56 protein-coding genes, 1 tRNA gene and 7 pseudogenes (2 of these 64 cut by a window edge) are annotated in these 55258 nt (G+C 70.8%); 29 read left to right on the top strand and 35 right to left on the bottom strand.

All coding sequences use genetic code 11. The annotated features are described in order from the left end of the window. The 5 genes and pseudogenes from AFM16_RS38000 to AFM16_RS37975 form a co-directional block, all read right to left on the bottom strand. A protein-coding gene (locus AFM16_RS38000) for a fasciclin domain-containing protein (protein ID WP_030793292.1) crosses the window boundary here: on the bottom strand, nt 1–639 show its 5' portion. Its footprint begins 24 nt before the window's first position; the window shows 639 of its 663 coding nt (coding positions 1–639); its start codon is at nt 637–639; its stop codon lies off the left edge, out of view. Nucleotides 640–742: 103 nt separating this feature from the next. Further along, nucleotides 743–2374, bottom strand: coding sequence for a sulfite oxidase (locus AFM16_RS37995; protein ID WP_030793295.1), 1632 nt, complete (start codon nt 2372–2374; stop codon nt 743–745). Between the two features lie 336 nt (nt 2375–2710). Further along, nucleotides 2711–2866: pseudogene (locus AFM16_RS40405) on the bottom strand (thioredoxin-disulfide reductase); the annotation flags it as partial. 5 nt (nt 2867–2871) lie between these two features. Beyond that, nucleotides 2872–3291: an arsenate reductase ArsC gene (locus tag AFM16_RS37980; RefSeq protein ID WP_030793297.1), complete on the bottom strand. Its 420-nt coding sequence runs from the start codon at nt 3289–3291 to the stop codon at nt 2872–2874. A 55-nt stretch (nt 3292–3346) separates the two neighbouring features. After that, a complete protein-coding gene (locus AFM16_RS37975; RefSeq protein ID WP_030793299.1) occupies nt 3347–3982 on the bottom strand; it encodes an arsenate reductase ArsC in 636 nt (211 codons plus the stop codon). Nucleotides 3983–4084: 102 nt separating this feature from the next. On the opposite strand from AFM16_RS37975, the gene AFM16_RS37970 reads away from it, so the two are divergent. Further along, on the top strand, nt 4085–4399 hold the full coding sequence (locus AFM16_RS37970; protein WP_030793302.1) for an ArsR/SmtB family transcription factor: 315 nt from the start codon (nt 4085–4087) through the stop codon (nt 4397–4399). A 107-nt stretch (nt 4400–4506) separates the two neighbouring features. After that, nucleotides 4507–5244, top strand: coding sequence for an aquaporin (locus AFM16_RS37965; RefSeq protein WP_078637255.1), 738 nt, complete (start codon nt 4507–4509; stop codon nt 5242–5244). 454 nt (nt 5245–5698) lie between these two features. Here AFM16_RS37965 and AFM16_RS37960 read toward each other — a convergent pair whose 3' ends face one another. Next, complete coding sequence (locus AFM16_RS37960; RefSeq protein ID WP_030793309.1) at nt 5699–6061, bottom strand: ArsR/SmtB family transcription factor; 363 nt, start codon at nt 6059–6061, stop codon at nt 5699–5701. 91 nt (nt 6062–6152) lie between these two features. Between AFM16_RS37960 and AFM16_RS37955 the strand changes: the two genes are divergently transcribed. Together AFM16_RS37955 and AFM16_RS37950 are read left to right on the top strand one after the other, a co-directional pair. Continuing rightward, on the top strand, nt 6153–6332 hold the full coding sequence (locus AFM16_RS37955; protein WP_030793312.1) for a hypothetical protein: 180 nt from the start codon (nt 6153–6155) through the stop codon (nt 6330–6332). Between the two features lie 35 nt (nt 6333–6367). After that, nucleotides 6368–7750: an NAD(P)-binding domain-containing protein gene (locus AFM16_RS37950; RefSeq protein ID WP_030793316.1), complete on the top strand. Its 1383-nt coding sequence runs from the start codon at nt 6368–6370 to the stop codon at nt 7748–7750. 197 nt (nt 7751–7947) lie between these two features. Here AFM16_RS37950 and AFM16_RS37945 read toward each other — a convergent pair whose 3' ends face one another. After that, nucleotides 7948–8235 (bottom strand): hypothetical protein, encoded by a 288-nt coding sequence (locus AFM16_RS37945; RefSeq protein WP_244369143.1) that lies wholly within the window; start codon nt 8233–8235, stop codon nt 7948–7950. Nucleotides 8236–8606: 371 nt separating this feature from the next. Next, nucleotides 8607–8948 carry a DUF5713 family protein gene (locus AFM16_RS37940; protein ID WP_078636756.1) on the bottom strand — a complete coding sequence of 114 codons (342 nt, stop codon included), beginning with the start codon at nt 8946–8948 and terminating at the stop codon, nt 8607–8609. Nucleotides 8949–10001: 1053 nt separating this feature from the next. On the opposite strand from AFM16_RS37940, the pseudogene AFM16_RS37925 reads away from it, so the two are divergent. Further along, nucleotides 10002–10231, top strand: a pseudogene (locus AFM16_RS37925) (carotenoid oxygenase family protein); the annotation flags it as partial. Nucleotides 10232–10254: 23 nt separating this feature from the next. Here the strand turns inward: AFM16_RS37925 and AFM16_RS37920 are convergent. Continuing rightward, a pseudogene (locus tag AFM16_RS37920) lies at nt 10255–10652 on the bottom strand (dihydrofolate reductase family protein); the annotation flags it as partial. A gap of 100 nt (nt 10653–10752) precedes the next feature. Then, nucleotides 10753–12528, bottom strand: coding sequence for a S8 family serine peptidase (locus AFM16_RS37915; protein ID WP_078636755.1), 1776 nt, complete (start codon nt 12526–12528; stop codon nt 10753–10755). A 359-nt stretch (nt 12529–12887) separates the two neighbouring features. Between AFM16_RS37915 and AFM16_RS37910 the strand changes: the two genes are divergently transcribed. The 4 genes from AFM16_RS37910 to AFM16_RS37895 all read left to right on the top strand — a co-directional run bounded on the left by AFM16_RS37910 (nt 12888) and on the right by AFM16_RS37895 (nt 18285). Next, the gene (locus AFM16_RS37910; RefSeq protein WP_078636754.1) at nt 12888–13508 is read left to right on the top strand and encodes a hypothetical protein; all 621 of its coding nucleotides are present in this window, start codon (nt 12888–12890) and stop codon (nt 13506–13508) included. Nucleotides 13509–13632: 124 nt separating this feature from the next. Further along, a complete protein-coding gene (locus tag AFM16_RS37905; protein WP_078636753.1) occupies nt 13633–17247 on the top strand; it encodes a CHAT domain-containing protein in 3615 nt (1204 codons plus the stop codon). Next, nucleotides 17244–17564 (top strand): hypothetical protein, encoded by a 321-nt coding sequence (locus AFM16_RS37900; protein ID WP_078636752.1) that lies wholly within the window; start codon nt 17244–17246, stop codon nt 17562–17564. The genes AFM16_RS37905 and AFM16_RS37900 overlap by 4 nt, the downstream gene beginning before the upstream one ends. 70 nt (nt 17565–17634) lie before the next feature. Then, entirely contained in the window at nt 17635–18285 is a 651-nt protein-coding gene (locus AFM16_RS37895; protein ID WP_143648547.1) for a hypothetical protein, read from the top strand. A 629-nt stretch (nt 18286–18914) separates the two neighbouring features. Here AFM16_RS37895 and AFM16_RS37885 read toward each other — a convergent pair. Both AFM16_RS37885 and AFM16_RS37880 read right to left on the bottom strand, forming a co-directional pair. Beyond that, nucleotides 18915–18991: transfer RNA gene (locus AFM16_RS37885), tRNA-Trp, on the bottom strand. A 97-nt stretch (nt 18992–19088) separates the two neighbouring features. Then, complete coding sequence (locus AFM16_RS37880; protein ID WP_245177928.1) at nt 19089–19568, bottom strand: hypothetical protein; 480 nt, start codon at nt 19566–19568, stop codon at nt 19089–19091. Nucleotides 19569–19763: 195 nt separating this feature from the next. Between AFM16_RS37880 and AFM16_RS37875 the strand changes: the two genes are divergently transcribed. After that, nucleotides 19764–20381 (top strand): hypothetical protein, encoded by a 618-nt coding sequence (locus AFM16_RS37875; RefSeq protein WP_078637253.1) that lies wholly within the window; start codon nt 19764–19766, stop codon nt 20379–20381. After that, nucleotides 20378–21073 carry a hypothetical protein gene (locus tag AFM16_RS37870; protein ID WP_078636750.1) on the top strand — a complete coding sequence of 232 codons (696 nt, stop codon included), beginning with the start codon at nt 20378–20380 and terminating at the stop codon, nt 21071–21073. The genes AFM16_RS37875 and AFM16_RS37870 overlap by 4 nt, the downstream gene beginning before the upstream one ends. A 188-nt stretch (nt 21074–21261) precedes the next feature. Here AFM16_RS37870 and AFM16_RS37865 read toward each other — a convergent pair whose 3' ends face one another. Beyond that, nucleotides 21262–21933, bottom strand: coding sequence for an NADPH-dependent F420 reductase (locus AFM16_RS37865; protein WP_078636749.1), 672 nt, complete (start codon nt 21931–21933; stop codon nt 21262–21264). A gap of 74 nt (nt 21934–22007) precedes the next feature. Between AFM16_RS37865 and AFM16_RS37860 the strand changes: the two genes are divergently transcribed. Continuing rightward, nucleotides 22008–22415 carry a winged helix-turn-helix transcriptional regulator gene (locus AFM16_RS37860; protein ID WP_078636748.1) on the top strand — a complete coding sequence of 136 codons (408 nt, stop codon included), beginning with the start codon at nt 22008–22010 and terminating at the stop codon, nt 22413–22415. A 79-nt stretch (nt 22416–22494) separates the two neighbouring features. Here AFM16_RS37860 and AFM16_RS37855 read toward each other — a convergent pair whose 3' ends face one another. After that, nucleotides 22495–23484 (bottom strand): helix-turn-helix transcriptional regulator, encoded by a 990-nt coding sequence (locus AFM16_RS37855; RefSeq protein ID WP_078636747.1) that lies wholly within the window; start codon nt 23482–23484, stop codon nt 22495–22497. A gap of 161 nt (nt 23485–23645) precedes the next feature. Between AFM16_RS37855 and AFM16_RS37850 the strand changes: the two genes are divergently transcribed. From AFM16_RS37850 to AFM16_RS37835, 3 genes are all read left to right on the top strand, one after another. After that, on the top strand, nt 23646–24332 hold the full coding sequence (locus tag AFM16_RS37850; protein ID WP_078636746.1) for an alpha/beta fold hydrolase: 687 nt from the start codon (nt 23646–23648) through the stop codon (nt 24330–24332). A gap of 633 nt (nt 24333–24965) precedes the next feature. Beyond that, a complete protein-coding gene (locus AFM16_RS39200; RefSeq protein WP_143648545.1) occupies nt 24966–25646 on the top strand; it encodes a hypothetical protein in 681 nt (226 codons plus the stop codon). A 396-nt stretch (nt 25647–26042) separates the two neighbouring features. Further along, nucleotides 26043–26654: a hypothetical protein gene (locus tag AFM16_RS37835; RefSeq protein WP_078636743.1), complete on the top strand. Its 612-nt coding sequence runs from the start codon at nt 26043–26045 to the stop codon at nt 26652–26654. 1197 nt (nt 26655–27851) lie between these two features. Here the strand turns inward: AFM16_RS37835 and AFM16_RS37825 are convergent. Beyond that, entirely contained in the window at nt 27852–29402 is a 1551-nt protein-coding gene (locus tag AFM16_RS37825) for an MFS transporter (RefSeq protein WP_078636741.1), read from the bottom strand. Nucleotides 29403–29684: 282 nt separating this feature from the next. Here AFM16_RS37825 and AFM16_RS37820 point away from each other — a divergent pair, with 282 nt between their 5' ends. Further along, nucleotides 29685–30266: a TetR/AcrR family transcriptional regulator gene (locus AFM16_RS37820; RefSeq protein WP_078636740.1), complete on the top strand. Its 582-nt coding sequence runs from the start codon at nt 29685–29687 to the stop codon at nt 30264–30266. A 676-nt stretch (nt 30267–30942) separates the two neighbouring features. Here AFM16_RS37820 and AFM16_RS37815 read toward each other — a convergent pair. After that, on the bottom strand, nt 30943–32952 hold the full coding sequence (locus AFM16_RS37815) for an NHL repeat-containing protein (protein WP_078636739.1): 2010 nt from the start codon (nt 32950–32952) through the stop codon (nt 30943–30945). A gap of 906 nt (nt 32953–33858) precedes the next feature. On the opposite strand from AFM16_RS37815, the gene AFM16_RS37805 reads away from it, so the two are divergent. From AFM16_RS37805 to AFM16_RS37795, 3 genes and pseudogenes are all read left to right on the top strand, one after another. Then, on the top strand, nt 33859–34431 hold the full coding sequence (locus AFM16_RS37805; RefSeq protein ID WP_078636737.1) for a dihydrofolate reductase family protein: 573 nt from the start codon (nt 33859–33861) through the stop codon (nt 34429–34431). Nucleotides 34432–34710: 279 nt separating this feature from the next. Then, nucleotides 34711–34818, top strand: a pseudogene (locus tag AFM16_RS40715) (IS5/IS1182 family transposase); the annotation flags it as partial. A 269-nt stretch (nt 34819–35087) separates the two neighbouring features. Further along, on the top strand, nt 35088–35489 hold the full coding sequence (locus AFM16_RS37795) for a hypothetical protein (protein ID WP_179123406.1): 402 nt from the start codon (nt 35088–35090) through the stop codon (nt 35487–35489). Here AFM16_RS37795 and AFM16_RS37790 read toward each other — a convergent pair. The 11 genes from AFM16_RS37790 to AFM16_RS40380 all read right to left on the bottom strand — a co-directional run bounded on the left by AFM16_RS37790 (nt 35472) and on the right by AFM16_RS40380 (nt 40795). Then, entirely contained in the window at nt 35472–36077 is a 606-nt protein-coding gene (locus AFM16_RS37790) for a site-specific integrase (RefSeq protein WP_078636735.1), read from the bottom strand. The two genes, AFM16_RS37795 and AFM16_RS37790, sit on opposite strands and share 18 nt — an antisense overlap. Nucleotides 36078–36080: 3 nt before the next feature. Beyond that, the gene (locus AFM16_RS39645; protein ID WP_167797336.1) at nt 36081–36836 is read right to left on the bottom strand and encodes a hypothetical protein; all 756 of its coding nucleotides are present in this window, start codon (nt 36834–36836) and stop codon (nt 36081–36083) included. 123 nt (nt 36837–36959) lie between these two features. Then, nucleotides 36960–37286: a helix-turn-helix domain-containing protein gene (locus AFM16_RS37775; RefSeq protein ID WP_078636733.1), complete on the bottom strand. Its 327-nt coding sequence runs from the start codon at nt 37284–37286 to the stop codon at nt 36960–36962. Between the two features lie 30 nt (nt 37287–37316). Beyond that, a complete protein-coding gene (locus AFM16_RS37770; protein ID WP_078636732.1) occupies nt 37317–37499 on the bottom strand; it encodes a tyrosine-type recombinase/integrase in 183 nt (60 codons plus the stop codon). Nucleotides 37500–37523: 24 nt separating this feature from the next. After that, nucleotides 37524–37664 (bottom strand): hypothetical protein, encoded by a 141-nt coding sequence (locus tag AFM16_RS38905; RefSeq protein ID WP_167797335.1) that lies wholly within the window; start codon nt 37662–37664, stop codon nt 37524–37526. Between the two features lie 226 nt (nt 37665–37890). Continuing rightward, nucleotides 37891–38025 (bottom strand): hypothetical protein, encoded by a 135-nt coding sequence (locus AFM16_RS40400; RefSeq protein WP_256861383.1) that lies wholly within the window; start codon nt 38023–38025, stop codon nt 37891–37893. A gap of 174 nt (nt 38026–38199) precedes the next feature. Continuing rightward, entirely contained in the window at nt 38200–38976 is a 777-nt protein-coding gene (locus AFM16_RS40395; protein WP_431523105.1) for a recombinase family protein, read from the bottom strand. Between the two features lie 202 nt (nt 38977–39178). Then, on the bottom strand, nt 39179–39469 hold the full coding sequence (locus tag AFM16_RS37760) for a DUF6087 family protein (protein ID WP_078636731.1): 291 nt from the start codon (nt 39467–39469) through the stop codon (nt 39179–39181). A gap of 13 nt (nt 39470–39482) precedes the next feature. Beyond that, nucleotides 39483–40049, bottom strand: coding sequence for an NsdA family TPR-like regulatory protein (locus tag AFM16_RS40390; RefSeq protein WP_245177926.1), 567 nt, complete (start codon nt 40047–40049; stop codon nt 39483–39485). 39 nt (nt 40050–40088) lie between these two features. Then, entirely contained in the window at nt 40089–40328 is a 240-nt protein-coding gene (locus tag AFM16_RS40385; protein ID WP_245177925.1) for a hypothetical protein, read from the bottom strand. Further along, nucleotides 40325–40795 (bottom strand): hypothetical protein, encoded by a 471-nt coding sequence (locus AFM16_RS40380; RefSeq protein ID WP_245177924.1) that lies wholly within the window; start codon nt 40793–40795, stop codon nt 40325–40327. The genes AFM16_RS40385 and AFM16_RS40380 overlap by 4 nt, the downstream gene beginning before the upstream one ends. A gap of 160 nt (nt 40796–40955) precedes the next feature. On the opposite strand from AFM16_RS40380, the gene AFM16_RS37750 reads away from it, so the two are divergent. The 4 genes from AFM16_RS37750 (at nt 40956) to AFM16_RS40375 (ending at nt 43604) form a co-directional block, all read left to right on the top strand. Next, complete coding sequence (locus tag AFM16_RS37750; protein WP_107419232.1) at nt 40956–41222, top strand: putative ATP-grasp-modified RiPP; 267 nt, start codon at nt 40956–40958, stop codon at nt 41220–41222. A 4-nt stretch (nt 41223–41226) separates the two neighbouring features. Further along, nucleotides 41227–42213: an ATP-grasp ribosomal peptide maturase gene (gene tgmB, locus AFM16_RS37745; protein WP_078636729.1), complete on the top strand. Its 987-nt coding sequence runs from the start codon at nt 41227–41229 to the stop codon at nt 42211–42213. After that, nucleotides 42210–43409, top strand: a complete 1200-nt coding sequence (gene tgmC, locus AFM16_RS37740; RefSeq protein WP_078636728.1) for an ATP-grasp peptide maturase system methyltransferase — start codon at nt 42210–42212, stop codon at nt 43407–43409. Before tgmB ends, tgmC begins: the two co-directional genes overlap by 4 nt. A gap of 69 nt (nt 43410–43478) precedes the next feature. Next, nucleotides 43479–43604: a hypothetical protein gene (locus tag AFM16_RS40375; protein ID WP_256861382.1), complete on the top strand. Its 126-nt coding sequence runs from the start codon at nt 43479–43481 to the stop codon at nt 43602–43604. A gap of 645 nt (nt 43605–44249) precedes the next feature. On the opposite strand, the gene AFM16_RS40370 is transcribed toward AFM16_RS40375, so the two are convergent. Together AFM16_RS40370 and AFM16_RS37730 are read right to left on the bottom strand one after the other, a co-directional pair. Beyond that, on the bottom strand, nt 44250–44516 hold the full coding sequence (locus AFM16_RS40370) for a DUF1917 domain-containing protein (protein WP_245177923.1): 267 nt from the start codon (nt 44514–44516) through the stop codon (nt 44250–44252). Then, a complete protein-coding gene (locus AFM16_RS37730) occupies nt 44513–45454 on the bottom strand; it encodes a Tn3 family transposase (RefSeq protein WP_245178041.1) in 942 nt (313 codons plus the stop codon). Before AFM16_RS37730 ends, AFM16_RS40370 begins: the two co-directional genes overlap by 4 nt. A 29-nt stretch (nt 45455–45483) precedes the next feature. Here AFM16_RS37730 and AFM16_RS40710 point away from each other — a divergent pair. Both AFM16_RS40710 and AFM16_RS38900 read left to right on the top strand, forming a co-directional pair. Continuing rightward, a pseudogene (locus tag AFM16_RS40710) lies at nt 45484–46397 on the top strand (transposase). A gap of 53 nt (nt 46398–46450) precedes the next feature. After that, nucleotides 46451–47722 carry an SDR family NAD(P)-dependent oxidoreductase gene (locus AFM16_RS38900; RefSeq protein WP_107419231.1) on the top strand — a complete coding sequence of 424 codons (1272 nt, stop codon included), beginning with the start codon at nt 46451–46453 and terminating at the stop codon, nt 47720–47722. A 280-nt stretch (nt 47723–48002) separates the two neighbouring features. On the opposite strand, the gene AFM16_RS37710 is transcribed toward AFM16_RS38900, so the two are convergent. Further along, nucleotides 48003–48614, bottom strand: coding sequence for a TetR/AcrR family transcriptional regulator (locus AFM16_RS37710; RefSeq protein WP_078636724.1), 612 nt, complete (start codon nt 48612–48614; stop codon nt 48003–48005). 82 nt (nt 48615–48696) lie between these two features. Here AFM16_RS37710 and AFM16_RS37705 point away from each other — a divergent pair, with 82 nt between their 5' ends. The 3 genes and pseudogenes from AFM16_RS37705 to AFM16_RS40355 all read left to right on the top strand — a co-directional run. Further along, nucleotides 48697–49128 (top strand): tautomerase family protein, encoded by a 432-nt coding sequence (locus tag AFM16_RS37705; RefSeq protein WP_078636723.1) that lies wholly within the window; start codon nt 48697–48699, stop codon nt 49126–49128. Next, a complete protein-coding gene (locus AFM16_RS37700) occupies nt 49121–50149 on the top strand; it encodes a zinc-dependent alcohol dehydrogenase (protein ID WP_078636722.1) in 1029 nt (342 codons plus the stop codon). Before AFM16_RS37705 ends, AFM16_RS37700 begins: the two co-directional genes overlap by 8 nt. A 348-nt stretch (nt 50150–50497) precedes the next feature. Continuing rightward, nucleotides 50498–50608 (top strand): annotated as a pseudogene (locus AFM16_RS40355) (PaaI family thioesterase); the annotation flags it as partial. A 182-nt stretch (nt 50609–50790) separates the two neighbouring features. On the opposite strand, the pseudogene AFM16_RS40350 reads toward AFM16_RS40355, so the two are convergent. After that, nucleotides 50791–50913: pseudogene (locus AFM16_RS40350) on the bottom strand (site-specific integrase); the annotation flags it as partial. A gap of 197 nt (nt 50914–51110) precedes the next feature. Beyond that, a complete protein-coding gene (locus tag AFM16_RS37690) occupies nt 51111–51530 on the bottom strand; it encodes a MerR family transcriptional regulator (RefSeq protein WP_179123357.1) in 420 nt (139 codons plus the stop codon). 419 nt (nt 51531–51949) lie between these two features. Here AFM16_RS37690 and AFM16_RS37685 point away from each other — a divergent pair, with 419 nt between their 5' ends. After that, nucleotides 51950–53455 carry a SulP family inorganic anion transporter gene (locus AFM16_RS37685; RefSeq protein WP_078636721.1) on the top strand — a complete coding sequence of 502 codons (1506 nt, stop codon included), beginning with the start codon at nt 51950–51952 and terminating at the stop codon, nt 53453–53455. Nucleotides 53456–53683: 228 nt separating this feature from the next. Here the strand turns inward: AFM16_RS37685 and AFM16_RS39640 are convergent, their stop codons facing one another. The 3 genes from AFM16_RS39640 to AFM16_RS37670 form a co-directional block, all read right to left on the bottom strand. Continuing rightward, complete coding sequence (locus AFM16_RS39640) at nt 53684–53962, bottom strand: hypothetical protein (protein WP_179123229.1); 279 nt, start codon at nt 53960–53962, stop codon at nt 53684–53686. A 48-nt stretch (nt 53963–54010) separates the two neighbouring features. Further along, entirely contained in the window at nt 54011–54982 is a 972-nt protein-coding gene (locus tag AFM16_RS37675; protein WP_078636720.1) for an enoyl-CoA hydratase/isomerase family protein, read from the bottom strand. An 82-nt stretch (nt 54983–55064) separates the two neighbouring features. Beyond that, nucleotides 55065–55258 carry the 3' portion of an acyl-CoA dehydrogenase family protein gene (locus AFM16_RS37670; protein WP_078636719.1) on the bottom strand. The gene runs 1045 nt beyond the window's last position, so only the last 194 of its 1239 coding nucleotides appear in the window; the start codon falls outside the window, past its right edge; it ends in the stop codon at nt 55065–55067.

The raw sequence follows: 55258 nt of genomic DNA, 5'->3' as shown, positions 1-55258 counted from the left end.
GTCGATGATGTAGACGTTGGCGTTGGCGGTCTTGACGTTGCCGCAGACGACCTCGGCGGAGTCGTTGACGGTGTAGGACTCGCCCGAACCGGAGGTCATGACCTTCGACGTCTCCAGCGTGTCGAAGGAGCCGTTCTCCAGATCCTTCGGAGTGAGCTTCGTGCCGACGACGTGGTAGGTGAGGATCTTCGTCAGTTGCGCCTTGTCGGCGAGGACCTTGTCGAGGGTGGCCTTCGGGATCTTCTCGAAGGCGTCGTCGGTCGGCGCGAACACGGTGATGTTCTGAGCGTTGTTGAGGGTGTCGACCAGCCCGGCCTTCTTCACCGCCGCCACGAGCGTGGACAGCGCGGGGTTGTTGGACGCGGCCGTGGCCACCGGGTCCTTGGCCATGCCGTCAAAGGAACCGGCGCCGTTCTTCGGTACGGAGGAACAGGCAGGGCCGAACGGCCGGTCCGTGCCGCCCCCGGCGACCGTCGAGCCGCCCATGTCGTCGCTGCTCTTGGTGGCCCGAGCCGACGCCTTGTTCGAGGAGCCGGATGTGCCCGCCTCACTGCCGCTGTCGGAGCAGGCGGTCAGGGCCAGGGGAAGCACGGCGGCCGCGGCGAAGAGACCGGCGGTACGGCGGATCGGGATGTTCATCAAATGCTCCTGTCGGACAGTGCAGCGTGATGCGGCTGCGTTCGGGGTGTTGCGGAAAGGTGGTTCGGGGGAAGGGCACGAAGCCCGTGTGGGGGCCGGGGAGTCAGTCGACGGTCACGACGACGGAGTGCCGGCCGCCGGCGCCGTCGGGGATCGTCCGGGTGCGTTTGTCCGTCTGCACGGCGCCGGTCCGGTCGGTGGCGCGGACGGTGAGGGTGTGGCCGCCCTTGGCGGCCCGCCAGGGAAGAGACCACTGTCGCCAGGTGTCGCGTGTGTCCTCGGCGGCCAGATCGGCTTCCTGCCACGGGCCGTCGTCGATTCGGACCTCGACCTTGTCGATGCCCCGGTGCTGGGCCCAGGCGACCCCGGCCACCATCACCGTGCCGGCCCTGGGCCGGGCGAACGGTCGGGGAGTGTCGATCCGTGACGCGGTCTTGACCGGGGCCCGGCGTGCCCAGCCGCGCTTGACCCAGTACGGGTCGTAGGAGGCGAAGGTGGTGAGCTCGATGTCCTCGATCCACTTGCAGGCCGAGACGAAGCCGTACAGGCCCGGGACGACCATCCGGACCGGGAAGCCGTGCTCGAAGGGCAGCGGCTCTCCGTTCATGCCGAGGGCGAGCATGGCATCGCGGCCGTCCATGACGTCCTCGACCGGGCTGCCGATCGTCATGCCGTCCACCGACCGGGACACCAACTGGTCCGCCGGCCCGCCACGGGACGGAGGCTTGATGCCGCACTCGGCGAGCAGGTCGGCCAGCCGTACGCCGATCCAGCGGGCGTTGCCCACATACGGGCCACCGACCTCGTTGGATACGCAGGTCAGGGTGATGTCCCGTTCGATCAGCTCCCTGCGCAGCAGGTCGTCGAAGGAGTACGTACCGGGACGCTGCACGCCTTTGCCGTGGATCCGCAGCCGCCAGGAGTTCGCGTCCACCTTCGGCACCACCAGCGCGGTGTCCACCCGGTAGAAATCCGCGTTGGGGGTGACGAAGGTGCTGATCCCGGGGACGCGGAGCCCAGCCCTCCTGGGGACCGGTTGCGCCGGTGTCCCGGGAGAAGGCAGCACGAGCCCTTCACGGGAGGCGATCGCATCCTGGCCGCGCGAGGCGTTCAGTGACCGGCCGACCACGCCGGCCGCGGCGGAGGCCGCCGCCGCGGATGCGGCCGCGAGGACGAATCCCCGCCGGTCCCAGCCTGCCGACGCGGGCGGAGCGTCTTCCGCTTCCTCGGACGCAGAGCCGGATGCCGACGCTGCCGGCCGCCTCACCTCGGTGAGGCGGCCCACCAGCACGTACAGGAGCAGCGCTCCGGCAACGGCCCCGACGACGGAGGGGAGTGCGTCGGTGAGGCTGCTGGAGTCGGGGCGGCTGACGGCGGCTGACGCCCCGACAGCTCCGAAAAGAAGGACCCCGGCGGCTCCGATCCGCCGGAACCGCACTGCCAGAGCCCCCAGCACCAGGGCCAGCACGGCCAGCACGACGAGGATGCCGAGCTGCAGCACGAGCTTGTCGTTGGTGCCGAAGTGGCGGATCGCCCAGTCCTTGACCGCAGCGGGCGTTGCGTCGATGGACGCCCCGCCCACCGCGATGACCGGACTGGACTGCGGACGCACCGCTGCCGCGACCGGTTCGGCCACCGCCAGCGCTGTGCAGCCGGCCAGCACCCCGCTCAGCGCACCGAGCGCCAGGCGTGGCCGCCCCGGCCGTACTCGCTGGTCCTTCTCTTCATCCCTCACGGGGGGAATCCGGTTCTGCCCGTGGGGCGGATTGGGCCTGGACCCGATCAGGTGAAAAGAGATCGCAGACCAATCCAACGTGCATTCGGCTACGGATGGCGCAGTCGAGCGCCGGCCTGCTGAGTGGAAACCTCCCCCGAGGGCTGACACTGAGCGGCCTGCGGCAGCATCGCGTCCTCAGCGAAGCTGCCGAGAGCACCGATCCCGTTCGCCTGATGCGCTTGTTCGGCATCACCGACCAGACCGCCATGCGCTGTCTCACCACGGCGCACCCCGAACGCACTCAGGTCACGGGTGGCGCCGGTGAGGACGTCGCGCAGGACGACGCCGCCGGGCCTCCACCTCGGTCGTGGTCGTCAGCGACCCGCCGACGAAGACGGAGCTGCCGAAGAGCGGGGGCCTCGTCCGGGCGCGACCGGTGCAGAGGGCGGCGGTGTATCAGGCGGGTCCGGAGCCGAGGACGATGACCTCGCGTATCACGTTTCCGGTCAAGGAGGTCACGCCTCCTGCCGGGCGCCGATCTCGGCGATCAGGGCCTCGATACGGGTCCTGATCTCGTCGCGGATGGGACGGACGGCCTCGACACCCTTGCCGGCCGGGTCCTCCAGGGCCCAGTCGAGGTACTTCTTGCCCGGGAAGACGGGGCAGGCGTCGCCGCAGCCCATCGTGATGACGTAGTCGGACGCCTGCACGGCCTCGGTGGTGAGGATCTTCGGCTCGGCCGCGGAGATGTCGACGCCGGCTTCCTTCATGGCCTCGACCGCGGCGGGGTTGACCTGGTCGCCGGGGACGGAGCCGGCCGAGCGGACCTCGATCCGGTCGCCCGCGAGGTGGCTGAGGAAACCGGCGGCCATCTGCGAGCGGCCGGCGTTGTGCACGCAGACGAACAGCACGGAGGCGAGCGGGCTGGAGGACATCGGTCTCTTCCTTCGTCAGTGGATCAAGCAGATGGTGCGGGATCGGATACGACGTTCAGGCGCCCGGCAGGGAGGCGAGCAGTTCGGTGATGCGGGCGTCGATCTCGTCGCGGATGCCGCGGACGACGGCGATCGGCGCACCCTCGGGGTCGGTGACGGGCCAGTCCAGGTAGCGGCGGCCGGGCACGATCGGGCAGGCGTCGCCACAGCCCATGGTGATCACGATGTCGGCGGCCTGAACGACCTCGTCGGTCAGTGGCTTGGGAAACGCCTCGGTCAGGTCGATACCGGCCTCGGTGAGGACCTGGGCGACGACCGGCTCGACTTCAGCGGCCGGGCGCGTGCCCGCGGAGGTGACGACCACATGCCCGTCGGCGCGATGGGCGAGGAGCGCGGCGGCCATCTGCGAGCGGCCGGCGTTGTGGGTGCACACGAACAGCACCCGCGGTAGACCGCTGCCCGGTGCGCCCTCGCTGTGGGCGAGCGCGTCCAGTCGCTCGGTGGCCAGGCGCTCGGTCAGCACCACGAGGTGGTTGCGGATGCAGGCCTCGGCGGCGAGGCGCTCGTAGGAGTCAGTGACCAGGCGCTGAACGGTCTCCGGCGAGAAGTGCCCGCGATGGCGCAGGGCGAGCCGGGCGATACCGGCCGCGAGACGCTCGTCGGGCAGGACAGGAGGCCGGGATGCGGTCATGGGAACCCCTTCGGGGCATGGGTCCCCACCGGTGTGAGGATACGGGTCCCAAGGTTCAGCCCAGGCTGGTATCAGCCCGGAGTGATGTGAGAGTATCAGCCCATGCTGACGTCAGTCGACACTGATCTGTTGCGGGTTCTGGCCGACCCGCTCCGCCTCCAGATCGTCACCTTGCTGGCCAGGGAGACGCTTTGCAGTACGCACCTGATCGAGGAGACGGGGGCCAAGCAGACCAACCTGTCCAACCATCTGAAGGTGCTGCGCGAGGCCGGGGTCCTGGAGACCGAGCCCTGCGGCCGGTTCACCTACTACCGGCTCAAGCCCGACGTCATCGCGTCCCTCGCGGGTCAGTTCGCCGACCTGGCGGAGACCGCGCGGGCCACGGCCGAGAACAACGTCAAGCGGTCCTGCCCCTGAATCCCCGGGCCCGTCCACCGCCGCATCCCGTCGCCAGCCGCACGCACCGAGGAGTCCCGTTGACCGCTACCGAGGCCACCGAGCACGACCGAGCCGAGGAGTCCGCCATGGCGGCGGACATCGAGCTGCAGCCCGCCCCGGGGGCCACCCTGCGCCAGACTCCTCCGCTGATCGCCAGGGCCGCCGCTGAACTGGTAGGCACGGCGGCCCTCGTCGCGGTGGTGGTCGGCTCCGGTATCCAGGCCACCGGGCTGACCCAGGATGTCGGCCTGCAACTGCTGGCCAACTCCACGGCCACCGTCTTCGGCCTCGGCGTTCTGATCACCCTGTTCGGTCCGGTCTCCGGCGCGCACTTCAACCCCGTCGTCACCCTGGCCGAGTGGTTCACCGCCCGCCGCGGCGGCGCGGGCGTTTCGGTCCGGGAAGCGGCCGCCTACGTCCCGGCCCAGATCGTCGGGGCCGTCGCGGGCGCGATCCTGGCCGATGCGATGTTCGGCGAACCGCTGGTGAAGTGGTCCACCCACGACCGGTCCGCCGGGCACCTGCTGCTGGGCGAGGTCGTCGCCACCGCCGGCCTGATCCTGCTCATCTTCGGCCTGGCCCGCACCGACCGACTCCGGTTCGCCCCCGTCGCGGTCGCCTCGTACATCGGCGCGGCGTACTGGTTCACCTCGTCGACGTCGTTCGCCAACCCGGCCGTGACCATCGGCCGTGCCTTCACCGACACCTTCGCGGGCATCGCGCCGGGCTCGCTGCCGGGGTTCATCGGCGCCCAACTCGTGGGCGGGGTCGTCGGTCTGGCGCTCGTGGCGCTCGTCTTCGTGCATGGCCGGTCCGCCGAATGACACGGAGCGCGCGGGTGACCTGCGGCGGTCAGGCTGGCCTCGCCGCCGGTCACCACGTGCGCCGTGCCGGTCTCGGCTTCACCGCCCTCAACGCCCGGAGCGCGGCAGGCGGTACCTGACAGGACACGTGGGACTCACCTCAGCCTCTCTTTCCCTCTTCGAGAGGCGCCGACTGCACACGGTGGAGTAACGCAGCCCGCCCGCGTGACGCGTCGCCGGGCAGCGCGCCTGGTGATCGGACCCGTGCGGCATATGAGAGAGGGCGGTGCGGGCGGGCGTGCCGTCGCGGTCAGCGGGGCCGGGGAGGAATCTGCCGCGGCCGCTGGGCTGGGCGGCGTCGGCCACGGCCCGGGCGCCCAGGTCGCTGCCACACCGCCCCAGTCACCTGGGCACCCCCGACTCCGCGACGGTCGACGGCCAAGGCGCCGACCCGGATGCCTGCCGTCGCTCTCGGTCAGGTGCGCAGGTCGAGCATGGCGGACATCGCCGCGACCACGGACGGGGCGACCCGGTAGTAGACCCAGGTCCCGCGCCGCTCGGATGTCAGCAGGCCGGCTTCGCGCAGCTTCTTCAGGTGGTGGGAAACGGTCGGCTGGGAGACGCCGACGTCGGAGATGTCGCAGACGCACGCCTCGCCGCCCGCATACGAGGCGACCTTGGAGAAGAGGCGTAGCCGCACGGGATCGGACAGGGCCTTGAACATGGCGGCCATCTTCTCCGCATCGGCCGGCGACAGCTCGCCCGCCGCGATCGGCGGGCAGCACGGCACCGCCCCGGTGTCCAGGACGGGCAGTTCGGCTCCCTCTGACTTCGACATGCGTCTATGTTGACACTCGTCGATACGGGTGGCAAGCTCCAGACGCCGAAGGACATCGACAGGCATCGAAACAAGGAGCGTCGTGACCGCCATGACCACTCGAATCCGCACCGCTTTCACCGCCGCCCTCGCCCGCCACACCGCCAACCACACCGCCCGGCGCCTGGCCGGCATCCGTTTCTGCGACGGCTGCGCACAGGTCTGCGACGCCTCCTGCCGGGCCGAGGCCCACCGGCAGCGCGCCCAGTCCGCGCTCACCTTCGCCCGCTAGTCCGACCCGACCAACACTCAGGGAGACCGACCACCATGAGCGAGCAGCAGCTCCCCGTCGTCGTCATCGGAGCCGGCCCCGCCGGCCTGGCCGCAGCCGCCCACCTTGTCGAGCGCGGCATCACCCCCCTGGTCCTGGAGGCCGGACCGGCCGCCGCGGCCGCGGTGCGCGAGTGGAGCCACGTACGCCTGTTCTCCACCTGGGGCGAGCTCACCGACCCGGCTGCCGAGAAGCTGCTCGCCCCCACCGGCTGGACCAAGCCGAATGGCGCCGGCTATCCCTCGGGCGGCGACTGGGCCGAGCTCTACCTGCAGCCCCTGGCCGACGCCCTGGGCGATCGCGTCCGCTACGGCGCGCGCGTCACCGGTGTCTCCCGCGCCGGACGCGACCGCATCGTCGACGCCGACCGCGAAACCCAGCCCTTCGTGCTGCACCTCACCACCGCCGACGGCCGCGAGGAGCGCCTCTTCGCGCGCGCCGTCATCGACGCCTCCGGCACCTGGGCCAGCCCCAGCCCGGCCGGAGCCAGCGGACTGCCCGCCCTCGGCGAGAAGGCCGCCGCCGACCGCGTCACCTACCGGGTGCCCGACCTCAAGGACCCGGCCGTGCGCGCCCGCTACGTCGGCAAGCGCACCGCGGTCATCGGCTCCGGCGCCTCCGCCTTCACCGCACTGGCCACCCTCGCCGAGGCCTCCCGCACCGAGCCGGCCACGCACGCAGTGTGGGTGCTGCGCCGCGGTATCTCCGGTTCCACGTTCGGCGGCGGGGATGCCGACCAGTTGCCGGCCCGTGGCGCCCTGGGCCTGGCGGCGAAGGCCGCCGTCGACGACGGCCACGCCGACGCCGTCACCGGCTTCCGCACCGAAGCGATCGAGCGGGCCGACGACGGACGGCTCATCCTCGTCGACGAGGACGGCCGACGCCTCGACCCCGTCGACGAAGTCATCGTCCTCACCGGCCTGCGCCCGGATCTCTCCTTCCTCTCCGAGATCCGCCTCGGCCTGGACGACCGCCTCCAGGCGCCCACCGAGCTGGCCCCCCTGATCGACCCCAACCAGCACTCCTGCGGCACCGTCTACCCGCACGGCCATCGCGAGCTCTCCCACCCCGAGCCCGGCATCTACCTGGTCGGTATGAAGTCCTACGGCCGTGCTCCCACCTTCCTCGCCATGACCGGATGCGAGCAGGTCCGCTCCGTCACCGCCGCCATCGCCGGTGACCTCGACTCCGCCGACCGCGTCGAACTCACCCTCCCCGAAACGGGGGTGTGCGGCGGCGCCGGCCTCTTCGACGACCCGTCCGCCGAGCAGGCAGCCGACGGGGGCTGCTGCACCCCGGCGCCTCCTCTCGTACAGATCGGCATCGGCGCGCCGACCACACCCGGCGTCGGCCAGGCGCCCTCATCCGGCGGTTGCTGAACCCGAGCTCATGGGGTGCCCCAGCCAGCGGCGGCCGGGGCACCTCCGCCCCTACGGCAGGAGAATCCACCATGTCGGCGCGCGCCCCCGACCCTGCGGCCTCGCCGCCTTTTGACAGCGAGCTGTCCGGCGCCGAAACGGCCGTACTCCGCGACGGCCACGCCACCTCCGCCACCGCGCAGCGCAGGCTCCCGCTGTCAGGCGTCAGGGTCGACTTCGGGGTGCGTGAACCGCAGGGGCTTGCCCAGCGACCGGGCGTAGGCGATTTCGGCTCGGGTGCTGTCTCCGATGTAGTCGCCAACCACGAGCACCTCATCAGCGAGCCGGATCTTCGCCCGGTGCAGATCGTCGAGTCGAACCTTCAGCGCCTCGGCCTCGACGGGATCGGACCAAAGCACATGCGGCGACTTCATGTCACACCCCGGTTTGACGACAGTCTTTCCGGCCTTCGTCTCCCGCAGATCGGCCTCGTTCATCTGGATCACGAAGCGGGTGGAGCCACAGATCACGACGATACGCGGGAGGCTCGACAGCCTTTTCGCTTCGGCGAGTTCTTTTCGGGGGTGATCAGGTGCGGGTATGACACTGGTTCCTCCTGGTGGGGTGGTCCAAGGAGTGCGTGCGGAGACGAGAACGAGGCGTACGCACCCCGCAAGAATCGCGGCGACCTGCGCGCCGCATTTCGACCCGGCCGGCTACCGCGAGCTCTGTGCGGTCGGGTACGGGATCAACCGCCTCGTGAAGCACCGTGCGTTCGCCCCGCGACAGGACTAGCTCGCCGTCCGCCGCGAGGCGACCGTGCTGATCGCAGCTCTCAACCAACGGCTATGGACGGAGATGGCTTTCCCGTCCTCGTTCACCAGTCCCGGCCGGCAGTAAGCGCCTCCGCATCCGCGTCCGTGAACCCGTATGCCGACGCGACGAAACAGAACTCGTCGCAGATCCACTCGCGCGCGACCGTCTCGATCCCGCTGCCCGTCGCCATGAACTCCCTTCCCAGCGCGTTGAATTCCTCGGTCGCAGCCTGAGTGAGCCCGTACAGGGTTGGGAGATCCGACGGCTGTTCGGCCTCAACGCGCTCACACAGCCGCAGCAGGATCGCCTTCCCCTCGTCGACCAGGTGATCAGGGAAGTACGGATCGTCATACATCGGCCGCAGAAACACGTGTCCCGCGACCTGCTGGTTGGTGATCGGCATGGCGCTTCCCTACCTCTACGACGAGTTGACACGCCGATCATGCACAGCACCACGCGCGCAACGACGCCGCCTGCGCAGGCCAGACTCACGCGACCAGGACTTACACCCCCTAGTCGGCGGTGACTCCCAGTAGCCGATCGCACGGGCCTCCCGTCGCGGTACAGCACTGTGCAGTTCCCCTGGGCGCGGCCCGGGAAATCCAACCGCTCGGAGTCGAGGGCGGCGTCCCACTCGTCGTAGGTGGGCCGGCCGTGAGGGGCCCACGCGCGCACCTCGTCGTCGGTCAGCGGCCGCATGAACGGCCCGTCGTCGTTGTCCCCGGCCTCGATCATGAGAGGAAAGTCCAGCACGGTGCCGGTGCCACCGGTGAAAACGTACTCGTGCCACTCTGTGTCCTGCCACAGCTCCTCGACGGACCGGCTCTCGAAGCCGCGGTTGTCCCCCTTCAGTTCGTCCACCTGAGCCTGCCGGAACGCAGCCGTCAGATCAGGCTGATACGGGCCTGTGTGACTCCATGCGTTGCCGCCCGTTCGCGTCACCTCCGCATCCGCCTGCGTGATCAGGAACAGAGCGTACGAGACGGCACTGACAGAGCACCTCGCCCCGATCCCACCCTGCAGCGACTTCGGAGGTGAGGAAGCCGTGGGACTCCGTGCCTTGGAGGCCCATGGCGATGAGCTCCGGGGCCAGGTCGGAGGCGGCGGCTCTCGCGTTGGTCCAGTAGTGGGCGGTGCGGCCGTACCGGCCGAGTAGCGTCCGGACGCCCGCCGGTACGGCGTCCCGGTCGGGGCGGGAGCGTTCGCGTGCGGGCTCCGACTGCCACTCCTCGGCCATGATGGCGAGCGCTGCCACCGCCGCCTCCGCTTGATGGGGGTACAGGCGGTCGGGGAACTCTGACGGGTCCGGCGGGTCGAAGGGGTACGCGGGCACCGTGTGGCGGGCGATGCTGGTGCGGTCCCCGTCGAGTCGCATCCATCCCCGCGGGTCAGGAACCGACCGGTGCGTCACGGCATGGAGCACGACGTCCGCACGACAGGCACCACGGTCCAGGCCTGGGACGCCGGTGACCTGTCCGTCGGCGAATCCGTCTTCGCTCCGACGCCGGGTACGCGCCGCAGCGACCACGGCTACTGGCTGACCTTCACCACCGACAGGACCGACGACACCAGTTGGCTCCTCGTCCTGCCCGGCGACGATCCCGCCCAGGGCCCCGTCGCCCGGCTCCGTATCCCGTCCGCGTCCCCCTCGGCCTGCACGGCACCTGGCTCCCCACCGAGGAATGAGCCGTGAGACAGCGGAAAGCTGCTCAGCGCCTCGTCCCGTACCTGGTCAGAACCACGCCGCCGGGAAACGGCCATGTCTCCACCATGTTCAGGTTCACCCAGCCGTCCACCACGGTGAAGAACGGCGTGCCGCCGCCCACCAAGACCGGATGGGTGGCGATCACGTACTCGTCGATCAGCCCGGCACGCAGGGCCGCCCACCGCCGATGGTCATCGGGCCGCCGTCCTCCGCCTTGAGCCGGGTGACCTCGGCGACCGCGTCGCCGGTGACCAGGCGGGTGTTCCAGCCGACCTTGTCGAGCGTCGAGGAGAACACCACCTTCGGCGTGTCCCGCCAGTTCCGCGCGAACGCGATCTCCGCCGGACCGGCGTCGGGCCGCTGGTCACCGGTCGGCCAGTAGGAACTCATCGCCTCCCACAGCGGAGGGCACCGGGGCGCAGTCGCAGTGCTCCCCGGTGACCCACTCAGCGGGACTGTGGTGTGGTCGTTGACCGACTCGCCGACGTGTTCCAGCGCGCCTTTAGAACGTGATGTTCCAGGAGTCGATCCTGCCGGTGTCGCCGCGGGCGTTGTCGTTGACGCGGAGTTTCCAGGTTCCGTCGGCGGACTCGGAGGAGGCGTTGACGGTGTAGATCTGGCTGATGTTGTCGGTGCTGCCGCCCGAGCGGTTGTGGAGCGTGTAGGCGGTGCCGTCCGGGGCGATCAGGTCGACCTTCAGGTCGCCGATGTAGGTGTGCACGATGTTCACCCCTACCTTGAGGGTGGCCGGGGCGTTGCCGGTCACGCCGCTGACGGTGATCGGGCTCTCCACCGTGGTGTTGTCGCCGATGGCGAAGTCCGCCGTGTTCTCGAAGTACTTGCCGGGCTGCGGGGTGCTGCCGACGGCCTTGAGGGCGTCGACCTGGCCTTCGCCGAAGAAGCCGTTCCTGGCCGTGGTGCCCTTGCAGCGGCTGTCCGACGGGCAGGCGATGTCGTTGGCCTGGGTGGCCAGCTTGTCGCGCAGCTCTGCCGGGGTGATGTCGGGGTTGGTGCTGGCCAGCAGCGCCGCCACGCCGGCGACGTGTGGCGAGGCCATCGAAGTGCCGCTCTTGGAACCGTACTTGCCGCCCGGCAGCGTGCTGTAGATGCCGGTGGAGTCACCGCCCGGGGCCGTGACGTCGATGACGTTCAGGCCGTAGTTGGAGTACGAGGCCTTCGCGGTCGTGCCCATCGCCGAGACCGTGACGACGCCCGGGAGCTCGGTCGGGATGTCCAGGCAGGCGTTGGTGATGGTGCGGGTCACCGGCGTCGAGTCGTTCGGGCTCTCGGTGTCGGTGGTCTTGTTCGCCAGGTCGATGTTGGAATTCCCGGCCGCCGCGACCTGGAGCGAGCCCTTGCCCTCCGCGTACTCCTGGGCACGCCTGACGCCCTCGATGATCGCGGCCTGGTCGACGTTGTCCGGGCAGTTGAACTGCCACGGGTCGGTGTAGTAGCTGTTGTTGGTGACCTTGAAGCCGTGGTCACCCGCCCACATGAAGCCGCAGATGGTGTTCTCGGCGAAGAACAGCGAGCTGCCGGGCTCGGCGATGCGGACCGAGGAGATCCGCACGCCCGGGGCCACGCCGATGACGCCCTTGCCGTTCTTGGCGGCCGCGACCGTGCCGGCCACATGCGTGCCGTGGGTACCGACATCGCGCCAGGCGCCCGTACGGGTGTCCGGCTTGCCGTACGCGCAGGACGCGGAGTCCGCGGCGTTGAAGTTCGGCGCGAGGTCCTGGTGCTGGTCGTCCACACCGGTGTCCAGGATGCCGACCTTGACGGAGGCGGAGCCCGTGGTGACGGCCCAGGCCTGGTCGGCCTTGATCTGGGTCATGTCGGCGCGGACCGGCTCACCCGAAGGGGTCGTGGACTGCGCCGGGTTGGCGGGCAGCGCCGGGTTGTAGGCGTCCGCCGGGACGTCGGAGGTACGGGTGGCGCCGACCTGCTGGACCCCGCTCACACCGCGCATCGTGGCGGCGAAGGACGCGGACGCGGAGTGGGCGGTGATGACGCCGATCGCGTCGTAGTACTGGAAGACGGTTCCGCCGTTGGCGGTCACCGCGTTGCGGACCGCCGTGGTGTCGCCCGGGGCGGTGATCACGAGGTAGGCGCGGGTGCCGGCGACCCAGGCCGCGCTCTGCGCAGCGGGCGCCGCCTCAGGGGCGGGCACGGGGGCGGGGGCAGGGGCGGCGGAGCCGGAAGGGGTGACGGGGTCGGTGCCGGCGAGCGCGGCGGGGGCCCCGAAGGTGAGCGCCGCGCCGAGTGTGGCGGCCAGCACGAGGGTACGTCGAGGGCGGCTGGATCTGTGGGGTATCAATGCGTCCTCCGAGGACCCGGTGGTCAGGCCGGGTCGTACGAAACAAGTGATGGACGCAAGATGTCATGCACACGGACGTTACGGAAGTGCCTTTTGCAGCAGAGGAGTTCGTTTACCGGTGGCTGGATTCCGACTATAGGTGCGCGTGCGGAGGATGTACGGGGCAGTCGTCGAGGTCGAGCCGGCCGGTGAACAGCGGGCAGGCGGTCAGGAGGCCGTTGGCGACGGTCTCGGCCCGGCTCATGGTGATCCACTGCCCGTGAGCGTTCGCGCCGTGCGCTGTGAGAGGGTGCGGTTCGATCCGGGAACTGGGGGCACGTGTGGGGCTGATCTACGGTTACGACATCTATCTGCGGCCTGGAGATGTCGCCGGGGCGCTGGCCCGTCTGGCCGAACTGGCGCCACCGGACCGTACCGTGCCGCCCCTTGAGGTCACGCTGCCCGGCGGCGACCGGATCGTCCTGCCGTTCACGTCCCATTTCGAGAGCGAGCCCGTCGACTGCTCCACGAGCGGCACGCTCGAACTCGACACGTCCCTCATGTTCGACGCCGATGACGCGTTGCGCGCGTACGCGCAGGAGAGCGGCCCCGGACTCGGGGCGGACGGGCGGGTGAGGATCGGGTACGTCTACGTGACACTCCGGTTCGCATCCTTCCTGCATCCCGGTTACTCGTCGGTGGAGTGCTGGGCCGCGACATCGCGGATGAGCCGGCTCTTCGCGCGGTCGGCCGGCGTCAGGAAGGTGTTCACCGGCCTCGCCGCCGGCAGCGGGGGTGTGTGCTGTCTGTTCGACACCGGCGACGGCGCACCCGAGCAGGTGTGCTGGCTCAACGGTGAGCCCACCGACGAGATGATCGGTGGTCCCCGCTTTCCGGATCGGCAAGCACTGGTGGCTACTTGGCCCGATCCGGGAACGGGCGGCGTCGTGGCCCCTCGGTGACTCGTCCGCTTTCGTGATCGCCCCCTCCGGGCGCGGCGGGGCGCCGTAGGCTCTTGTGCACGGGCTGGGGCCGGTCGAGTTCGGTGCGTCGGGGGGCGAAGTGCGGTTGTCGCTGGCGGAGTTGATGGACCTGCGGATCCCGCCCCCTGAACTCGCCGTCGCGGTGCTGGGTCCCGTGCGGGAGCGGGCCGCACTGGGGCCGCCGGAGGATCTCGCGCCGCACGAGCGCCAGTGGTGGTACGCCATGGCCGGGGCGGTCTGTGAACGGCTGGGCGATCTCGAGGGCACCGTGCGCCATTTCGCGGCGGCGCTGGGCGAGTTGGACGACGACAGCGAGGACCGGCCGGACGCGGCGTTCCGGCTCGGCGTGGCCCTGCACTCCCGTTTCACCGCCGGCGGGCGGATCGCGGACGTCGACGAAGCGGTCCTTCTCTTCCGTGGTGTGCTGGAGATGGCGGAGCGGGGTTCGTGGCCGCGTCTGATGGCTGCCGCGCATCTGGGGCGCTGTCTGGCGGACCGGTTCTTGGCCGCCGGGGATCCCGTCGACCTGGCCGGGGCCACGGGTGTGCTGGAGGAGGAGCTGCCGGTCGCGGGGCGGCCGCCGGTCGAGGCGGACGGCCACGATCGCGAGGAGGTCCATACGTGGATCTTCGCCTTGGACGTGCTGGGTGAGTGCCTGCGCGAGCAGGCCGAACTCGCCCATGACGAAGGGCTGTTGGCTCAGGCACTGCGGCAGGCCCGGAGGGCGCTGGAGATCGCCGGTGACGATCCCGCACTGCGCGCGGCGCCGGAGAAGGGGCTGGCGCGCAGCCTGCTGGTGCGGGCCGTGTGGGGGAAGTCGCGGGCCGACCTGGACGAGGTGATCCGGCTGCTGGACCCGTCGGCGCCGCTCGCGCAGGCGGAGGATCCGGCGGCGCGAGCGGTGAACCTGGGCATCGCCCTCTTCGAGCGCTACCGGCTGCTGGGCGATGCCGGTGATCTGGCCCGGGCCCGTGCGGTCCTGGAGGACGCCGTGGCCGTCCTGGGGCGGGGTTCGGTGGCGTGTGCCGGGGCGCAGGTCAACCTGGCGGTGGTGCTGCGGGAGACGGCCGCCGTCGCGGTGGACGAGCCGGCGCTGCTGGATGCCGCGGTCGAGATGGCCGAGGAGGCCGCGGACGCGGTGCGGCCGGGTTCGCTGCTCGCGGTGACGGCGGTGGCTGCCGAGGCCGAGGCACGGATCGCCCGGCAGGCCCACGGCGCGGGCGGTGGCGTGGCGGAGTTGGCGGAGGCGTGTCGTCGTATGGAGGCGGTGGCGCCGTATCTGCCCTCGGGGGGCGGCATGGTGGCCGCGTCGTTCCGCGACGCCTGGGGCAGTGCTCTGGTGCGGCTGGCGGGGCTGACGTCGTCCGCCGCGGTGCTGGACGAGGGGGTGGGGCTTCTGCGGCGGGCGCTGGCCGATCCGGGCGGGCTGCCCGACCGGGCGCGCACGGCGGGCAATCTCGCCTCGGGTCTGTACGAACGGTTCCTCGCGCGGGGTGCGATGAGTGACCTGGACGAGGCCGTCACGCTGTGGCGGGAGGCCGTCGAGGCCCGTCCGGACGGGGGTCCGCATACTGTCCTGGCCCGCAGCGGGCTGGCCGTGGCCCTGCACCAGCGCTATGAACGGCGGGGCACTGCCGCCGACCTGGACGAGGCCGTACGGCGGCTGACCGCGGCCGCCGAGCTGCCCGCGGCGCCGAGTGAGCGCCGGGCCGTTCTGACCAACCTCGGCCACGCCCACCAGGCCCGTTACGAGGCCACCGGCGAGGTGCGGGAGCTGGCGCGGGCCGTGGCCGCCCAGCGTGAGGCGCTCGCACTGGACGGTCCGCAGGCCGGTTCCGACGTCGATGTGCGTATCGGGCTCGCCCTCGCCCTGGGCGCGCAGGCCGAGCACCTCGCCTCGCCGGTGCCCGCCGAGGAGGCCGTCGAGCACGCCCGGGCGGCCCGCGCCGAGGCGGAGGCGGCGTCGCGGGCGTGGGTGTCGGCGACGTTCGTCCTGGCGGGGCTCACCCGCCTGCTCCACGCGCTGACCGCCGGACCCGAACTGCGGGAGCGGGCCGAGGAGTTGTATGCGCGAGGGTACGAGGCGGCTCGCGCGCGGTATCCGGCGGCGGCCGCGGAGGGCGCCATGGAGTGGGGTCTGTGGCAGGCCCGGCTGGGGCGGTTCGTGGAGGCGGTGGCCGCCTTCGACCTCGCCGCGCTGGCGGTGGGCCGCCTGGTGGCCGGGCAGGGAGAGCGCACGGCCAAGGAGACCTGGCTACGGACCTCGCGCGGCTTGCCCGCCGCGGTGGCCGCCGCGGCTTGGCGAGCCGGTGACGCGGCCGGTGCGGTCCGTCGGCTGGAACACACCCGTGCGCTGTTGATGGCCGAGCGGCTGCGGTTGGACACGCCTGCGGACATTGGCAACGGGGCTGCTGTCGGTGCGAGCGGCACCGGTGCTGGTGTAGGTGTCGGTGCGGACGACTGTGCCGAGGCCGACGGCCGTACAGGTGCCGAAGCCGAGGCTGACGGCAGTGCCGGTCCTGTGGCCGTCGCCGTGACCGGCGGCCGGTCGGACGCCGGCACGGTCGTCTACCTGGTCCCGGGCGAGGAAGCCGGGGTGGCCTTCACCGTCACCGGCCAGGCCGTGACGGCCACCGCCCTCGACGGCCTCGGCGCCGGAGCCCTCGCCCGCCGGCAGGAACAGATCCGGGGCGCCGCGGGTGCGCTGGAGCCGTTCGCCCGGTGGGCATGGCACCACGTCCTGCGCGAGGTGGCACCCGCGCCGGGCACACCGTTCACCCTCGTCCCCGTCGGTGAACTGGCCCACCTGCCCTGGCACACCGCATGCCAGACCCCCGACGCAGACCACACGGACGGCTCTCGGACAGACCCGTCCCGGCCGGACCGGATTCCGGCAGGCCCGTTCCAGGCGGACCGCTTCCTGCTCGACGACCACGCCGTCGGCTTCGCGCCCTGCCTGCGCGTCCTGCCACCCGCCGGAACCGTCCCCCGCCCGCCCCGCTACCTCGGAGTGGCCGCCGGACGCGGCACCGGCCTGCGCGAACTCCCCTTCGCGGAACGGGAAGTGACAACCTGCGCCGAACACTTCCTGCAGTCCCTGCTCCTCGTGGACGACGACGCCACACCCGAGAAGGTCCTGGAATGGCTCGGACAGGACGGCGGCCTCGCCCACTTCGCCTGCCACGCCGAGACCGACCCCGCCGATCCCCTCTCCAGCGCGCTGGTCCTCGGCGGCGGCGCCCGTCTGACCGTACGCGACCTGCTCGACGTACGCGGCGGACCCGACCTGGTCATCCTGTCCGCCTGCGCCACCTCCGTCACCGGCCGCGAACTGCCCGACGAGGCCGTGGGCCTGCCCGGCACCCTCATCGGCGCCGGCGCCCGCGGCGTGATCTCCGCCTCCTGGCCCGTCAACGACCTCGCCGCCCACCTGCTGACGACCGACTTCGTGGACCGGTGGGCCCACGGCACACCCCCGGCCGAAGCACTGCGTGCGGCCCAGACCCGGCTACGGGACCTCCCCCACACCCAACTGGCCAAGCACCTGCGCGTCCTGCGCGGCCCCTCCCCCGCATCCCCGGCCACCGCACACCCGCCGACACCCTCGCGCCCCTTCGCGGCCCTCGCCGACTGGAGCGCCTTCACCTACACCGGACACGCCGCCACCGCCTCCCCCCACACCCACCACCGACGGGACCGCACCGGAGGCCCCACATGAACACACCGCTCCCGCCGCCACCGCCGTACCACCACGGCACCGACCCCCAGTACGCCCAGCACGCCGCCGCCACCTTCACCCTGGACGACTACGGCTCCGCCCTCGTCCTGGCCGGCCCCTGCCCCCGCTGCGGCCGGCCCATGGACTTCACCGTCGTCAAGGAACTCTTCCGCGCCACCACCACCGCGACAGACCCCGCACCCACCCGAGCGGTGGTCATGTACTGCACCGTCGAGACCGTGTACGAGGGGGCACCCGACGGCCACACGGGCTGCGGCGCTTACTGGAGCCTCCTCCTGCCCACGACGCACCCATGAAACGGCCCCGACTGAACCGCCCACGACCGCGCCCCGCGAGACAGGCCGGAACACAGGAATGAGCGCAGGGATGAGCGGCCCTCTACTGCCCGGACCCCCACCGACGCCCGCACAGGTCCGCCGGGCCCGGTCGATGCGGCGCGCCCTGAACCAAGAACTCGACCGGGTACGCGAGACCGCCACCGCCTGGCGCAACGGCCTCGGCGCACTCCTCGCCGGACTCATCGGCTTCAGCCTGATCAAAGGCCGCAACGACGTCGGACAACTCGCCCCTGCCTGGTCCGCCACCGCCGGCATCCTGCTCGCAGCCGCCCTGACCGTGGGCGCAGCCGGAGCCTTCTGCCTCCTGCGCGCAGCGCACGGCCGCCCCTACGCCCGCCGGCTGTCCGCAACCGACGACACCTCGGGGCCACCGCTCGAGGTCGAGGACCACGACGAAGCACTCGCCAGCGCCCGCACCCTGCGCACCGGCATCATCCTGACCTGCCTGTGCACCGTCCTCCTCGCCACCGCGGTCGGCGTCACCTGGTACGCCCCACCGAAAGACCCGCCCGCGCTGATCATCCGACAGGGCGCCACCACGCTGTGCGGGGAAGTGCTCTCCACCCGCCACGGCGTAGTCGTACTCAAAGTCGACGGCGTCGCCGTCACCGTCGACCTCGCCCAGTCCACATCTCTCACCCCCACCACCACCTGCCCCGCCACCCCCACCAACAACTGAACGATCGTGCCGACGGCGTGGTCGGCGTCGGGTCATGAGCCTGCTCAAAGCGCGGGGTCTCAGGGGCACGGAACGGTTCGGCCCAGGACAGCTCGGCCGCCGCCGTGACCGCACTGGCCGTCCGGAGATCATCTCCCTCGTCTTCGGCTGACCATTGGATGCACGGAGCGACCCGCCGTCGATATCGGGCCCAACTCGATTGCAGGGCAGTCCAGTTGATCACTGGGGTGCGAAACGGTGTTTGGATACGGTGCCCGGATGGCTTCTCAACGTGCCCTGTTGCCGCGCTCGACACCGGCCGCCTCGGGGATGTCGTACCGTTCGATCGCCGCGCTGGGTGATCGTCGAGCCCATCGACGGCGGATGGCTCGTACGCTTCGGCTCGCGCCTCGTCATCGAGGTGGGTGACGGCGACTGACGGGAAGGCTCCCCGCTCGGCCGACCTGCCGTCGCGGCCGGTGCCTGGCAGGGCAGCACATTCATCGCCGATCTCTACGTCGTCATCACCCCGCACCGCGTGCGGCTGATCCTCGACGCCGGGACGAGGACCGCCACGGCGACCTGGAGCACCGTGCCTCTGACCGGCCCCAGCTTGGAGCTGCACCTGCGTTCACCGTGAACAGCATCGGTGGCAGGGGTGGCAGGAGTCGAACCTGCGGCATCCGGCTTTGGAGGCCGGCGCTCTGGCCATCTGAGCTACACCCCTTTGGTGCGCCTCAGTTTGGCATGACCCAGGGGCCGGGCTCCAAAGGTTTTCGCCGGAGGAGAGCGGACGAACGCCGCCTCGGCACCGCGACGTCCCGCTACGCTCCTGTTGCCGGGTCGCCGTCGCCGAGGCCGATCCACCAGTGTCCGTCGTCCTTGACCAGCAGAAGTTCCTGCCGCTGCCCGGTCTGCTGGTAGGTCACCGTGATGGGGTTGAAGTAGTCGACGGAGCCTTCCAGCACAGTGATGTCAACGTGTCCGCCCGCGGCTTCGCCGTATTCGCGTACGTACTGGGCCGCCGTCGGCCCGGGCTCCTTGTAAGCGGGGCCGGCAAGCTCCGCCACACCCCCTACGTCACCCGCCTTGAGCCGCTGCACGTAGATCCGGACGACAGTGTCGACGTCCTCAGCCGTCTCCTGCACATCGGGGTAGTTGGATTTCTCCGCGCGCACCGTGACATCGACGGTGGGCGAAGCGGCCAAGGCATACGGCGCGCGCAGCCAGTTCCACCACACCGCCGCAGCGATCCCGGCCACGACCAGCATGCCGCCGCACAGCAGGAAGACTCGCTTCCTCATACGCACCTTCACCCCCATACCCGTTGGTCTCGACATGGCTGGTGACGCTCGCCATTTCTTCGCCAGGAAGATCACACCCGCGCGATCATTGAGACTCTTGCCGCTCCGGCCCAAGAAGACAAGACCTCCGCCACCCGGCAGCGAAAGCCCGTCGCGGTGTCGCAGTGGGTCCGGCATCATCCCTGTGTGATCGTGATGCAACCCGTTCTGGAGATCTTCGCTGCCGACGACTTCGCACTCTGGCCGGTTGGCGAGCACGAGTCGTACGGCTACCTCGTGCTGGACGGGGAACGGACTCCGGCGGAGGTCGGCACGGCGGTCATGCGGATCGCCGACTGCAACAACCTCGAGCCGGCGGAGCACGGGCCATGCCCGACCGACCCGCTCGGCGCGTTCCTGCACGGGCTGCTCACCGTGCCCGACCTGTTCGCCGCCGGCGGGTTCCGGGTGGCCGACACAGCCACCGGCACCGTCTACGTCGAACCGGGCTGCTGCAACGGACTGGAGACGTGGCGGGACTGGCTGGAGGTGCTCGACGGCACCGGCTGCTCCTACTTCGGCCACGACCCGTGCTCAGCGGCCGAACGTGTCGGCGACACCGTCCGGCTGACTCTCGACACCTACGCGGAGGACGGCAGTCCGGTGATCGAACTACCTGTGGACCAGGTGCGCGCGCTCATCACCGGTGCCCAGACGGACTTGCGGAACTTCCACAGCCTCGCCGGAACCTGGGCCGAACAACACCTGCCGACACACGCCGCCGCCGTCACGGACGCCTTGGCCCGGGCACTGGACCTGGAGCTCACAGAATGACCAGCTTCCTGACCCAGCGGGCGCGCGTGCACGACGCCCGGCTCCCCCTCCACCGGCGGCACAGCGCGCTGCGCACCTGCCTCACCGTCTTCGCTCCTTACGGCCTGCGGGCGACATACCACCACCTCACGCTCAGCGCCGCGATCCCCCGACAGCTAGAGGCGGACCCGGAGGCGCTGGCGCGGGCGGTGGAGGAACTGCACGAGGCGCGGGTGCTGTGGCTCGTGCGGGCAGAGGAGTACGCCGTGCAGCGTCGGGCGGAGAAGCGGGCCGGGCAGCGGGTTGTGCCGAACCCTCGGCCGTGGTGGCTGCGGAGTTGGTGGGAGAGCCCGGGGCGCGCGTGGTTCGAAGACCCGTTTCGCCACCCGTCGCTGCGACTGTCCGAGTACGTCCGGCGACAGAATGCGCTTCTGGACGGCGCCGATCTGCCCGGCTGCCCGGCTTGCGGGGACGAGGGACCGCGGGTGCTGAGCTCGACCGGGCATGGCTGGGTCGAGCTGTGCCGTGGGTGCGCGTGGGTGCTGGCGCCATGTCCGTGCGGCCGGCGGCACCGGTTCGTACCGGAGACCCCATTCAACTGGAACGCGATCTGGCAGCGGGCGCACATGAGCAATGGCGGCATGCCGAACCCACACTGGCCTGCGAGACAGCCACTCGGATGCGGCACGGCGAACGCTCCCATCCTGGGGTAGTCGTCCACTGCATGGCGGTCCGCCACTCCCCTGTCTTCGGCATGGGACCTGGCTCCACCGCTCGACCCGACGCCCCCCTGACCGCGGTCGGCAGCCCGGGATCCCGTGACCACCCTACGGAACTGCCGTCCCAGGCGACAGCCCTCGCCCGGCTCAAGGCACTCTCCCGAGGGCCACCGACCGCGCGCTCAGTTGGCCGAGTCCGCCTGACCGTGACTCGGACCTGACGCGTATGCCAGCGGAGGCGCGATGGCCTGGGCGTCCGCGCCCTCGCCGACCCACAGCCCGATGAACATCGCGGCGGTCGCTTCCAGGAGGCCCGCACGTTCGAGGCCGCCGCCAGTCACCGGCTCACAGCCCACGTTCCGCACCAACTCACGTACCCGTGCGAGCGCCGTCTCGTCGTCACCGCAGACCGGCACGGCCAGTGGTCGGCCGTCGAAGACAGGCGGCCGTATGCGCCATACGTCCTCATGACAGAGGTTGAACGCCTTGACCACGTGGGCTCCCGGCGCCGCCGCGGCCAGTAGCTGCGCGGCTGAGGGGCCTCCTTCGGTCAGCAGCCGGAAGCCGGGGCCGACCGGGTTGGAGCAGTCGAGGAGCACTCTGCCCTCCAGGGCCGCGTGCAGATCCCGTACCACTTCCGCTCCCGCGCCGTAGGGCAGCGCGGCCAGCACCACGTGCCCCGACTCGGCCGCCGCGCGCAGACCGGCAGCCTTCGCGCCCTCTCCGATGCGCGTCGCGAGACGCTCCGCCTTGTGTGCGTCCCGGCCCGCGATGGTTACCTCGTGCCCGGCCCGCGCCCAATGGGTGGCGAGCGCGTCGGCCATGTTGCCCGTTCCCAGTACGCCGATTCTCATCAAGTGGCCCTTCTCCGCGGCTGCTTCGACCGTTCACACCGACGGTAGGGGGCCGGTCGGGCACCATTCGGTACGTGACCACCGACGCCTTCCTCGCCGACTGCCGCGCCCGCCTCGCCTTCGACCTGCTCTCCAACACCTGGAACGCCGTCGTGCTCTGGGCCCTGCGCGACGGCCCCAGGCGCCCCGTCGAACTACGGGAGCGGATCGGGGGAATCAGTTCCAAAGTCCTCACCGAGACTTTGCGACGGCTCCAGTTCAACGGACTGGTCGAACGGCAGGCACACCGCACAGCACCCTCACGCGTCGAGTACCGACTCACCGCTCTGGGGCGGAGCTTGCTCGCACCCATCGACGCCGTCGGCGCCTGGGCCTTCGAACACGGCGACGAGGTCATGGCAGCCCAGGACGCGGCGTCCGCTCCCGCCCCGCAGTCCCCTCCCCTCCTCCCCCTCGCTAGACAGGTCGACACCGTGAAGTGAAGGGAGAGGCTTCGCCGAGCTGTCGGCCGGCCCGTACGCGAGGGGCCTCCGGCGCGAAGGGATGTGAGGTGTCCTTCACTCACCTCGCGCCCGTCGGGCGAGGCGCGTCCGATACGGCCGCGCCCAGGCGGGACGCCAGGTCGGCCACCGCGTCCCGGAGTTCCGTCCCGCCCTCCACACGGAAGGGGAAAGGGACCGCCGCCAGCCATTCCCCCGCGTACATCACCGGGTTGCGGGTGCTGCCGACGAGGAGGCAGTGCTCCGCCGCCGCGCCGGCGGGTTCGAGCCGTCCCATCGACGGTCCGACCCATGGGGCGACCCGGTCCATCGGTGCGTGGAAGAGGACCCGCGTGGGATAGGCCCATCCGGTGCCGAGGTTCTCCTCCAGCACCGCGACCGGGTCGAGGTCCTCCGGCATCCGGAACCCGGCCGCGCTCTCCTCGGCCGCCACCACCCGGTCGATCCGGTAGGTGCGCACGGCGTCCGCGCGATGGGAATGACAGAGCAGGTACCAGCGCGCCCGGCGTACGACCACCGCCCACGGATCCACCTCCGTCTGCCACTCGTTGCCGGCCTCGCTCCGATAGGTGATCAGCACCCGCCGTCTGGAGGCGATCGCGTCCACCAGGGCGCTCGTGACGGCGGGATCGGCGTAGGCCGCCCCGGGGTCGGGCGCGGCGGCGGCGTGCTCGCGCAGCGCGGCGGCCTGGCGTCCGATCCCCTCGGGGAGGGCGTGGACGACCTTGCCGAGGGCGGAGCCGACGAGATCCCCGGGGTCGGTGGCGGCCGGCCTGCCGTCGAGCACCGCCATGACCAGGCCGAGCGCCTCGCTCTGAGTGAAGCTCACCGGCGGCAGGGTGGTCCCGCGCCGCAACCGGTAGCCGCCGTACGGGCCGCGCACGGAATCCACGGGAATGCCGGCCTCCCGCAGGATCGCGACATAGCGGCGGGCCGCGCGGTCGGTCACCCCGAGGCGCTCCGCGAGCTGCTCCGAGGTCGTACCTGGGCGGGTCCGCAGGATCTCGAGGGTGCGCAGCGCGCGGGCGGTAGGGCTCGTTCCGGTCTCCACCCCGGAGAGCGTAGGCGGCTTGCCGGCAATCAGGAAGCCGATCGTCCTGAACCCCTCCTAGCATGGGCAGGGCCGGTCGGGCAGGCCGCGTCCAACCGACGTGCTCCGGGCTGCCCTCCCCTTTCTCTCCGGCTCCTACCTCGACGAAAGTTGATCTCACTATGGACATCCTGCTCATCGGTGGTCTCTGGCTGGACGGCACCGCATGGGACGAGGTGACACCGGCGCTTGAGGCACTCGGTCACCGCCCGCGGCCGGTGGTTCTTCCGGGTCAGGGCGACGGAAATTCGTCCGCCACGCTCGACGAGCAGGTGGCGGCGGTCCTCGCCGCCGTCGACGCGACGGCGGAAAGGCCCCTGCTCGTGGCGCACTCGGCCGCCTGCTCGCTCGGCTGGATGGCCGCCGACGCGCGTCCGGAACGGGTGGCCGGGCTGGCGCTGATCGGCGGCTTCCCCCACGAGGACGGCCATCCGTACGCCGACTTCTTCGAGATGCGCGACGGCGCCATGCACTTCCCCGGCTGGGGCCCGTTCGAGGGCGCGGACAGTGCCGACCTCGACGATGAACTGCGCCGGCGCTTCGAAACCGATGCCGTCCCCGTCCCCGAGGGGGTGGCCAGGGGCGTGGTGCGGCTGTCGGACGAGCGCCGCTACAAGGTTCCGGTCGTGGTGGTCTGCCCGGAGTTCACGCCGGAGCAGGCCCGCGCGTGGATCGCCGCCGGCGACGTGCCGGAACTCGCCAAGGCCGAGCGGGTCGAGTTCGCCGACCTCGACTCGGGTCACTGGCCGATGTTCTCCAAGCCCGCCGAACTCGCCCGCCTGATCGGGAAGTTGGCGGCCGACCACTGACGCGAGCACCGTCCGCGCACCGGGGCCTGTCCCCCGAGTGGACCCTTCCTGCTGTGACGGTGCAGGTGCATGGCCACATCGGATGTGCGCTGACCTGAACGTTCATGTCGTCTCCGCAGAGGGCGGCACGTGGGAAGGCTGCTCTGTACGCCGGAGTCCTGACGAGCCGATGCCGTGCCGCCTGCACGCCTTGCGTATCCGTCCGGGCAGTACGACAAGCCTCGCACGATCCGAATGGAACAGCCGAGCGGCATCGGCGGAGCCGGCATGGAGCCGCGCATCACACCTTGACGGACGATCTCCCTCCCAGGACTCCCGCCCACGACCAGGGTGAGCGGCCTGGGCACGAGGCACGCCAGCCCTTGACCTGCGACTTCCAGTTGGCGGAGGCTCGCTGCCGCGCATCGGACCGATGGCACTGCCGGGTCGGCGGCCGTCAGGCGGGATTGCAGATCGTCGCTGCGCAGACCCGTCTACGGCAGTTTCCCGGCCCGCGACGAGCGCGGAGGAGCGGAGCGCACGCGCACAAGGAATCGAGACCATCTCGTAGCCCCCTCGCCCCGCAACCATGGCGCTGCCCCGTGCGTCTAGTTGTAGCTTCAACAGCCGAGAACGGTCGGAGAGAGGACTCCCATGCCTGGTGTCAGAGGTGCGTCGGTGATAGCGGTGATGGGCGGGATCCTGGCGTTGACGGGGTGCCAGGAGGCGTTGAACTCCCCCACCGGCTCAGGCACACCCGCATCCGCCTCGTCCTCCTCCGCGCTCTCGTCCTCGTCTTCCGCACAGGCCCCGACGCCGACCGGCACCACCCCCACCACCAGCTCCCCGACGCCGACCGGCACCCCGACGGCCGGCCCGGCCACCACCACGCCCGCTCCGTCGGGCACCATCGCCACCCCGGTCAAGGCCACAACGCCCACTCCCGCGGCGCCCCACCCCCCGTCCGCGGACCACGCCGACTGCCGCAACCTGACCGCCGGCAGCCAGGTGAAGGCCGCCGTGACGGAGGCGTACCGGCGCAGCTTTCCCCGTTTCGTCCATATTGGCCCGGATTCGGGGACGTTCTTCTACGGTCAGTGCGGCGGCGTCCGCTACGCCGCCACCCGTTTCCATGCCACCCCCGGTGCCACGCACGACGAACTGGTCAACATGCAGGACGAGGGCAGCGTCACCAAGTACTTCCGCAGCACTTCCGCAGGCGGCTGGACCTACCTCACCAGCGACGGCTTCCCCCATGGGCCACAGGGCTGCGGCGATGTCGCGCAGATTCCCGAAGCCCTCTCCGCGCTCTGGGGAAACTGCTCGGTCGGGTGATGAGCGTCGAACGCCCGCGACGTGCGCCAGGCAGCCTGGCCGACCGGAGACTGCCGGAGTCCGGCAGTGACGGCGGACCGGGCGCGGAGGCAGAATCCGCATCTGGGAAGCGAAAAAAGAGGGCGGGACGTGGCGGTTTTCCTGTGGTGCTGGATCGGCCTGTTCACGGCGGTACTGCTGCCTTTCGGCATCGCCATGCTCCGCGGGTGGGCACCGAAGAGGGTGCGCGCGCGATACTCCCCGGCGCGGATCCGGGTGAACGGGGTCGCTGCGCCCCTACTGTGCGTGGGTGCTGGTGTTTCTGAGCCTGGGACCGCAGGGCGGCGCGGCCCTCTCCGACTGGTTCACGAGGCGAGGACCCACGGTGCAGGACCCACTGGACGCAAGGGAGCCGCAGTGCTCAAGAACCGGGTGAAAGCGAAGTGCACACACCTGCGGACAACGCCCGCGGCGGCACGGCGACGGGCGCGCCGCTGGACCGCCTTCGCCGGGGCGCTCGTCGCGTCGCCCTTCGCCGCGCTCGCCGTGGCGGCCGCCGGCCTGTTTCCCGCGGAGGTGGCCATCGCGTCGGCGCTGACCGCAGGACCGGCCGGACTCCTGCTGCTCACCGCACTGAACACGGAGAAACAGCGGCCGCGCCGCTCCGGAGACCTCATGATCGCGCGGACCCTGACCGGTGAGCGCACCGTGGACCTGTCCCAGATCGAGCGAGTCCGACTGTTGACCTATTTTTCCTATGGCGGTGTCTCGGAACGCGTCTTGCTGGTGCGTGACGCCCACGGCACGTCCCTCGGCCTCACCGAGCCCGCCTCCCGCAGGGCGCTGCGCCGGGCCCTCGAAAACCTGCCCAGGCACGGGCCCCGGCCGCGAGTGAGCAAGGCCGCGCTGGTCCACCTCGGCATACTCCCCACCCCCGGCCGGCTCGCCCTCCACACCGTCACCGTCTGGCTCGCCACCGTGCTCGGACTCTGCGGTTACCTGTGCGTCGTGCTCAAACTCGCCACCTGAGTCCCGAACCGAAGATCTGTTGTCAGGCGGTGCCGGGCGAACGGGCCCCACCCGCGCCCCGTGCCCTCTCATCAGCCGGCGCTCCCCCTTTCGGCCGGGCCGCCGAACAGGCGCACACGTCGGGGGACTTCACCTCACCCGCACGGATGCCCGTCGGCAGCCCGCATGGACACCGCGGTTCACGAGCGTTCGGCCCCGATGCCGGCGGCCGCACGCACGTCCCCGGAGCTTCGCGTGTGGCGCAGCAGGAGCGCCACCGCGACATCGCTCAGGGCCGCGGCTCCTGCACCGGGGAGCAAGAGCGAAGTGGAGGCCGGACGAGAGGGCGTCGTCGGCATGATCGATCAGGGACGGGTTGCTCGTCCTGGTTCCCGCCATGCGGGCCGCGGCGAGCGAGGAGCGGGCCGCCTCCGCGGCGGGCTCGGGAAGCCCCTCGACATCGAGGGCGTGCCTTGCTCAGGCTCTCCGGCGACTGAGTGCATGGTGCTCAGCGTGCGGTACCCGGGCAGCGAGGGCGACCCTCTCGTCGACGCGGTGGAGGCGTTGCTGAGACGCATGGTGTGAGCGCGGCGCGGGACGCGCGTTCGTCGAGTGATGCGGTGACGCGGACGTCCCGTTGATGAGTGCCCTTCGCCCATCTCCCGACGCGCCGCCGGCATGCCGGCCGAGGAAGCGGGTCGGTTGCCCGTTCCCGCCGGTCGGAGCGGCCGTCCCGGCTCCGCCCCGTCCCCTTCGAACGAGCCGGCCCATGGCTGTCCCCCAGTCCGTCCGAACAGGGCACGCCTGGGTACCGACCCGCCGCCCGTCACGAGGCGATCCGTGTGCCGGGTGAGGCCCTGGCCCTGCTGGGCGGCGCGGGAACGGGAACGGTCGTCGCGGCGCCGGGAGACGGCTCCGCCACCGCCGCCGGGGTCCGCGCCCGCGCGCGGACCCCGGGAGCGCCGATGTGGGGCGCTGTCCGGGGCGGTCGCTTGCCCACGGGCTCGTCCGGCGCACGGGCCGCGTGGCCGCCTGGGCCGAGGACCTCTGCGCCCTCTGTTCGGGGCCTCGGCCCGGGAAGTGGCGGAGTCCTTGTCGATTGCGCGGCGGAGTCTGGAGAAGCACGTCGTCCCACCACGACGCCCCGGACCGGACACGACACCGCCTGTGCCGAAGAGTGCACGGCACAGGCGGTGTGGCGGAAGGGTGGTGGTCGGGTCAGTTCTCTCCGACCGCGCTGAGGGTGCTTTCCCGGGCGGGACCGGCGGACCGGTTCGGGCGGCGCAGGAGCAGGGCGACGCAGACGGCTGCGATGACGGCTGCTCCCGCTCCGGTGAGGAGCGCGAGGTGGAGGCCGGAGGCGAAGGCGTCACGGGCCTGGTCGATCAGAGCGGTGTTGCCGGTCTTGGTGCCGACGACGTTGGCCGCGGCGAGCGAGGAGCGGGCCGCCTCCGCGACCGGCTCGGCAAGCCCCTCGACGTCGAGAGCATCGCGATACCCGGCGTTCAGCGCACTGCCGAGAACGGCGATGCCCAGCGCGCCGCCCAGCTCACGGGCCAGGTCGTTCACCGCGGAGCCCACGTTCTGCAGACGCGACGGCAGCGCGTCGGTGATGGCCGCGGTGGCCGGCGTCATCGCCAGCCCCATACCGGCACCCAGCGGAACGAGTCCCGTCAGGATCAGCCAGTAGGAGCTGCCCGCGTCCAGTTCGGCGAGCACGGCCAGACCGGCACCGACCGCGATCAGACCCACGATCCAGGGACGGCGGACGCCGACACGTGCCGCCAGTTTCGGTGCGAGACGGGCGGCGGGGATCATCGCGGCGGACATCGGCAGGACACTCACCGCGGCGATCAGGGCACTGTCACCCCGCACCAGTTGCAGGTACTGCATGACGACGAAGATGAAGCCGAAGAACGCGAAGAACTGCAACGTGATGGACAGCGTCCCCGCGGCGAACGGCCGGTGGCGGAAGAGCCGCGGGTCGAGCAGGGGGTGCGCAGTGCGCAGTTCCCAGGCCACGAAGCCCGCCAGCACCACCAGGCCCAGCGCGATACCGGCCAGAGTGCGCGCGCTTCCCCATCCGTGCTCCGGCGCCTCGATGACCGAATAGACCAGGATGCCCAGACCGACCACGGTCAGCGCGGCCCCGACCGCGTCCACGCGCTGCTTGGCGGGCTCGGCGGACTCCGGCACGAACACGAAGGTGCCGACGAACGCCACGACCGCCAGCAGCACGTTCAGCCAGAACACCGAACGCCACGACCACACCTCCAGCACCGCACCCGACGCCAGCAGACCCAGCACCGCACTGGCACCGGCCACCGCCGCCCAGACACTCACCGCCCGGGTCCGCTGCTCCCTGGGAAACGTACTCGTGATCGTCGACAACGTCGCCGGCATCACGAACGCCGCCCCCACACCGAGGACCGCCCGCAGCGCGATCAGGACCGCCGGATCGTCGGAGAAGGTGGCGGCGGCCGACCCTCCCGCGAACAGCGCGAGACCGCCCAGCAGGGCCCGGCGCCGGCCGAAGCGGTCGCCCAGGGTCGCCGCCAGAAGCAGCAGCGCGGCGAAGACCAGACTGTAGGCGTCGATGATCCACGAGAGCTGTGTCTGGCTGGCGTGCGTCTCCCGCGCGATGTCCGGGATCGCCACGTTCAGCGAGGCCATGGCCGACACGACGGTGGCCAGGGCCAGGCACGTGACCGCCAGCACCGCGCCATGACGCACCGCCTTGCGGCCTGCTGCTGTGGGGCCTTGGTTCATGACAGGTGTCCTTTCCCGCGGTCAGGAGTGCGCCGATGCAGCGGGGCAGGTCCGGTGGCGGGTGCCGAGGACCCGCGACACGGCATGGAGCGCGGGGTTGGGCGCACGACGTGCGCGTCGGAAGGGGGCGATGGCCGACGGCCGAGCTGGTGTCGTCCAGGCGGTCGAGGGGGACCGCAAACACCTCGAACTGATTGCCAACAAGCGTTGGCCATCACCTGTTGACCAGGGTGCGCAGACGGGACATGGAAAGTCAACACGTGATGGCCTACAGTTGTTGGCATGACGGTGAACAGCTCCGACAACGACGCCGGCCCCCGCCGCTCCGCCCGCACCCGGGCGGCGATCCTGGAAGCCGCTCGGGAGCGGTTCGCCGCTCACGGCTTCGAGCGCACGACGATCCGTGCCGTGGCAGCCGACGCCGGCATCGACCCCTCGATGGTCATGCGCTACTACGGCAGCAAAGCCCGCCTCTTCGACGCAGCGCTCGACATCGACCTGCGCCTTCCCGACCTGACCGGCATCCCGGCGGACGAGCGGCCCGCAGCCCTCGTACGGCACTTCCTGCACCGCTGGGAACACAACGGCACCGACGACACCCTGCTGCTGCTCCTGCGCTCGGCCGTCACCAACGACCACGCCGCACAGCGCATGCGGGAGATCTTCGCCGCCCAGGTGGCCCCCGCCCTGGGCCCCACGCACCAGGACAAGATGGGGCTGGTCTCCTCACAGCTCCTCGGCCTCGCCCTCACGCGCTACCTGCTGCGCATCCCGGCCGTCACCCACCTGACACCCGAAGAGATCGTCACCGCCTACGCCCCCGCCGTCCGCAGCATCCTCACCCCACCCACACCCGGCGGATGAGCACCGAACAGCACACACGGCAGCGACGTCCGGCAGCACCCACGAGAACCGTCGGCAGCCCCGCCCCTCGACAGGCCGCCACCCGACGCCACAGGCACCACCCCGGACAACAGCGACCGATTCCTGCGGAACGGCACACGGTCACGCCACTCACCACCGATGTGCACGTACGGCAGTGCGGTACCGATCACACAGAACCCGCACTCCGCCGACACCCGCCACAAGGCGAGATCGGCGTCGGACAGAGCCAGGGCCCCTTGCCTTCTTCGCGGCCCTGCAAGAGGACCGCCGGCCTCCGGGCCCGGCGTGACTGTCGCCCCCGTCCCCACGCCAGCACCCACGGGACCGTGCGTGCCGCAGCCCGCTCCACGGCCGGCCCCGGCCCCGTCGGTCCGCCCCCTGACCGATCGGTCCAGGACGGTCCCGTGCCGGATCGTCGACGTCCACGACGGTCCCGACCGGGTCGGTGACCGGGCCGCGCGGCCCGAGCCCGCCGCACCGCCCGGCCGCCCCCCCCCCACCGTCTCCCGTACGGGCGCGTTCCGCGCCAGAGGGCGACTGCCGCGCAAGAGGCATGCGGTCGAGGCCGGTCGACTGGCCGTCCGATACCGCCTCACGCGGCCGGGAGCCGATGCCGGTCGGCGCTGGACAGCTCCCGCCAGGACCCGGCTGTCAGTCAGAGGTGTCGCGGCGGTCCGAGCAACGGGGTGCGCACCGGGGCGGCGAGCCCGATGAAAACGACCATCTCATGGCCGCCGGGGTTGGTCTGCAGCGGTACGTCCCGCCAGTTGTTGGCCAGCCAGACGTTGCCGGAAGGGTCGATCTGGACGGCCGTGTTGCGCTCCAGTCCGTCGCTGGTGTAACCAGTGTCGGCCGGTGAGATCGGGTCGCCCGTGTGCAGTCCGGGCGGGCAGGCGGAGTGCCGGACTCCGCACAGGTTGGCCAGGCGGTGGCCTCCGAAGTTCGCCACCCAGACGGTGTCATTGCCGTCGACGGCGATGCCCCAGGGCAGGAACAGCCCGTCGTTGACGAACGGCCTGGCGGGGGTGGTGCCGTCGGGGCGGACCATGGTGACGGAGGCGTCGACGTGCCGGGTGACGATGTCCTTGATCGCCTCGGCGACCATGGCGGGCGTGGTGCCCTCGCACGGCGCGACCACCGCGCCGCCGTTGGCGACCCAGACGTTGCCCAGGCTGTCGGCGGCGATGCCCATGGGGCGTTTGATCCCGCCACCGGTGATCGAGCGCAGGGGTGCGCCCTGCGGGGACAGCAGCATGACGCTGTCGCTTCCGTTGCCGGTCGCCCAGGCACGTCCCCGGGTGTCCACCGTGACGCCGAACGGCTTGATCAGGCTGTCGCCCGCAGGCGCGATGTTCCGGGCCCGCCGGGGGTTCCCGTCCGGGATCCGGGTCACACTTCTGCCTCCGCAGTTGGCGACCCAGATGTTCCCCGCGCGGTCCGACACGATGCCCTGCGGCTGGACGATGTCGCCCTGCCGCCAGCCCTGAGGCGGTGACAGCGGCCGTCCGTCGGCGGTGAACTCCGAGACGCTGCGGTACAGGCGGCCGGCGTCGAGAGGACAGCCTGTGCCCTGGAAACCGAAGTTGGCCGCCCAGACATGGCCGTCGGGGTCGATGGTGGTGCCGAAACCGACGCCGTAGAGTCCGCCACCGCGGTACGGGGCGCCGGGGACGTCCCGGCCGGTCGGTGTCAGCCGCGACAGGATGCGCGAGCCGCAGACGGACTGCCGGGGATCGGCGTTGAACACGTAGTTGTTGCCGATCCACGCGGTGCCCTCCGCGTCGAACGCGACGTTGCCCGGCCCGTCCAGTTCCTGGCCGTTGCCCACATAGCGCAGGGCGAGGGTCCAGGCGTCGGGGGCCGTCGTCAGCCTGGGCCGGTAGGCGCTGCGGCCGTCGGCCAACGCGAAGAGTTCGCCGGCGTGGTGGCCGGGCAGCCGGGCGATGTCCGCGACGGCCTGGAAGGTCTCCCGGGGCGCGGGTGCCCCTGGATGTCCGGCCAGATCGAAGAGCGTGCCGCAGGTCTGTCCGGCGGTGCAGCCGGTCAGGATGTCGGCCAGCGTGTTGAAGGCGCGCAGGGTGGATGTCCGGCTGCCGTTGGGAGCGGTGGCCAGCATCCCGGCAGCCGCACCGTTGGTGATGTCGGCCAGGTTGTGGGAGACGGCCGCGGCGTTCTTCAGCCCGGGGCTGCGGCCGGCCACCTCTCCTCCGCGGGTGAACTGTGCCATCGCGAAGCCCGCCGCGACCGTGGTGCGCTCGTTGAGCACCACCTTGCCGGTACGGCGACCGGTGCCGAGCATCGCGACCAGCCGGACCGGCCGCACACGGTGCGTCGCCCGGGGTTGTCCGTGGCCGGCCGGTCCCGCGTCCGCGGTCAGGTACAGCACGGCGTCCGGGTTGTGCCGAGCGGGGTAGGAGAGGCTGAAGCGGCCGTGGGCGTCAGTGCGGGTGCGGGCCAGCGGCCGGGCCCCGGCACCGGGACGGTCCCCGGCCTGAAGCAGTGTCACCTCGGCGGCGGCGACGGGCCGGCTGCCACTGCGCACGACACCGTGCTCGATCAGTGTGCCGTGTCCCGGCGACGAGCCACCGCCGGCCTCCGGATACGAGGCCCCGACCACGAAGGAGGCCAGCAGGGCGGTGACCAGCGCGGCTCTGCGACGACGCACAAGTACTCCGTTTCTCGGACGGGAACATTTCTCGGACAGGAACAAGGGATGCCGTCGGGCGCTCCGTCGGCGGGGCCCCGGCGTCTCGGCTCTGAGGTTCACGGTTTCAGGGAGCGGCACGGACACGCCTCATGCCGCCGTCGCAGAGCGTCGCCGCCATCCCTTCAGGTGACCGAAGCGGGACCGGACGGCCCTGGCGGCCACACGCGGGGGACGCCGACGGCGTTCCGGACACCCGGGGCCGGGACCACGTGGGAGACGCGCCTGACGGCAGCGCCAGTCGGGCGGGAGCGCGACAAAGCAGCGTGGGCCCGCTCGCCCAGGGTGCCGTCCTCAAGGACGAAGCCGTACCTCACGGCCGTGCATCCGGACCTCGCCGAGGACCTGCCACCCCGGCGAGCACCATTCGCCTCGGCCTGCGCACCGGCAGCGAGGCACTGGTCGAACACCTGCGCGCCAGAGACGGACTCGGCGTCTCCCACGTCTCCTTTCCTTCGACCTCAGGCCCGGCGATCGACCGGTGGACGAGGTCCTCCGGGAATTCGCCGCGGCAAGGAACACCGCCGCCTGACCTGATCACCGACTAGGCGTACGGAGGACCCGACGCAGGCCCAATGGGCTGTCGGGCAAGGGAGGGCGTGGCTTTGGAGCGGCTTGACGCGGACCGCGCGGCCGCACAGCTCACCGAGGGCCGCAGAGGGCAACCCTGTCCGTGCGCCCCGGCGGACGGGCTTCCGATCCGACACGTCGACGCGGGGGCCGGGTCCTCGGAAAGGGAGCGGGCGCGGGCCGATGAATTCGTTCATGATCGGCAGTCGTACATCATGGTCGACGCGGCGCAGCCGAAGGTACGAAGCGTCCGCCGATCCGACCGGCAACCGGACACGAGACTCCGAGGAACCACAGATGCGCACACTGATCAGCACCGCCTTCATCTCCCTCGACGGCGTCGTGGAGGCCCCGGGCGGCGAGCCCGGCTACCGCAACTCCGGCTGGACCTTCAAGGACATCGAGTTCCTCCCTGAGGCCTTCGACATCAAGGGCCGCGAGCAGAAGGAAGCCACCGCGGTCCTGATGGGCCGGACCAGCTACGAGGCGTTCAGCCCGGTGTGGCCGGACATGGCGGAGTTCGCCGACTACAAGGTCATGCCGAAGTACGTCGTGTCCACCACCCTCACCGAGGACGACCTGGTGCCGAACTGGGGCGAGACGACGATCCTGCGCTCGCTCGACGAGATCGCGGCGCTGAAGAACACCGAGGGCGGTCCGATCATCGTGCACGGCAGCGCCGCACTGAACCGGAGTCTTTCCGACGCCGGCCTCATCGACCGATACCACCTGCTCGTCTTCCCGCTTCTGCTCGGCGCGGGCAAGCGCCTGTTCAGCACCACGGACAAGGACGCCCAGAAGCTCAAGCTGGTCGAGCACGAGGCATTCGCCAACGGCTTGCAGAAGAACGTGTTCGACGTCGTCCGCTGACCGGCCTGCCAGTGGCAGAAGACCGGGCGCGGCACGGATGGGGCGCAACAGGCGGAGGCCACCGGGGCGCAGTCGCAGTGTCCAGCGCCGAGTGCGGCGCGCGGAGACCGGCATGGCGCTTGCGTCGGAAGCCGGGCCCATGCAACCGGCCAAGAGGCGGGTGCCGGACACCGAACCGGCGCCCGGGGTCGCGTTGATGACGATCCAGGCCGTGCGGACGGGGTCCGCGGCAGCGCCCGGCGCGCGGTCCGCCACAGTCGCCCCATGCCCTGCCCGGGTGAGGGCGCCTGCCTGGGACCCGGCCTCATCGTCCCGCACCGCGGAAGGGCCGGACACCCCCTCCCGCGAGGGCAGGAGGAGGACAACGCGGAACACCGATGCATCAGGCCCTCATCGCACACCACCGGACTCAGCTCTCTTGCGGGCAATGCCCACGCCGATGCGCTTCCCCGCATGGGACACGGTCCAAGGAATCCTCACTGCCGGAGAGCAGCGGGGCACGTGTGGCGGTGACTCTGAGGAAGTCGAGTTGTTCCGCGGAGTGTGTTCCGGCAGCCGCCGTATACGGCCTTGGGACTGGTAGGCCCGCATGTTCAAGAGTCGCGTATTCGCTGTAGCCGTCGGCCGATCATCACCCTGTGTCGGTGCCCTGCGGCATGATGACCGGCGTGAACACCGAGATACTGATAGACGTCTGGCAGCGGCTTCTCGCCGACCCTCGAAAGTCGTGGGTGCTGTTCGAGCATGGCACTTGTGTCGTGCTGACCGCTCCGGAAGGGGAGCTCGCTGAACAGGCAACCGACCTCCTCAAGAAGTTCGGCCCGGCGCATGCCGGATCTTCGACAGGAGACTTTGGGGTGATCGACCTCAAGGACTTCGAGGGATGGGTCGTCACCGGGCATCACAACGACGTCCTTACCTATGTCGGCCCCGATGAGCCTCAGGATCAGTCGCAGATCGCTGTCGGGCTGTTCGGACGTTCCAAGCGCCACCGGGACGGCACCGAGCTTCACGTCGTCCACGTTGAGGACAAACGCGGCTCAGCGGACCCAGCGTAAGTACCGCGCTTCATCGCCGGTGGCGTATCGGTTCCAGGTCCCTCCGGCTTCGGTGACCAGGCGGGTGGCGGTCATGTCGTGGTAACCGAGAGCCTTCGCGATGACGGGTGCCGGGGCTTGGTTGACGAACTGGCGGATCGCGGAAGCCCTGCCTCGCTGCGGCGGGACGCCGATCTTTCGGAGGTGGACCTGGAGGCTCACTGGGTTCATGGGCTGTCCGGGCTGGCGGCCGGGGAAGAGCCTCTGTGCGCTCCTGCTGCTGGCGTAGGGCAGGTGTTGCCGGGACTGGATGTCGGCCCGCATCAGGTCGGCGACGGGCTCCGGCAGCGGGGACGGCGGGTCTCCCAGCCGGACGGTGACCGTGGTCTCGTCGTCGGTGACGTCGTCGACGGTGAGGCGGACGATACGGCTGACGGGTTGGGCATCAAGGAGAATGGGCGCGGCGGCGACCCGGGCCCGCAGGGGCAAGGAGTCGTCGTTGAGGACCCGGCGGAGGATCGCGAGCCGACGGTGCTGGTGCAGCGGTTCCGAGTCCTGGGTGATGACCGTCGGCGGCAGTGCGAGGCGGGGCATCCTGTCGGTCTTCATGCATCACCGCAGGAATGACTGCGACGGACGGCGGGTGGCCAGGCTCTCGGTGTGCCAGGCGTCGATGTCGGCCTGCTGGCACTGCCCGATCGCACGTCCTCGGCCGGCGAGCCATGCGAGGAAAGCACCGGCCTGGGTGACCTCCTGCTTGGTGTGGTTGGTCTGAGAGCGTCCCAGCGGTCCCTTCTCCGCCTTCGTCCGCAGGCGCCGCGTCCGGTGCCAGGTGGCGAAGTGGCGGAGAAGCTGGCGGTGTTCGGGGGCTTCGATGGTGCCAAGCCGTTCGGTCAGCCAGCGCTGGTAGAGGAGGAGCTGCCGGTCGACCCGCGGGAGGACACCACTGTCCATCAGCAGGTCACGCAGGTGAGCGACGGTTCGCCAGGGGGCCTCTTGGTGCAGCCGGTCGTGGGAGAGCGCAATATTGCCCGTGGCCAGGCCCTGGAGAAGTCGGACGACGTTGGGGTTGCGCAGCCAGATGAGTCGACTCTTGGGCCGGTCCATCTCCAGCAGGATCTTGACCAGCGGCAGCAACTCCGGGGCGACACGGCCAGTGCCGTCGTCGAGGAGACGGGCGAGCGCGTCGGCGAGGGTGCAGTGTTCGCAGAGGCGTCCACCGAGCAGCAACCCCTCGGAGCCGCAGCGATCGTAGAAGAAGTCGCGGACGATGCCCGCACAGTCGCGGCAGATCGGGGCGCCGTCGGTGTCCCGTCCGGGCAGTAGCCGGTCGGTGTCGCAGCAGGGGCAGCGGCCTCGGACTCGCATCGCGCGGTCGTAGCAGGTTCGGCAGATCGGACCGTCCGACCACTCGGCGGACTTCGAGGCTCGACGGCCGCAGCGTGCGCGGTCGCGGATCATCCACCGCTCGTACTCCTCAGGCGTCACCGCTCACCCCTCGGGCGTCAGCCGGACCCGTGCGGGTCGGCGAGCGGCCAGGTTGATCGGCGCCTCTTCGCCGGCGGCCCGGCGGGCGGGGAAGTTCTGGGCCGATGTGGCGATCAGGTCGGTGGGCGTGCAGTCGAGGATGTCGCAGAGGGTGGCCAGCACCGGCAGGGACAGGCGTTCCGGGGTGCCGGAGACCAGACGGTGGACCTGGGAGGAGGACAGTGTGATGCCGCGTTCGGTCAGGTGCGGCATCAGTTCGGCGACGGTGAACATGCCGCGGGCGGCCATCAGCTCGCGCAGGCGCCACCGGTAGCTGATCTGGCGTGGCATCAGGATGTTCTTCCCGGCCGCAGAGCGGCCTCAATGGATCGCGGTGGTGGAGGCGTGGTCGTGGCCGACCTGCTGTTGGACGAACAGCGGGTCGGGACCGTCCTCGATCAGATGGGTGATGTAGGACCTGCGTAGCGAGTGGAACTCCAGCGCGGAGTCCAGGCCGACAGCGTCCCGGTAGGCGGCGAAGCGGGAGTCCAGCCGTTGGACCACTGACGCTGTCGCCGGTGGTGGCCATCAGCGCGTTTGCCGCCCCGACGTCCTGGCCGCGGGCCAGACGGATGGGGTGCCGGCCGGGCCCTGCCGGCCGGTGCGGACGCGGTCGGCGTACGGCGGCGGCGCCTGGCGGACCTTCTTGGTGGTCTTGCCCATGGTCATCGTTCCCCCTTGGTGGTGTTGTCGGCGGCGTACGGCCGCCGACGTTGAGATGGATCTTGTCCCGGTGGCCGGGCGCCCTACCGCCGGTTTCCGGCCGGATGTTCCTCGTCGGGCTCGCCCTGGTCCTCGTCCTCGCTGTTCTCGGGCCAGCGGCCGAACGGTCCGGGGCGGCCTGGACCTTCGGCTCCGAGTGCACCGGGCCCCTTCGTGCGGTGCGGCGTGCGGATCACGCGTCCTCCCCTTCGAGCCGGGCCTGCACCGGCAGCGCCGCCACGACGTCGTCTTCGTCGTTCTCGGTCTGTTCAACGAGCGTGTCCAGCAGGCCGCCGCCTTCGATGACCTGCCTCTGAAGGCGTTCCATCAGCTCGGGGTCGGCGGTGCTGCCGGGCCGATGAGGTCCACGCGCGTCGGCCCGGCGCAGGGCGACGATCTCCGGCCCGGCCGGTGCGGCTGTCTCCTCGGCGTCGGCGAGCGCGCGGTAGACGGAGGCGACGGAGGGGTGCTGTCCGGCGTTCTTCCCGGTCTTGATGGTGAGCTACTGCGCGATCTCGGGGACGGGGACGCCCTTGTCCTTGAGCGCGCGGGCGAACAGCAGCATGTCGTCGTCGATGACCTTCGGCCGTCCGCCGTGGTTGCCCTTGGTCGCGGCGGCGACCTGCCTCTCCAGGGTCTTCTCCCGGATGTAGTTGCGGTCGAGCTGGGCGGCGACGGCCCGGACGGCGAAGAACATCGCGCCCATGCCGTTGGGGTCGTAGATGCCGGTGAGCGGGCCGGTGAGGAGTTCGAACTGGACGCCCGCGGTCTGGAGCTGGTTGGACAGGGTCACCAGCTCGGCGGCGTTACGGGCCAGGCGCTTGAGCTCGTGGACGGTGAGGATGACCTCCTGGTCGGGGGCGGCCTCCTTGATGTCGTACGCGAGCTTCAGCGCCGCCTGAAGCTTCGGCCTGGTCTTCACCCGCGTGCTGATCTTCTCGGAGAGGATCCGCTTGCAGAGCGGTTCGAGTGCGTCGAGCCGGCTCTGCAACTCCTGCTGTGCGGTCGAGCAGCGGGCGTACCCGATCCGGATCGGCTTCGCGACCGACGCCGCCGGGGCGGGCGGGCCCGGCTTCCAGGGCCGCCCCGGGCCGCGGTCCTCGGGTACGGGGACGTCGAGTTCCTCGCGGAGCGCGGGCACGAGGATGAAGCGGGCGGTGTGGTAATTCGTGGCGGTCTTCCCGCCGCGGGTGTGGCAGGGACTGCCGACCGGGGCTTCACACTTCGGACAGTCGTTTCGTTCTGCCGCGATTGCGGATTGATCGGGCGTCAGATCCACCCCGGCAGCCTGTCAGAACCGTCTCGCACAACGCCCAGGTTTTGAGAGGGCTTCTGCGAACGGCGACCTGCGGAAACGTGATCACTCCGAGGGCTCTCGCAGAACACTCGCAACTGGTCATTTATGAGAATCACCGTCCGTGACGGCCGTCACGGAAAGCTACATGTCACTTGGCGGGAGGTTCGGGAGCGCGGCCCGGTCCTCACGCCGTCGGCTCCTCGCCGGACATCTGTTCGTTCACCCACCGGACCGCGTCCGCGAGGTTCGCGGCGGTACCCGCGGGTTCGTAGGAGAACCCGTTCCATTCCTCCAGGGCCCGGGGCTCGTCGGGGCGGAGGTGTCCGCCGCCGCCGTGGAGCGGGCGGTGGCGGCGGTGGATGTCCAGCGGGGGGCGGCGGCGCTTGTTGTACGCCGCGAGCGGGTCGCCGGTGTCGGCGCGGGGGACCGCGCGGGACGGCTGGTTCGGTGGCCCGGGTCGGGAATGCTTGCCCATGGGTCAGATGGTCTCAGGCGGCGACGGTGGTCGGCCGGGCCGCGGCGAGATCCGCCGCCCGGGTGCGGACCTCGTCCACCGCACCGGTCCGGTACGGGCGGGCGGCGTCCAGCAGGGTGTTGAGCCGGGAGGCCACGAGCGTGGAGTCGACGCGGGCGGCCTCGTCCAGCGCCTGGTGGGCAGCGGCGGCACCCTGCTCGGGCTCGTCTTCGGCGAGGAGGGCGGCGGCCAGGCCGATCCGGTCCATGACCTTCACCCGGTCGAAGCCGGGCCTGCGCAGCCGCAGGGCGTCGGTGAAGTACACGCTGGCGGGCCGGCGCTCGCCGTGGAAGGCGGCGAGGTCGCGGGCGGAGACCGCGCGGGCACCGGCGTGCTCGGCAGCGTCGAAGTAGTCCACCCAGGCGGGCACGGCGCCCAGGTGCCGCTCGGCACGCTGCTCGTCGCCGAGGGCGGCGTGGACCCTCCCGGTCTGGGAGGCGACCAGCGCCTTCGTCGCGGGCAGGGTCGCCTTCTTCGCGGCGACGCCGAGGAGACCGAGGGCGTCCTGGGGATGCCCGAGGTAGATCACCTGGTGGGACATGCGGGTGACGATCTCCACGCCCCGGTCCGGCAGCCCTGCCTAGGAGGCGGCGTAGATGCCGTACGACCAGTACCGCTGAGCGGTGGCGTACCGGCCGCTGTCGTGGCCGACCCACCCGGCCAGAGCGGCGAGGTCCGCGGTCGCGGCGACCACCCGGGCCTTCAGCGAGGCGGGGACGCCGTCCTGGATGCGGCGGGCGACTTCGGCGAGCTGCGCGATGATCGCGGAGCGGTACAGGCCGCCCTTGGAGGCGTCGGCCCTGGTGAAGAAGGTGGTCACCTCCTCCAGCGCGGCGGTGGTGCCGGCGTCGAAGCCCCTGGTCGCACGGTTCCCAGCATCCGTTCGGCGGCCAGGACCAGCGGGGCGCCCAGGGCGAGCTTGAGGGTGTCGCGGCGGTCGAGGAAGAGGTCCATCTGGGTCCATCCGGCCAGGGTCTGGGCGGCTGCCTCGGTCAGCAGCAGGAGCTGGATGCTATCCAGTGTGGGCCCGGCGGCCGTCAGTCCGAGATCACCCGGTGTGAGGGGCTGGCCGACCGCGTCGGAGATCACCGTGGCGAGCAGGGCCGGGACCGGCGGGCGGGGGCGTTCGCCGTCGATCCAGCGGCGTACGCGGGTGGCGTCCGGGGCGACCTGCCGGTGACCTTGGCGGATCGCTTCCGCGGCGATGCGGCGGGCGATCTCGCCGTGGGACAGGCCGGTGGCCGCGATCCACAGCGCCAGGTGCGCATTGCTCGATCTGCTCGGCACCGGTGCCTCACCCTCCCCGACTCGCCCGTCACGGAGCGTGGCGGTTTCGCCACAGTTCGCGGAACCTACGGTACTGGTCAGGTCCATGGGCGGGGGCGGATTCTGCATCTGCCGGTAGCCGTCCGGCTATCGGCTTGAGGCATAGGGGAAGGACGAACGCATGGCGACGATTGCACCCCAGGCTCCGTGGGCGATGAGGCTGGTCACCGACCGGCTCCCGGTCGGCCCGCCGTCGTACGCGACGGTGACGCTCGACGCGGCGACGCAGACCGCCCGGTACACCGACGCCGCCGGCCAGGTGGTGGAGATGGGCAAGCACGGCACGAGCAGGACGACCGGCACGGCCTCGATGTCCGGCGGCGGCGACGGGCAGAAGCCCCAGCCGCAGACGCAGGACGACCACACCACCGACTACGAGTCGGACTGATCCGATGGCCTCCACCGTCCTGGTCGTCACCGCGCTGGAAGACGTCACCGCGGATTGGGTGATCACCGCGCTGAACGAGCGCGAGGTGCCCGTGATCCGTCTCGACCCGGCCGACATCGGCGCCGGACTGGTCTTCGGCGCCCGCATCGGCGCCGGGTCGAGCGCCTGGGGCGGGCGGCTGGTCACCGGCAGCCGGGAGGTGGAGCTGGGGGAGGTGACGGCGGTGTACTACCGCCGCCCCACCCCCTACGCCGCCCGGTACGGGCACCTGCCCGCGCAAGCGCGCGGCTTCGCCACCGCCGAGGCCCGGCACGGGCTCGGCGGCGTCCTGAACCACCTGCACGGCGCCTTCTACGTCAACCACCCCTCCGCAGTGACGGCCGCTGACTTCAAGCCCGCCCAGCTCCAGCAGGCAGCCCAGCTCGGCCTCACGATCCCGCCGACGCTGGTCACCAACGACGTCGAGCAGGCCAGGAAGTTCGCCGCCGGCCACGGACCCGTGATCTACAAGACGTTCCGTGGCCTGCCCACGGGCGAGGATGGGCACACCGGCGCGATCTGGGCCCAGTGCGTGGACCCGGACACCTTCGACGACTCCCTCGCGGTGACCGCCCACCTGTTCCAGGGGGAGGTCCCCAAGACCGGCGACGTGCGCGTCACCGTGGTGGGCCGCCGAGTGTTCGCCCAGCAGATCGCCGCACCGGACGGCGCCCTGGACTGGCGCCGCGGCGACTGGGACGCCCTGCTGCACGCCCCGATCGCCGTGCCGGCGCCCGTCGAGGCCGCGCTGCACCGCTACCTGGCCGCGTTCGATCTGGTCTTCGGCTGCTTCGACTTCGCCCTGACCGGTGACGGCGACGCGGCGGACGACTGGGTGTTCATCGAGTGCAACCCCAACGGCCAGTGGGGCTGGCTGCCCGACGTCGGCGACATCACGACCGCTTTTGCCGACATCCTGAGTAGAGCTACGGAAGGAGGCGGGGCGCGATGACGATGCCCGCCGACCTGGAGACCGACGCCGCCCGGCTGCGCGAGACGATGGCGAAGGCCCTCACCGAGGGCGGCGTCCTCGCCGATCCCGGTTGGAGGGCGGCGGTCGAGCGGGTGCCGAGGCACCGATTCGTGCCGGGCTTCTACCTGCCCGCCGACGAGCCGGACGGGCAGGGGCTGACGGTGTGGGAGCCGGTCACCGCCGAGCTCGACCACGGCCGGTGGCTGGCTGCCGCGTACTCCGACACCACGCTGATCACGCAGTTCGACGGCGCCGAACCCGACTGGAAGAACCCGCAGGTGCGGCACGGCGGGGCCCCGACCTCGTCATCCACGCTACCGTCGCTCGTGGTGCGGATGTGGGCCGACGCCGACGTGAAGGAAGGTCACACGGCGCTGGAGATCGGCACCGGCACCGGCTACTCCACCGCGCTGGCCTGCGAACTTCTCGGATCGGCCGACGTCACGAGCATCGAGGTCGATCCACACCGGCTTCAGCAGGCGGCCGGCGCGCTGTACGCCTGCGGGTACACCCCCACCCTGGCGGTGGCGGACGGCCTGTACGGCTACTGGCCCGAGGCCACGTTCGACCGGATCGTGGCCGCCTGCTCCTTCCGCGCGGTGCCGCCCGCGCTGCTGGCGCAGACCCGGCCCGGCGGAAAGATCCTGCTCACCCTGTCGGGCTGGCTCTACGGCTACGCCCGCGTCCTGCTCACCGTCGGCGAGAACGGCACCGCCGTGGGCCGTCTGCTGCCCGGCACGGTGTCGTTCATGTCCGCCCGTACGCACGCGGCGCCGGCGTTCGGCAACCCCGCCCACTGGGCCGCGGGCCTCCCTGAGACGGGCCGGGCCGCCCGGCACAGCCCGCAGCGGATAACGGCCGCGACCGAGGAGGCGTTCCACCTGCGGTTCCTGGCCCAGTGCGCCGCCCCTGACGCGCAGATGACGACCGTCGGCGACGTCGTGCACCTGGTCGACGTCGTCACCGGCTCCGCCGCCACCCTCGCCCCCACCGGCGGCCGGTGGGAGGTCCGCGAGGGCGGGCCGGTCAAGCTGTGGGAGCGGATCGAGCGCGTGCTGTCCGCGTACGACGAGGCGGGCCGGCCCGGCCCGGAGACGTTCACGCTGCACTTCTGTGACGGCGGGCAGCACCTGCGCCACCCCCGTCTGCCCGGCCTGCCGCTGCCCCGGCCCTGATCCAGCCTCTCGGCAAGGCTCCGGAGGCCCGGGCGGGGAAGCGTGACGGCCCCGCCCGGGGCTCAGGTCATGCCCGGGGGAAGCCATCCGGGTGACGCGGTGCTGACCGGCGGACGGCGGCGGTGGGACACTGCGCCGGTGTCGGGATCCGCGCGGGGCATCACCGGCTACTACGCCCTGGTCGGCCCGGCCTGACCGAAGGCGTGGACGAGGAAGCGCTGACCTGCACCGCGCTGTGGGAGGTGGTCACCGGCACGCCGGGCACACAGACGTGGTACGAGACCGTGCGGTCACCTGCCGCAGCGAGGCCGCCGAGGCCGCGCGGAAGGCCGAGAACGAGCGCACCCACGGGCCCTGGCGCGAGCGGGCGGAGAAGACGTTGACGGAGCCGGCCACCGGCAAGCAGATCAGCTACCTCAACAAGCTGGTGGCCCAGGTGGCGCGAACGCTTCGACGCCGAGTTCACCAAGGCCGTCAAGAGCACCGGCATCCAGCCGCGAGTCCCGGAGAGCGGGCGGCCACCGTCACCAAGCGGCTGACCGAGGCGGCGGCCCGCAAGCTGGTCACCGCCCTGGCCGGCCGCTGCCCCCCCCATCGCCGGCCAGGCCCTAAGCGGGGCCGTGGCCGTCAGCAGACGCGGACGGAACGGTCTCGCGGTCCGCCTCCCGGCCGACCGGCCACGGGGGCACGTCGACGGCCACAGTGGGCGGCCGGTGAATGCCAGTACAGGGCCCCGCGCCCGTACGGGCCCCTCGCCGTGTCGCAGTCCCGCTCGTGGTCGATCCAGCCCCGGACACCGAGCTCCCGCGCACGGTGAGGACGCGCCGCAGGTCATCGAGGTCACGGTAGGTGCGGGTGTAGACACGCCCGGGTGAAGTCCTTGAGCACCTTGGACCGGGCGCCGAGGCAGCCCTCGATCGTGGCGCCGCGGATCTGCTCCCACAACTCCTGGTCGATGCCCTCGGGCATCCACTTGCCGGTGACCCGGTTGCCGAACTCGTCCAGCCGCTCGGGAGCGCGGCCCCGGTCGGTCAACCCCAGGCCCTTCGGGGGCGGCAGCTCGGCCCGGCTGGCAGGCCCGTCAGCCGCCGGGGCATCGGCGTTCATTCCTCCGCTCCGTCGTCGCCCTTATCGTCGTCCAGCCCGGTCGCGTCCGGGTCGCGCAGCGAACGAGCACCGGCGGCCGGAACGCTGGCGATGAAACTGTAGCGGCCCAGCACGTTGAGGTTCTTGTGCTTCAGCGGCGACAGGCGCGCGATGTCCTCGTCGCGGATCTCGTGTCCCTCCGCGCGAAGCTGGGCGACGGCCGCGTCGATGTACTTCGTCGTCCACAGCACCACGGCGTTCAGCACCAGGCCGAGCGCGCCGAGCTGGTCCTCCACTCTCCTCCCGGTACGCCTGGTGGATCGTGCCGCACTTGTCGTGGCACACGTCCCCTCGCCGGCTTGTGGCAAGACTCCTGCACGGTGGGCTGCCGGTCTCACCTGACACCGGTAGGCGCCGTCCACCGGGTCGACCACGGCCGGCAGGCGCAGGGTCTCGGCGATCCGCCCGTACTCGGCGAACGCCTGCCCCAGCGGCGTCGGGCGCTTCTCACGACCGAACATCCGCAGCAGGTCGTAGGCGCGGACCTGGTCGGTGACCAGGGAGCCGGCGACCCGCAGCATGTCCGGCCAGTGCGTGACCACCTTGTTCAGGTTCACGCGGTTGCGGGCGATGTCCTCCAGCGGCCCGTACGTCCCCGTCACCACCCCGGGCATCGTTGCCCGCCGGAACCGCTGCTCGTCCAGGTCACGGAACCAGGGGCTGAAGTTGTAGCCGAGGATCTTGAGCAGGCCGAACACCATGTCCGAGTACAAGGCGTTGTCGGTCGCCACCAGCTCTGGCTTCACCCCGCTGCCCAGGTTCAGCAGCACGTCCAGGACGTGCAGGCAGTTGCGCGGCGTGCCCGGGACGACCATCTGCCCGATCCCGGCGACCTGGTCGTTTACTGGGGAAGTGCACTTACGAGTTGGTGCGTGATAGCGGGTGAGGTGTCGTGCCAGGTGGATGGCATGATCCCGCTGTGGCGATCATGGTCAATCGGCTTGTGCTGGCGCATCGGCTGTTCACGGGGCTCTCTCGGTCTCATCTTGCGTGTCTGGTTGAAGAGTTGGCCGACCGTGGCAGGCCGGGTCGAAGGTCGTCGCCATGCGACGCGGGGCGGGGTCCGTAAGCGGGCCGCGGGTGCCGGCGCCCGCCATCAGATGGTGTTCGTCGACCGGCTCATGGCCACACTGGTCCATCTGCGGCACGACCTGCCGCACTCGGTGCCGGTGCTGCTGTTCGGTGTCGACCGTTCCACGGTCACCCGGGCGATCGCAGAGGTGCGCACGCTGCTGGCGGAGCGGGGGTGCGCGGTTTTGGACCGTCCCGGCCTGCGTCTACGGACGCTGGCGGATGTCTTTGCCCACGCCCAGGCCGAAGGTGTCGAGCTGCGTCTGGACGCCACCGAGATCCAGGTCCGCCCGACCACCGGCCGGCCGCGGCGGACGCCGCGCGTCCGTGTCGGGCAAGAAGAAGCAGAACACGATGAAGGCCACCGTGATCGCCGACTGGCAGAGCCGCACATCATGGGCCGATGCCCTGCGACCAGGACGTATCCACGACGCCACGGCCGCCCGCAACGAAGGCATCGCCATCTGCTTCCAGCACTTCCCCGACGTCGAAGTCCTCCTGGACGACGGCTACCTCGGTCTGAGCCGCGACCACCGCGGACAAGCGATCACACCGCCCAGAAAACCCCGGCCGGGAGCACTGCCCGGCAGAGTCGAACAATGGGAACGCGACCGACACGGCCACTCGTCCGACCGCATCACCGTCGAACACGCCCTCGCCGATCACAAACACTGGAAGCACTTGACCCGCTGGACCCACCGACAAGATGCCCTGCCCAACACCTACCGCGCCATCGCCGGCCTCGTCTCCGACCGCACCGCCAACGTCTGAAAACCGGCTACGACCAGGCCGATCACGCACCAACTCGTTAGAGGGACGCCGACTTGGACGCCTTCGTCCCAGAGTTGGTGACGGCATCCATCGTGATGAACGGACAGTTCTGCTGTACCGGCTCGCGCGTGCTCGTGCAGCGCGGCATCGCCGGGGAACTGCGCACGCGGCCGCTGCGGCTCTCGAGGCGGTCGGGGTCGGGCCCGCCGACCTTCGCGATCTTCGAGAATGCGGCCGATGTGACCTGGCGGGCGAACGCCACTGGCTTCGGCCTGGCCGCCGCGCTGTACACCCACGACGACTCCGGGCCCGCCGGATCGGACGCGAGCTCCGGTTCGGCGGGATATGGGTCGATACCTGGGCTCGACCGCCGTGCCGCGACAGCGCTGAGGGCCGCGGCCGGCGTGGCCGCCCCTGTCCCAGCTCGGCGCGCAGGTCAGGACCGCGGCTCCCGCCGCCGGTCCGACCGGCGTGATCACGGGGCGGCCACCGCACGGGAAATGGTCCGGCGCGGATTCCATGTTCTTGCAGGCGTACGCCGCGACAGCGACGGCACGGCGCTCCGCGCCGCCGGCATCGAGCCGGTGATCCTCGACATCACGAACTGGGAGCACATCGCGGCGCTGGTGGCACGCGTCGACGGCGACCCGCGCCACCGCGCCGTGCGGGTACTTTTCAACAACGCCGGCCTCCCTTGCTCCGGACCGGTCGAAGTGGTGCCGCTCGACACATGGCGGCGCGTGTTCGACGTGAATGTCTTCGGGACCGTCGCGCTCACCCAGGCGCTGCTTCCCGCGCTGGTGCGCAGCAAGGGCCGTGTCGTCAACATCAGCTCGATGAACGGCCGGGTGTCCATGGCTGACTACGGCGTGTACGCCGGCAGCAAGCACGCGGTGGAGGCGCTGAGCGACGCCCTGCGTACCGAACTGGCTCCCTACGGGGTGCAGGTGGTGATCGTAGAGCCGGGCGGCGTCAAGACCGAAATGGCCCGCGTCGGACTTGCGGGCCTGAGTGACCTCACGACTCGGATGTCCCCGGAGCAGAACGAGCGCTACGGCACTTTGATGCAGGCGATTCCCTACCACGTCGCCGCGTTCACCGCATCGGGCACGACCTCCGACACCGCGGCCCGGAAGACCGCCAAGGCCGCGACTGACCGCAAGCCCCGCACTCGCTACACGATCGGTGCCGTGACCGCCTTCCTCATCCACGCCTCCAATCTCCTCCCCGACCGGATGTTCGACCGGCTGACCATGTCCGATCTGCGCAAGCACTACCCGGACACCGTCAAGTACGGCCGGACCACCGCGGGGCCCCGTGCGTAGCCGGCCGGTTCTGCGCGTCGTTGCGCCACGCCCGCCACGGCAAGAGCGGCCCTCGCGCACGGCAGTCGGTGGCCCGGTGGGTGAGGAAGGTCGACATCTACACGCCGGCGACGCCCAGCAGGGAACCACCCGCTCCAGCATCCACCCCATACGGGACAACCTCGTCATCAAGGCCCCTGAGAGGAAGGAATTCGGCGCGTAAGGACTGCGCATGGCCGACGCCTCTGTTCTTCGCGCGGATCGGCCGGCCGCTCTGCGGCAAGCGCTAGCGACGAGACCCTCAGCTCTTGATCGCAGCGTCGATGAGGGCCTGGAGCTGCACCGCGACGCGGTCCAGTGGTTCGGTGCTGCGTTTGGCGCGGCAGAGGGCCACAGTGCCCTCGACGGCCGCGACGACAAGCGTGGCGACCTGTGCCGCCTGCTCGGCATCGGCTCCGTGTTCACGCAGGGAGTCGGCGAGCAGGCCCTCCCACTGGTCGAAGACCTCGGCCGCGGCTGCCAAGGCGGGAGGCACCTCGTCGGCCGGGGGCTCCTCGATCGCCACGGCCAGGACGGGGCAGCCAGCGTGGAAGTCGGTGCCGACGACGATTCCTCGCCACAGGTCCAGGAAGGCGCGCAGGCCCGCGGCGGGACCGGCCGCGAGCTCCTTGCGCAGGCTGCGGGCGATCCGTTCCCCTGTATAGCGAACCGCTGCCGTGGCCAACTGCTGCTTGCCCTCGGGGAAGTAGTGGTACGTCGAGCCGAGCGGTGCCTGGGCGTGCTTGGCCATGTCCCGGATGCTCGTGGCGCTCAGTCCGCGCCGACTGATCATGTCGGCGGCGCCGACCACGATCCGCTCGCGGGACGGGGCGCCATTGCTGCTCTTGGCCACCTGCACATCCCCTCTGGCCATAACGACCGTCATAGTCTAGCGTGGCCTCGCGTTATAACGACCGTTATAACGCGAGGCCACGTCGAAGAACCGAGGGACTGCCGTGCCGATGATCCGGTTGACCGTACCGACCGATGCCCTGACCGATCAGGGCCGTGCGACGATCCAGCGAGATCTCGCCGCTGTACTGCTGCGGTGGGAGGGTGCGCCCGACACTGCCTTCTTCAGGGCCCAGGCGTGGAGCTACCTGACCGAGCTGCCCGAGGGCGCGCAGAAGACGGCCGAGGACGACGCACCCCGCTTCCTGGTGGAGGTGACGGTTCCTCAGGGGGCTCTGTCGGAGCGGCGCAGGGCGGGCCTGGTCGAGGAGGCCACCGCCACCGTCCTCGCGGCCGCCGGCCTGTCCCGGGACGAGGCGCTGCGGGTGTGGGTGCTGGTGCACGAGCAGCCGGAGGGCGCCTGGGGCGCGGGCGGCTCCGTCGTCCGCCACGCGGACCTGGTCGCCCTGGCGAAGGGGCAGCGGGCCGATGCGTGAACTGACCTACGTCGCCCGACGCACCGTCGAATGGCGCGAGGCTCCCGACCCCGAGATCCGGTCCGGCCAGGAGGCGATCGTCGCGCCGGTCGCCGCGACCTCCTGCGACGTGGACTCCTCCATCCTGGCCGGGCACGGTTTCATCGACCCCCCGTTCGCCCTCGGCCACGAATGCGTCGCCCGCGTCGCCGACATCGGCGACCGGGTCACCACCGTGGCCCCCGGCGACCTGGTCGTGGTGCCCTGGTCCATCAACTGCGGCACCTGCGCCCCCTGCCGCAGCGGGCTCACCGCCCACTGCGCCTCGGTCCCGCACATGGCGATGTACGGCGCGCCGATCGGCGGCAGTTGGGGAGGACTCTTCTCCGACCTGGTCCGCGTCCCCTACGCCGACTCCATGCTCGTGCCACTGCCCACCGGCCTCGACCCGGTCGCCATGGCCTCGGCGAGCGACAACTGGTCCCTGTCATGGCGGCTCGTCGCCCCCCACCTCAAGGCCCGTCCCGGCGCCCGGGTCCTGGTCGTCGCCCGGGGCAGCATCGGTCTCTACGTGTGCGACATCGCCCGCGCGCTCGGCGCCTCCGACGTTCTGTACGTCGACCCCGACGCCGAGCACCGCAACATCGCCGAGGGCTTCGGTGCCCGCACCGCCGAGATGACGGATCCGATCCCGCACGGATTCGACATCGCCGTCGAGGCCACCGGCCGGGTCGACCAGCTCGCGCTCGCTGTCAGGTCTCTCGCCCCCGAGGGCATCTGCGAGTCCGCCGGCAACCACTTCCGGCCCGGCGAACTCCCCCTGCTCGACATGTACCTCACGGGCGTCACCCTGCGCATCGCCCGGGACAACGTTCGCGCCCACATCCCCGACGCCCTCGACCTCGCCGCCTCCGGCAACGTCGACCCCGCCCGCGTCGTCTCCCACGTCCTCGACTGGGAACAGCTCCCCGAAGCACTGCCGGACAAGCGCCTCAAGCCCGTATTCGTACGAGACATCACCCCGCCCCCGGACCCGGGCTGATCCCTTCGCCCGGCCGCGACATGCGGCCACGCACCGAGAAGCCCTGGCGACATGGAAAACCAAACGAGCGACGGACGGCAATCACCGCGCTCGGCCACAAGCTGCGCGCCCTGGTCGACGCGGCCGCCCGCACCACAGCCGGACCGAGCGCCCTGAACCGCGTGGCAGACGACGTGCACAGGCTCACCACGCAACTGACGGAACGTTGCCGCACCCGTGCGGAAAGCCCTGAGGTCGACGAGTTCCGGGCGGTGTAGGGATGTACAGCCCCGTCACCGGAACCGGCAGCCCGCTCGCGCCACCCCTGCACGTGACACGACTCGAAGCGCCCTGCTGCTCGACGAGCTGATGGGCCGACCCTGCGCCACCGCGGGAGTTCCAGGTATGACGGTCTCCCTTGAGATGCGCTACCACCGCCCCGTTCCGCCGGAATCCCCGCTGTGTGTGTTCACCCACGTCACAGACACCGAGGGCCGCAAGGTGTACGTGACTGGTTCGATCGTCACCGAGGAAGATCTCTCCATGGTCCTGGTGGCGGCAGAGGCAGTCTTCGTCTCACCGGACCCCGAGCGGGCCGGGGCCCTGTTTCCCAGCCTGCGAAGCGCTCCGCGACAGGCCGGCTCCGCCCCGGCAGGAGTCGTTCAGCGGCGGCTGCCTCCCGGGGCGGGCAAAGCCGTGAGTTCAGCGGTCGCTTCCGGGGGCGGATTGAAGTACCGGCGGACGTTCTCCGGCTTCTTGTGCCAGGACGTCGCCATCAGCATCAGGGGCCGGCAACTGGGGCAGGAGCCGAGTGGTGCCGTCGCCCCGGTACACGGTCTCCGGCGCCTTGTCCCGCACCGGCTCCGGGTAGCCGATTCCTCCTCTGTACGGACCTGGTCCGGCAGGGTCTGTGTCACCTTCGCACTTCGTACGCCGGTGGCCAAGGGCTCGGTGCCGAGATCGCGTGGCCGGCCTCGCTCCGTCAAGCCGCTTCACCGGGCGAGGGCCGACCGCTGTCCAAGCGGGATCGGAGGGTGTGTTCGAACTCCTCGGCACGGGCCAACTGCACACGCAACCGGTCGACCTGCTCCGCAGCCGCCTGCTGATAGGTACGCACCCGTTGCAGCAATTCGGCGCGCGCTTCGCTACCGAGGCCGTCGCCCGCGTCGAGGCGGTCGGTCGCGTCCAGCAGTTCGCGCATCTGATCGAGGGTGAAACCGAGCGGTTTCATACGGCGGATGACCATCAAGCGCGCGACGTCGGCTTCGGTGTACAGGCGGAAGCCGCCCTGGGATCGGGCGGAGGGGGCGACCAGGCCCGCTTCCTCGTAGTGCCGGATCGTGCGCAGGGACAACTCGGTCCGGGCGGCGACCTCGCCGATCTGCATGTGCGTGCTGCTCACAGGGGTGCCCTCTTCTGTCTGTTGCCAAGGCCACAGCCTGCCGAAATCAATCTCTACCCTAACGTCAGGGTAGAGTAGGCGTCCGTCGGGGTCGGCTCCGTGCTGTCTCCCTCCTATGGTGCGGGATCGATCCCGTGACCGTCAGCCGTGTCGGGGCCGACGACGCCCCCGGCGAAGACCGACCCTTTGCAGGAGAGTGCGTGCGCATGCCCATGATGCCGAGCGCCGCCGCCTGCCCGCCGTGAGCCTTCGCCCCTGAAGCACGGCCCGCCGCCTTCTTCTGTCGGTGCTGCGCTGCTGCCCTGTGACCTCCAGCCCGCTCCCTGGGCTTCGCGGACGGCCGCCCCCGGCCACTCCCGCGCCTTCCCGCACGCCCCGCGCCCCGGCCGGGTGTGCCCGAACACGACAGGTAACTGCTCTTGTCCACATCCGCACTGCCCCCGACCTCCCGTCTGGGCGGGCTCAAGCCCGACTGGATCGGCAACCCCGAGGTGTGGCGCACCGAGATCCTTGCCGGACTCGTCGTCGCCCTGGCCCTCATTCCCGAGGCGATCTCGTTCTCGATCATCGCCGGGGTCGACCCCGCCGTCGGCCTCTTCGCCTCCTTCACCATGGCCGTGACCATCTCCGTCGTCGGCGGTCGCCGCGCCATGATCTCCGCCGCAACCGGCGCGGTCGCGCTTGTGATCGCACCGTTGAACCATGAGCACGGTTTCGGCTACCTCGTGGCCGCCGTCATTCTCGCGGGTGTCTTCCAGGTGATCCTCGGTGTGCTCGGGGTGGCGAAGCTGATGCGTTTCGTGCCACGCAGCGTCATGGTCGGATTCGTCAACGCGCTGGCCGTCCTGATCTTCATGGCGCAGGTTCCGGAGATGACGGACGTACCCTGGCCCGTCTACCCGCTGATCGTGGCCGGGCTGGCACTGATGGTGCTCTTCCCGAAGGTCACCAAGGTGGTCCCGGCGCCTCTGGTGTCGATCGTCGTCCTCACCGTGATCACGGTGGCGGCCGCGATCGCGGTCCCGACCGTCGGCGACAAGGGCGAGCTGCCTTCCTCGCTGCCCGTACCCGGCCTGCCGGACGTCCCGTTCACCATGGACACGCTGACGACCGTCGCTCCCTACGCCCTCGCCGTGGCGCTGGTCGGCCTGATGGAGTCCCTGATGACCGCCAAGCTCGTCGACGACATCACCGACACCCGCTCCGACAAGACCCGCGAGTCCATCGGTCAGGGCATCGCGAACATCGTCACCGGCTTCTTCGGTGGCATGGGCGGCTGCGCCATGATCGGCCAGACCATGATCAACGTGAAGGTGTCGGCTGCCCGCACCCGTGTCTCCACGTTCCTGGCGGGTGTGTTCCTGATGGTGCTGTGCATCGTCTTCGGCCCGGTCGTCTCCGATATCCCGATGGCGGCTCTCGTCGCGGTGATGGTGATGGTGTCGTTCGCGACGTTCGACTGGCACTCCGTCGCCCCCAGGACGCTCAAGCGGATGCCCGCCGGGGAGATCGCCGTCATGGTGATCACCGTCGCCGTCGTGGTCGCCACCGACAACCTCGCCATCGGCGTCGCGGTGGGTACGCTCACGGCGATGGTCGTCTTCGCCAAACGCGTCGCCCACCTGGCCGACGTCACCTCGGTCACCGACCCGGACGGAAGCCAGGTGGTCTACTCGGTCACCGGGGAACTCTTCTTCGCCTCTTCCAACGACCTGGTCACCCGGTTCGACTACGCGGGCGACCCCGACCACGTGGTCATCGACATGAGCGCCACCCACGTCTGGGACGCCTCCTCCGTCGCCGCCCTCGACGCGATCGAGACCAGGTACGCCCGGCGCGGCAAGCACGTCGAGATCATCGGCCTGAACGAGCACAGCGCCCATCTCCACGACCGGCTCAGCGGGGAACTTGCTCCGGGGCACTGACCTCGATGAGAATGCGGCCCCGCGGTGCGGCCGAACCGCACGCCACCCGGCGGCGGCTCGCACTCGTCCCGCAGAATTGGGCCTTCGTCTGCGTGGGACTGGTGGGTCATGGCCGCTCGGAGGCCGCCGGGGCGCAACCGGCTGCGGTGCGGTGTTGTCGAGAAGCGGGAGGGCGTCGTAGTCAAGGGCGCCGGGGGGCGGCTTCGCCGAAGGCAAGAACGACCTGTTTCACCACCAACCCCAGTGAGCGGTGTGCATCGTGAAGTTGCAGTTCACAGGCCTGGTGTGTGGTGGTGTCGAGGTGCTCATGCTGGTTGTGGGCGGGTGACTTCGGTGGAGATCGTCGGTCAGCGGGCGACTTCGCCATCCGCGATCCGCGAGTTTGACCAGCTTCGTCCGCAGCGGCTCCAGCTTCTCGCCCACCGCCCTCACCTGCACCAGACCACCGGCGGCCCGCACGATCGCCAGGATCCGGCGGTGGTCGCCGGGAAGCGCGGCCTCGTCCACGCTGTCGCCTCCGTGCGGAACCAGCACCGGACGCCCGCCGACCTGCACTTACGTCGACCGGTTGTTCAGCCGGCCGCCGTCCAGCCAGGTCCGCGGGTCGGAGAGAAGGGGGGTCTCGCCGTGCTCCTTGCTTTCCTGGGCCAGGATCGGCAGAACTCGCTTGGGCGTCTCGGCGGTGCCGGCGGCGATGAAGGCGGCGAGCTCGTGATCCAGGCCTCGACGCAAGGGACGGTCAGTGGCGGCGTAGGCGAGGCGCTTGGCGGCTGAGACCGCTCCCCGGGGTCGTGTGGCGAGCCGGGCTGCGGCGGCCTGGGTGCGGGTGAGGAGCTCGTCCGACGGCACGAGGCGTTGGACCAGGCCGTGGTCGAGTGCCTGGGCGGCGTCGACGGTCGAGCCCTCAAGGATCATCTCAAGGGCTCGGCCGGGCCCGATGTGGCGGGTCAGTCGCTGGGTGCCGCCTCCGCCGGGCAGCATGCCGAAGAGGATCTCGCTCTGTCCGAAGACCACTGAGGGGTCGTCAGCGGCGTACCGGATGTCGCAGGCAAGGGCGATCTCCGTACCACCGGCCAGAGTCGGCCCGCCGATCGCGGCGAGGTAGACCACGCCGGAGCGGTTCATCCGCAGCGTTGACTTCTTCCAGCGGTGGGCCCAGAGCATCCCCGCGCCGAGGGTGCCGAGGCGCGTACCGACGGACTCCCCTCCGGGCAGGCCCAGGGCCCGGTCGGAAGCCTTCCAGACAGGCAGAACGGCACCGGGACGCAGTCGCGGCAGTGGCAGGCCGACCATCGAGCCGAGCTCCTCGGCGTCGACGTGGATCATGAACCTTCCGGGCAGATCGCTGGTCAGTACGACCGCGCCGATGGTCGGGTCGCGGTCGACGGCGCGGGTGAGCCGGTCGAGGTCCTTGAGGAACGCGGTGGTGATCAGGTTGAGCGGCGGGTTGGCGTAGAACGCTGTGAGGACACGTCCGTCCTGCTCCAGCCGAAGTGTGGTGAGGTCGATTTCCCGCGCGCTGCTCATAGGACCATCCCTACCGCTGCGTCGCCGCGACGGCGGTGTCGCCACGCTGTGGTCGGGAGCCGTGTGCCGGTCGGGGCGGACATCAGGCGAGTCCCGATGCTGAGAGCGGGTTCCAGCCCTCGGTGGTGATGACGCCTTGGAGCTGGCGGCGTCGCATGCTGATGTTGCCGCCCTCGAAGACGGGGTAGGCCAGCGCGTTGAGCAGGTGGTGAATGATGGGGAAGTCCTTGTTGTAGGACTGCACGCCGACCACCTGGATGAGCTTGTTGATCACCT

The organism is Streptomyces antibioticus (assembly GCF_002019855.1).
In the GTDB taxonomy this organism is placed as follows: domain Bacteria; phylum Actinomycetota; class Actinomycetes; order Streptomycetales; family Streptomycetaceae; genus Streptomyces; species Streptomyces antibioticus_B.
The sequence above is the reverse complement of the archived record's forward strand: the minus strand, read 5'-3'. Positions and strand labels throughout refer to the sequence as shown.

Bases quoted from the DNA above. Each gene is read 5' to 3' on its own strand.
- AFM16_RS37980 (WP_030793297.1), bottom strand. From the start codon at position 3,291: ATGTCCTCCAGCCCGCTCGCCTCCGTGCTGTTCGTCTGCGTGCACAAC.
- AFM16_RS37975 (WP_030793299.1), bottom strand. From the start codon at position 3,982: ATGACCGCATCCCGGCCTCCTGTCCTGCCCGACGAGCGTCTCGCGGCC.
- AFM16_RS37970 (WP_030793302.1), top strand. From the start codon at position 4,085: ATGCTGACGTCAGTCGACACTGATCTGTTGCGGGTTCTGGCCGACCCG.
- AFM16_RS37965 (WP_078637255.1), top strand. From the start codon at position 4,507: ATGGCGGCGGACATCGAGCTGCAGCCCGCCCCGGGGGCCACCCTGCGC.
- AFM16_RS37960 (WP_030793309.1), bottom strand. From the start codon at position 6,061: ATGTCGAAGTCAGAGGGAGCCGAACTGCCCGTCCTGGACACCGGGGCG.
- AFM16_RS37955 (WP_030793312.1), top strand. From the start codon at position 6,153: ATGACCACTCGAATCCGCACCGCTTTCACCGCCGCCCTCGCCCGCCAC.
- AFM16_RS37950 (WP_030793316.1), top strand. From the start codon at position 6,368: ATGAGCGAGCAGCAGCTCCCCGTCGTCGTCATCGGAGCCGGCCCCGCC.
- AFM16_RS37940 (WP_078636756.1), bottom strand. From the start codon at position 8,948: ATGCCGATCACCAACCAGCAGGTCGCGGGACACGTGTTTCTGCGGCCG.
- AFM16_RS37905 (WP_078636753.1), top strand. From the start codon at position 13,633: ATGGACCTGCGGATCCCGCCCCCTGAACTCGCCGTCGCGGTGCTGGGT.
- AFM16_RS37900 (WP_078636752.1), top strand. From the start codon at position 17,244: ATGAACACACCGCTCCCGCCGCCACCGCCGTACCACCACGGCACCGAC.
- AFM16_RS37895 (WP_143648547.1), top strand. From the start codon at position 17,635: ATGAGCGGCCCTCTACTGCCCGGACCCCCACCGACGCCCGCACAGGTC.
- AFM16_RS37880 (WP_245177928.1), bottom strand. From the start codon at position 19,568: ATGAGGAAGCGAGTCTTCCTGCTGTGCGGCGGCATGCTGGTCGTGGCC.
- AFM16_RS37875 (WP_078637253.1), top strand. From the start codon at position 19,764: ATGCAACCCGTTCTGGAGATCTTCGCTGCCGACGACTTCGCACTCTGG.
- AFM16_RS37870 (WP_078636750.1), top strand. From the start codon at position 20,378: ATGACCAGCTTCCTGACCCAGCGGGCGCGCGTGCACGACGCCCGGCTC.
- AFM16_RS37865 (WP_078636749.1), bottom strand. From the start codon at position 21,933: ATGAGAATCGGCGTACTGGGAACGGGCAACATGGCCGACGCGCTCGCC.
- AFM16_RS37850 (WP_078636746.1), top strand. From the start codon at position 23,646: ATGGACATCCTGCTCATCGGTGGTCTCTGGCTGGACGGCACCGCATGG.
- AFM16_RS39200 (WP_143648545.1), top strand. From the start codon at position 24,966: ATGCCTGGTGTCAGAGGTGCGTCGGTGATAGCGGTGATGGGCGGGATC.
- AFM16_RS37825 (WP_078636741.1), bottom strand. From the start codon at position 29,402: ATGAACCAAGGCCCCACAGCAGCAGGCCGCAAGGCGGTGCGTCATGGC.
- AFM16_RS37820 (WP_078636740.1), top strand. From the start codon at position 29,685: ATGACGGTGAACAGCTCCGACAACGACGCCGGCCCCCGCCGCTCCGCC.
- AFM16_RS37805 (WP_078636737.1), top strand. From the start codon at position 33,859: ATGCGCACACTGATCAGCACCGCCTTCATCTCCCTCGACGGCGTCGTG.
- AFM16_RS37795 (WP_179123406.1), top strand. From the start codon at position 35,088: ATGATGACCGGCGTGAACACCGAGATACTGATAGACGTCTGGCAGCGG.
- AFM16_RS37790 (WP_078636735.1), bottom strand. From the start codon at position 36,077: ATGAAGACCGACAGGATGCCCCGCCTCGCACTGCCGCCGACGGTCATC.
- AFM16_RS39645 (WP_167797336.1), bottom strand. From the start codon at position 36,836: ATGCGAGTCCGAGGCCGCTGCCCCTGCTGCGACACCGACCGGCTACTG.
- AFM16_RS37775 (WP_078636733.1), bottom strand. From the start codon at position 37,286: ATGCCACGCCAGATCAGCTACCGGTGGCGCCTGCGCGAGCTGATGGCC.
- AFM16_RS38905 (WP_167797335.1), bottom strand. From the start codon at position 37,664: ATGACCATGGGCAAGACCACCAAGAAGGTCCGCCAGGCGCCGCCGCCG.
- AFM16_RS40400 (WP_256861383.1), bottom strand. From the start codon at position 38,025: ATGGAACGCCTTCAGAGGCAGGTCATCGAAGGCGGCGGCCTGCTGGAC.
- AFM16_RS37760 (WP_078636731.1), bottom strand. From the start codon at position 39,469: ATGGGCAAGCATTCCCGACCCGGGCCACCGAACCAGCCGTCCCGCGCG.
- AFM16_RS40390 (WP_245177926.1), bottom strand. From the start codon at position 40,049: ATGTCCCACCAGGTGATCTACCTCGGGCATCCCCAGGACGCCCTCGGT.
- AFM16_RS37750 (WP_107419232.1), top strand. From the start codon at position 40,956: ATGGCGACGATTGCACCCCAGGCTCCGTGGGCGATGAGGCTGGTCACC.
- tgmB (WP_078636729.1), top strand. From the start codon at position 41,227: ATGGCCTCCACCGTCCTGGTCGTCACCGCGCTGGAAGACGTCACCGCG.
- tgmC (WP_078636728.1), top strand. From the start codon at position 42,210: ATGACGATGCCCGCCGACCTGGAGACCGACGCCGCCCGGCTGCGCGAG.
- AFM16_RS40375 (WP_256861382.1), top strand. From the start codon at position 43,479: ATGCCCGGGGGAAGCCATCCGGGTGACGCGGTGCTGACCGGCGGACGG.
- AFM16_RS40370 (WP_245177923.1), bottom strand. From the start codon at position 44,516: ATGAACGCCGATGCCCCGGCGGCTGACGGGCCTGCCAGCCGGGCCGAG.
- AFM16_RS37710 (WP_078636724.1), bottom strand. From the start codon at position 48,614: ATGGCCAGAGGGGATGTGCAGGTGGCCAAGAGCAGCAATGGCGCCCCG.
- AFM16_RS37700 (WP_078636722.1), top strand. From the start codon at position 49,121: ATGCGTGAACTGACCTACGTCGCCCGACGCACCGTCGAATGGCGCGAG.
- AFM16_RS37675 (WP_078636720.1), bottom strand. From the start codon at position 54,982: ATGAGCAGCGCGCGGGAAATCGACCTCACCACACTTCGGCTGGAGCAG.